Here is a 50,150-nt window from a genome sequence, read left to right on the forward strand (position 1 = left end):
AGGCCATCAGCCTGTCCCTGATTTGCCGTTTCCGGCGTCCGTATCTTCCGGCTCTGACCGTCTTACAGGTCAAAGGTCTCGCACTTCTCCGCCACCCGCAGCTTCGCGCTTCTGGCGCGGGGGTTCTCTTCCAGCTCCGCTTCTCCGGAGACGATAGGCTTCCGGGTCAGCACCTTGATTTTGGGCTTCTTGCCGCAGACGCACACCGGAAACTCCGGCGGGCAGGTACAGCCCCGGGCCATGTCCTGCATGGCGCGCTTGACGATGCGGTCCTCCAGAGAGTGGAAGGTGATGACCGCCAGCCGTCCGCCGGGATTCAGGAAGCCCACTGCCGCCTTCAGCATGGGAGGCAGGGCCTCCAGTTCGCCGTTGACGGCAATGCGGATGGCCTGGAAGCTGCGCTTGGCGGGGTGCTGCTTCTCCCGCAGGGCCGCCGGCGGCATAGCCCCTTTGATGACATCCACCAGCTCCAGGGTGGTCTCGATGGGTCGGGTCTCCCGGGTCCGCACGATGGCCTTTGCAATGGCGGGGGCGTAGCGCTCCTCGCCGTATTCATATAAGATGCGGCGCAGCTCCTCATAGCTCCAGCCATTGACCACCTCGTGGGCAGTCAGGGGAGCGGAGGTGTCCATCCGCATGTCCAGCGGAGCGTCCTGCATGTAGGAAAAGCCCCGGGAGGCGTCATCCAGCTGTGGAGACGAAACGCCCAGGTCAAAGAGCATCCCGTCGGCGCCGGTGATGCCGGCCTCCCGCAGTTTCGCGTCCAGCTCCGCAAAATTGCCATGGACCAGCGTCACCCGGTCCATCCATGGAGCCAGCCGCTCCCTGGCGGCTTCGATGGCTGCCATGTCCCTGTCGATACAGATGAGCCGGCCGGTGGCAAGCCTCTGGACGATCTCTTTTGAGTGTCCCGCGCGGCCCAGTGTACCGTCCACGTATACCCCGTCGGGGCGGATGTTCAGTGCGTCGATACACTCGTTCAGCAATACAGATTTGTGTGTGTATTCCATAGTCCCTCACCCACGGTTCCGCCGGGCGCGGGCCAGAGCATCCATGGCAGCCGCCATGTCGTCGTCCTCCAGCATCCGCTGCTCCCGCGCGGCCCAGGTCTCCTCGTCCCAGATCTCCGCGGAGGTGTTCAGGCCCACGATGGTGGCCGTCTTTTTCAGTCCGGCGTACTTCCGGAGGTTGGCGGGGATCAGGACACGTCCCTGGCCGTCCGGCTCGCACTCCACGGCGTTGGCGTACAGCAGGGTCAATGCCCGGGCCTCGGTGTAGGGCAGGTCGTCCATGTCCTCGGACATCTGCTCCCACTTGGCCTGGGGATAGATGGTCAGACAGTGCTCGGCGCCGATGGTGATATAAAAGGTATCCCCCAGCGCTTCCCGCATGTTGGAGGGGATCACCAGGCGGCCCTTGGTGTCGATGCTGTTGTTGGATTTTCCCATCAGCCGCGCCATGAAATGCCGCCCCCTTTCCCCTCTTTTTGGGACAGAATGGGGAGTAAGTGACACCAGGCATCCAAAAGCCCCCACTTTTCCCCACCTTGTAATTTGAGTATAGCAAATCCACCCAAAATTGCAAGGATTTTTTTCCGACAGGAATGCAGGAAAATATGGAATTTTTCCGGTATTCGGGCCTTTTCAGCTCCCTTTCCCGCACTTCCTTGTGCGGTTGACGTAAAATAAAAGAGGGGTGCCGACACAAGATATTGTGTCGACACCCCTATATTGCAGATATATCATCTAAATCTGGGATATGCGTAAAAAGTTTCCGAAATTTTTTCGTCGTTTTTTACAAAATTTTACCGATTATGGTGACTGGGCCTCAGGCGTCCTCTTCCATCTGGACAGCCTTTGCCTCCAGCTTTTCCCGCTGCTCCTGCATCTTTTCGGCAGAGGCACTGCGGAACCGGACCCGGGACTGCTTCACCTCGTCCAGAGCGGCCTGGACCGCTTCCTCCGTCCGAGCCAGGGCGTCTTCAGCGTACTCGTTGGCCACCTGGTACAGCTGGCGGGAGCGCTCTTCGGCATGGGCGATGATCTGGCGGGCCTTCTCCTTGGCTGCGTACAGCACCTCGCTGTCGGAGACCTTGGTCTTGGCCTCCAGCTCCGCCTGGCGCATCATGCGCTCCACGTCCCGCTTGGCGTCATCCACGAATTTCTCCCGGGCGGCCAGCAGCTCCTGGGCCCGCTTGATCTCCACCGGCAGGGCGGCCCGCAGCTCGTCCAGCAGGTCCAGCATCTCATCCCGGTCCACCATGCTCATATTGGGCTTCAGGGCGGGAGCCTTGGCGTCCTCGATCCGCTCATACAACATATCGATCAGGCGATTGATATCACTGTTTGCCATGGTTCATTCTCCTTTTCTCTCAGTCATATCCCGCACCAGGGGGATGATAGACGCCGGGAGGTACTTCTCCAGCGGCTGGTGGTAACGGATCATTTCCCGGACCATGGAGGAACTGAAATGCTGATATTCCGCACTGGCAGGCAGCAGCATGGTCTCCAGCTGGGGGTGGATGCCCCGGTTAATGATGGCCATCTGATATTCCACGTCAAAATCCGTGGCGTTGCGCACTCCCCGGACGATCACGTTGGCGCCGTGGTCCACGGCGTAATCCGCCAGGAGTCCCGGAAACAGCTCCGCCTCCACGTTGGGCAGGTCGGCCACTGCCGCCTGGACCAGCCGGAGCTTCTGCTCCGGTGTGAACAACTGGTTCTTTTTCTCGGCGTTGGGGCTGACGCAGACCCAAACTTTATCAAAGCAGGCAGCGGCCCGCCGGATCACATCCAGATGTCCCAGAGTGATGGGATCGAAGCTGCCGGAGCAGATGGCTGTTCTCATAATACTGATTCCTCGTTCTGTTGGTCTTGGTCCCGCCGGTAGATGGTCAGGCCGATCTTGCCGTAGCGGTAAGTGCGGTGGAGACGGTAGGGCGCCGACAGCGCCGGCAGGACCGTACCCGCCGGATGTTCCGCCACAATTATACCATGGGGCGCCAAAATGTCAAACCTTGCGATGTGGGCAATGGCGGGTTCCAGAAGCCCCGCCGCGTAGGGCGGGTCCAGAAAAATCAGGTCGAATTTCTCCCGCAGGGATTTCAGAAACTCCATGGAGTCTCCGGAGACCACCCTGGCCCGGTCCGTCAGGTCCGTGACCTTCAGGTTCTCCTTGATGAGCTTTACGGCGTCGGCCCGCCGGTCCACAAACACCGCGGAAGCCGCCCCCCGGCTGAGACACTCGATGCCCAGCTGGCCGGTGCCCGCGAAGAGGTCCAGCACCCGGCGGCCCTCAATGTCGAACTGAATGATACTGAACAGGCCCTCCTTGACCCGGTCCGTGGTGGGGCGGGTCTCCATTCCCTCCAGTTCCTTCAGACGCCGCCCTCTGGCGGAGCCGGTGATCACGCGCATGGATGTTCCTCCTTTTTGTGCATGCCTTTCCCGAGCCGTCCCGAGATCAGATACAGTGCCAGTCCGCTCCAGACAAAGGCAAACAGGATGGCGTGGGTGGTGGTAAATTCCTCGTGATACAGCCACACGGAGATCAGCAGCTGCATGGTGGGATTGATATACATGAGGATGCCGGAGACCGTCATGGAGGTGGTCTTCATTCCCGCCGAAAACAGCAGCAGCGGCACCGAGGTCACAATGCCCGCTACGGGCAGCAGCAGCCACTGCCAGCCCCGCAGCACGCCGACCGCTCCCCGGCCCTGAGACTCCATCCACAGGGTCAGCGCCAGGAACACCGGGGCCAGCATCACCGTCTCCACGAACATGGAGGTCAGTGCGTCCGTCCGGACGGTCTTTTTCATGGCTCCGTACACTGCGAAGCTGCCGCCGATCACCAGTGCGATCCAGGGGATCTGGCGGTAGCGGAGAATGGTGATGACCAGTCCGGTAAAAGTGACGGCCACGGCCACCCACTGGATGCGGGTCAGCTTCTCCCGGAACACGACGGTGCCCACCAGAATGGCCAGGATGGGATTCATGTAGTAGGCCAGGCTGGAATCCAGCATGTGCCCATTGTTGACCGCCCAGATAAAGGTCCCCCAGTTGACGCAGATCGTGCAGCCGGCTAGGGTTAGCCGCAGCCACTCACGCCTGTCCCAGAACACGGCCCGCACACCCGCGAACCGATCGCGCCGCAGGGCCAGCAGCAAGGCTGTGAACACCACGGACCAGAGGATGCGGCTGCCCAGCACATACAGGGAATCCACCGCCGCCAGCTGCTTCCAGAAAACCGGCAGCAGTCCCCAGAAAATATAGCAGCCCAGCACATACAGCGGCCCTTTTGCCATACGTCTCACTCTTTCCGAAGTTCCGGAAAGGGGCCCGGAACCATTGCTCTTTCGTTATTGTTTCATTTTACGGCAAAGTCCCCTGTATTTCAATAGTTTTTTGGACTTGTACTTTACAAAAGAATCGTATATAATAAAAATCTAAAAGTACGCATATCCCCGGAAGTGATTCCACTTCCTTTTCAAATCCAGGAAAGAAAGGACGTTCTCATGATCCAATTCAAGTCTGAACAAGGTGAGATCTCCGTCAGCAGCGCCGTGTTTTCCAACATTGCCGGCATCGCCGCCACCAACTGCTTCGGCGTCAAGGGCATGGCCTACCGCTCCATGACCGACGGTCTGGTCCATCTGCTGCGCCGCGAGGCCATGAGCAAGGGCGTCAGCATCACATATCACGACGACAACTCCATCTCCATCGAGCTCCACATCATCGTGGAGAACGGTGTCAACCTTCCCGCGGTCTGCCGCTCCATCATGAACGAGGTCCGCTATGTAGTGACCCGCAACACCGGCGTGACCGTCAAGGCCGTGGACGTGTGCGTGGACTCCATGACCCTGTAAGGAGGAGCTGAACCAATGAACGAACAGATCACCGGCGCGCTGTTTAAGCAGATGGTGCTGCACGGCGCCGCCGCCATTACCGCCCAGAAGCAGGCTATCAACGACCTGAACGTGTTCCCCGTCCCCGACGGTGACACCGGCACCAATATGTCCATGACCATCGCCACCGCCGTGGCGGAGCTCCATAAGATCACCCCCGCCACCCTGGACCAGGCGGCCTCTGTCACCGCCTCCGCCCTGCTGCGGGGTGCCCGGGGCAACTCCGGCGTCATCCTCTCCCTACTGTTCCGGGGCATGTCCAAGGGGCTGAAAGGCAAGGAGACCGCTGACGCCACCACTTTCGCCGCCGCCATGCAGGAGGGCGTTTCCGCCGCCTACAAGGCGGTCATGAAGCCCGCCGAGGGTACCGTTCTGACCGTTTCCCGTCTGGCCGCCAAGCGGGCTGTGGATGTGGCCGCCGAGGGCGTGACCGATCTGGAGGCCGTTTTGGAAGAGGCCATCCGGGAGGGCTATGACGCCCTGGCCCAGACCACCGACATGAACCCCGTGCTGAAAAAAGCCGGCGTGGTGGACGCCGGCGGCAAGGGCTATCTGCTGATCCTGGAGGGCATGCTGGCCGAGATGCGGGGCGATCCCATGCCCGAGTTGGAGGAGACCGCCCAGACCCAGGAGAAGGCCGACTTCGCCGCCCTCTCTGAAGAGGATATCACCTTCACCTTCGACACCGTGTTCATCGTCCGCAAGATCCAGCCCGATGTGGACCTGGAGCCTTTCCGGGAGTACCTGAACAGCATCGGCGACAGTCTGGTGATCGGCGAGGACGACGACGCCTTCAAGGTCCATGTCCATACCGACATCCCCGGCAGCGCTCTGAACGAGGCCCAGAAGTACGGCACCCTGGAGCTGGCCAAGATCGAGAACATGCGCACCCAGGCGGAGGACCTGGCCGCCGGACGGCAGGCCCAGAGCACCGATGACCTGGAGTCTGTGGAGGCGGAGCTGGAAGCCGCTCCCGCTCATGAGGGCGGCCATGTGGTGGCCGCTCCCGAGAAGAAGTACGGTTTCCTGGCGGTCTGCGCCGGCGACGGTCTGGCAGCCGTGTTCCAGGACCTGGGCGCCGACGGCGTGGTGTCCGGCGGGCAGACCATGAACCCCTCCACCGAGAGCATTCTGGAGGGCGTGGACAAGATCCCCGCCGAGGTGGTGTTCGTGCTGCCCAACAACGGCAACATCATCATGGCCGCCCAGCAATGCGACGCCCTGACGGAGAAGACCGTCATCGTCATCCCCACCAAGACCGTGCCCCAGGGCATCACCGCCATGATGAACGTGGACTTCGAGGCCCCCGAGGCAGCCGACATTACCGCCGCCATGGAGGAAAGCCTGTCCACCGTCACCACCGCCCAGATCACCTACGCCGCCCGGAACTCCGACTTTGACGGCTTCGACATCAAGGAGGGCGACTATCTGGCCCTGGAGGAGGGCAAGCTCTTCGGCACCGACACCTCTCTGGATTCCCTGCTGGAGAAGTTAGCCGCCGACGCCCTGGAGCGGGGCGCCACCTTCATCTCCCTGTACTACGGTGAGGACGTCTCCGAGGAAGACGCCCAGAAGGCAGCAGCCGCTTTCCAGGATGTGTGTCCCGACGCGGAGATCGCCGTCCTGCCCGGCGGACAGCCTGTTTACTACTATATCATCTCTATGGAATAAGTTGTTTCAGGCGCTGAAACAGTTGAGCCGCAATGGATATACATGGAGTTTACTGCAAACCATGTACCACATCTGTACCCCATAACCCTCTGCTGTGCAAAACAAAAGGCCCTCGATGGACTCAGAAATGAGCTCACTGAGGGCCTTTTTCTGGTTATTTCGCATCCTGCCCCGCCGAAACCGCACCTTACCGGAACATCCCTTGCCTTTTCCTCCGCCATAGGCTATGCTCATCCTGTCAGCTGACGAAGGAGGAGATCATGAAGATCACAGTGGAACACAAGGATGTGCCGGAAAACGAGATTGTGCTGCGCTGCCGAGAGTTGGACGACGAGATGCTCCACATCCTGGCGCTGCTTCGTTCCGGAATGCAAACACTCTGCGCCTTCACTGAAGAGCGGGAGGCCGTCTTCCTCTCCCCCCAGGAGGTGCTGTATGCCGAATCCATGGAGTAGAAGACCTGGCTCTACTGCGAGGGCGCAGTCTGGCGCACCGCCCTGACCCTGGCGGAGCTGGAGAGCCGGTACGAGCCTCTGGGTTTCTGCCGGGTGAGCCGGTCCATGGTGGTGAACCTCCACGGCATCCGGCAGTTGAAAAGCTGCGCCGGGAGCCGCATCGAGGCCACCATGCGCAATGGAGAGAAGGTTCTGATCTCCCGGCACTACGGGCCGCTGCTGCGGGAGCGGCTTGGAATGTGAAAAGGAGGATTATTTATGAAGCAGTTTCTGCGTTTTTACTCTTGGGGCATGGAGGTCAAGCTCTACATGAGTCTGTACACCACTGCCCTCGTAGTCTTCCAGGGCATTACGGAGGCCCTCCAGGGTCGGTTCGCCGCCAGCGTGTGGATCATGCTGGAGATGCTGCTGGTCAGCTTTGTCTTTGCCGCCATCCAGTACGCGGTGCTGCCCGTAGGAAACTGGAGTTCCAAAAAGGGGCTGGCTGTGTGGGCCATCAGCGCCAATGTGCTGTATATCGGAGGTGCGCTGGTGTTCGGCTGGTTCCCCGGTGTTCCTCTCTGGGGGGACATCGTGCTGATTGCCATACTGGAAATCAGCCTATGGGCCATCTGGTTCGGCGAGCAGGTGGCCTGCTGGCGGGACACCCGGGCGCTGAACCGGAGTTTGCGGAAGTTCCAGCAGGAGAGATAAAAAGAGTGTCCGGGAATTCCCGGACACTCTTTTCTGTTTACAGCGCCTCTACGGCGGCGTTGACTGCTTCCTCGCAGGATCGCTGTGCCAGGATGGTCTTTTCCATCAGGTCCTCCAGGGTCCAGCCCAGGCGGTCGGCGCCGTCCTTGATGACATCCCGGGAGCAGCCGGCGGCGAACTTCTTGTCCTTGAACTTTTTCTTCAGGGAGCTGACCTCCATGTCCTGGCAGCTCTTGCTGGGCCGCATCCGGGCGGCGGCGCCGATGAGGCCCGTCAGCTCGTCCGCCGCGAAGAGGACCTTCTCCATCTCATGGGTAGGCTCCACGTCGCAGCACAGGCCGTAGCCGTGGGAGCAAACCGCATGGATGAACTCTTCGGAGCAGCCGATCTCCGCCAGCAGCTCCGGAGCCTTTTTGCAGTGCTCCTCCGGCCACTGTTCAAAGTCCACGTCGTGGAGCAGGCCCACGGTGGCCCAGAAGTCCGCGTCCTCGCCATAGCCCAGTTCATTGGCATACCAGCGCATGGTACCCTCCACCGTCAGGGCGTGCTGGATGTGGAAGGGCTCAGCATTGTACTTTTTCAGCAGCGCCAGGGCTGCTTCTCTCTCGGGACAGGCTTTCATACTCTCGATCTCCTTTTTTAAGCGTCCCTGGGATCAGGGTCTCCGTCCAGGGTCACAAAATAATCGTAATAGGGCAGCAGGAATGTAAACCCGGTCTTGAGCCGGTCTACCACTTCCCGGCTGAACAGTTCCTCCGTCAGCTTGTCATTGTGGCAGATGGCAAAGGACTTGGCCCGGTACCAGGGGGCCAGCAAATCCGAAGCAGGCTGGCTCCGGGGCTTTTTGTAGTCCGCCGTCTCCAGGACGAACTCCGTCTGTCCGTTCAGCGCCCGGGTCAGCTTTTCCATGGGTTTGGGGTCCCGATCCATCCTGGCCCGGAGCTTAGCCATGGTCAGGGGCTTTGCCATATAGTAGCCCATGCCGTAACTCCACCCCTCCGGCATCAGTTCGAACCAGAAGGTGGGGTGGGCCGTCCACATCTCTGAGGGCTGCTCCACGGAGAACCACAGGCTCTCCTTATAGGGTCCCCGCCCGTGGAGACGGCGGGCATCCCGGTAGATGCGGCTTACCTTGCGGATGAGTCCCGCGTCGGGCCGCTTGTCCCGGATGAAGTCATATAGCTCGTCTCCCAGTTCCCGCATGGGCTGGTAGAACTGGGTCAGGTAAGTCTCCTTGTGGGCCTCAAACCAGGTCCGCTCGTTGTTGAATCGGATGCCCCACATGAAGTCCACAGTCTCGTCGGTAAATCCGGTAAACATGCTGGTCTCCTCGTTTTCTTCAAAATCAAAGCCAGTATAGCACAAAACCCTTCCCGGGGCAACGAAAATGACCGGGGAAAAATTCCCCGGTCATTGGATCGCTTCACCTATTCTTCGGCTTTGGCAGCCTCTACGATCATCTGCACGCACAGATCCACGCCCAGCTTGCCGCTGTCCAGCGTCAGGTCATAGTTGTGGCTGTCGCCCCACTTCTTGTGGGTATAGTGCTCATAGTAGTTGCGGCGGCTGCTGTCCTTCTTGGCCATCAGCTTCTGCAGCTCCGTGGCGTTGGTGATGCCGGTCATCTCGCTGATACGTACCGCCCGGTGCAGGTCGTCGGCATGGATAAAGACATTCAGCGTCTCAATACCGCTCTCCCGCAGGATGTCGTCGGCACAGCGACCCAGAATGACGCAGGGGCCCTTTTTGGCAAACTGCAGGATCACCGCCGTCTGCACCTCATGGATGACCTCCTGGGGGTCCCGGTAATGGACGCTGCTGGAGCAGAGGCTCTTCAGGAAGGTGCTGGCCTTGGAAACGTCTTCTTCTTCCTCCTGCACGACCTCGGTCTCGAACCCGCTGGCCCGCACCGTTTCCCGCACGATGTCCTTGTCATAGATCTCAATGCCCAGCTCCTGGGCCACACGCTTGCCGATGGTATGGCCGCCCGCGCCGTATTCGCGGCTGATGGTAATGACTTTGTTCATTCGCTGCCTCCTGTTCCCACGCCCATGCGCGAAGGAAGTTTTACAACTTTATCATACCACACTCTGCGGCCGTACGCAACGGCGTTTTCTCAGCGCCGCAGACTGCGCTCCAGCATCCGCAGCATGGTGTCCGCGTGGCGGTACTCGTCGGCGCTCAGTTCATCCAGCAGTCGTGCCAGGCAGGGGTCGGTGGTCCCCTCCGCCGCCCGGACGTAGTTCAGGCCGCCGCAGGCCTCCTCGTGATACCGCTCCCGCAGGGCCGCGCACCAGCCGGGCAGATAGATGCGGTCGCAGTGGATGGTGGGCCGGTAGCACTCCCCGGTGATCAGGAAATAGACTGCCATCAGCCGCCGGGCGTGACTGCCCTCGTCGGCGGCGATATCCCGCAGCTGCTGCCGTGCCCAGGAAGGCGCCTGCCTTGCCAACGTCTGGTAATACCGCTGGTCCGCCAGTTCTCCCTCCACGAAGCCCGTCAGCACCTCCAGCATCTCCGCCGCGGCGGAGCCCATGCAGCAGGGGTTCCGCTCCGCCCCGGGCAGGGTACTCTCCTGCAGGACCTGGGCGGGAGTCAGCGTCGTCTCCGGCGCCTGGGCCGGCTCCGTCCGGGAGACGGGCTCCGCAGGCTCCTTCTGGGCGCTGCTCCCCCGCCCGGGGCTGGGATAAGGCTCCAGTGTGGGCGCCACCCGCTGCCAGATGCGGTCATACTGCCGGAAATCATATACCTCCGGATGATTCTGTGCACTCTGTTCCATAGAGCGTCCCTCCTTTTCCCTCCAGTCTATGCCGGGGGACCTGCTGTCGTAACCTTCCCCGGTCATTGGGGTTGGTTTTTTCCGGAAAGCGGATAAAATAACCCTGAAACCCGGCGGGTAATGATTGCATTTTCAGACAGTTTCTGCTAAAATAGTTGAGCTTGAGCATTTTTTCCACAAAAGGAGGTCCCATTCCATGCTGGAACTGAAACACATCAGTTACTCCGTCCGCGAAGGCGACGAGCAGATGGATATTCTGAAGGATATTTCCCTGACCATCGACGACCACAAGCTGGTGGTCTTCACCGGCCCCAACGGCGGCGGCAAGACCACCCTGGCCAAGATCATTATGGGCCTGGTGACCCCCACCTCCGGCCAGATCCTCTGGAATGGCCAGGACGTCACCGACCTGACCATCACCGAACGTGCCCGCCTGGGCATCAGCTACGGCTTTCAGCAGCCTCCCCGCTTCAAGGGGCTGACGGTCCGGGACCTGCTGACCCTGGCCAGCGGCGACGAAAAGCTGTCCAAGGACAAGTGCTGCCAGTACCTGACCCGGGTGGGCCTGTGCGCCAACGACTACCTGGAGCGGGAGGTGGACGTGTCCCTCTCCGGCGGCGAGGTGAAGCGCATTGAGATCGCGTCCATCCTGGCCCGCAACAGCCAGCTGATGATCTTCGACGAGCCGGAGGCCGGCATTGACCTGTGGTCCTTTGCCCGGCTGACGGAGACCTTTGAGCAGATCCACCGCACCGGCAAGGCCACCATGATCATCATCTCCCACCAGGAGCGCATCATCTCCCTGGCGGACGAGGTCATCGTGGTGGGCGACGGCACCATCCGCCACCGGGGCGCCGCGGCGGACATCCTGCCCCAGATCCTGGCGGACACCCTGGGCGGCTGCCCCGTACTGACAAAGGAGGTGAAGGCGTAATGATGGAGAACGAGATTGACCGCGAGCTTCTGGAAAAGATCGCGGACATGCTGGGCAAGCCCGTGGGCGCCTTCAACATCCGCAAGGACAGCGGCTGCGACGGCCGCCAGTCCACTGAGCACATTGAGATCACCGGCAAGGAGGACAAGCCCGGCATCGATATCCGGGTGAAGGACGGCACCGTGGGCGAGACCTGCCACATCCCCGTCATCATCACCAAGCCCGGTATCGAGGAAATGGTCTACAACGACTTTTTCATCGGCGAGAACTGCGATGTGAACATCGTGGCGGGCTGCGGTATCCACAACTGCGGCGACCAGGCCAGCCGTCACGACGGCGTTCACACCTTCTATGTGGGAAAGAATTCCCATGTGAAGTACACGGAGAAGCACTACGGCGAGGGTGACGGCAAGGGCGGCAAGATCATGAATCCCCAGACTGTCGTGTATCTGGAAGATGGCGCCACCATTCAGATGGAGACCACCCAGATCCGGGGTATCGACTCCACCAAGCGGTACACCAAGATCGTGTGCGGCAAGGGCGCCGAGGCCATCATCACCGAGCGTCTGCTGACCCACGGCGACCAGATCGCCGAGAGCGACATGGAGATCGTGCTGGACGGCGAGGATTCCAAGGGACGGGTCATCTCCCGGTCCGTGGCCCAGGACCAGTCCAGCCAGGTGTTCTACCCCCGGATGGTGGGCAACGCCCAGTGCTTCGGCCATGTGCAGTGCGACTCCATCATCATGGGCGACGCCAAGATCAAGTCCATCCCGGCCATCACCGCCAACTGCACCGAGGCCCAGCTGGTCCACGAGGCCGCTATCGGCAAGATTGCAGGAGACCAGCTGCTGAAGCTGGAGACCCTGGGCCTGACTCCCGAGGAAGCGGAGGAGTGCATCCTGAAGGGCTTCCTGGCATAAACACGAGCAAAACCCGGCTGTCAGTGACAGCCGGGTTTTCTGCGCTTTGCTTTGGAGGCTCCGGAACAGAGGCGTCCCAATCAGGCTAATACAAAAGCGGAGGAGTATTCGCTCCTCCGCTTTGCATCATTTGGCGTATTCGACCACTTTGGTCTCCCGCAGGACATGAACCTTGATCTGGCCGGGATATTCCATCTCTTCTTCGATCTTCTTGGCCAGGTCCCGGGCCAGGATGACCATCTGGTCCTCGCTGACCTGTTCGGGCTTCACCATCACGCGGACCTCACGGCCAGCCTGGATGGCGAAGGCCTTATCAACGCCGGGATAGGAGCCGGTGATGGTCTCCAGCTGCTCCAGACGCTTGATGTAGTTCTCCAGGTTCTCGCGGCGGGCGCCGGGACGGGCGGCGGAAATAGCATCCGCGGCCTGCACCAGGCAGGCGATGATGGTCTTGGGCTCCACATCGTTGTGGTGGGCCTCGATGGCGTGGATGATGTCCTCCCGCTCCTTGTACTTCCGGGCGAACTCCACACCCAGGGCCACGTGGGTACCCTCCATCTCATGGTCGATGGACTTACCCAGGTCGTGCAGCAATCCGGCACGCTTGGCGGCCTGAACGTCGGCGCCCAGCTCGGCGGCCATCATGCCGGCAATGTGGGACACCTCCACGGAGTGCTGCAGCACGTTCTGGCCGTAGCTGGTGCGGTAATGCAGGCGGCCCAGCATCTTCACCAGTTCGGGGTGCAGATTGCGAACGCCGCACTCGAACACCACGCGCTCGCCCTCGGCCTTGATGGTGGCCTCCACCTCCCGGCGGGCCTTCTCCACCATCTCCTCAATGTGGGTGGGATGGATACGGCCGTCGGCGATCAGCTTCTCCAGAGCCAGACGGGCGATCTCCCGGCGGACAGGCTCGAAGCAACTGACGGTGATGGCCTCCGGCGTATCGTCGATGATCAGATCCACGCCGGTCAGGGTCTCGATGGTGCGGATGTTGCGGCCCTCACGGCCGATGATGCGGCCCTTCATCTCGTCATTGGGCAGGGGAACCACGCTGACGGTCATTTCGGCCACCTGGTCGGCGGCGCAGCGCTGGATGGCCTGGGCCACCACTTCGCGGGCGCGTGCCTCACACTCTTCCTTCATACGGGACTCGACCTCTTTGATCTTGAGGGCGGTCTCGTGGGTCACTTCAGACTCCACCTGGGCGATCAGATACGCCTTGGCCTCGTCGGCGGTGAAGCCGGAGATGCGCTCCAGCATTTCGGTCTGGCTGCGCTTGATGATCTTGATCTCCTCGTTCTCCTTGTCCAGGGCGGCATGCTTCTGGGCCAGGGACTCTTCCTTCTTCTCGTTGGCCTCGATCTTTCGTTCCAGGCTCTCTTCCTTCTGCTGCAGGCGGTTTTCCTGCCGCTGCAGGTCGGCTCTGCGCGTTTTCTCTTCCTTCTCGTACTCGCTGCGGCTCTTTAAAATCTCTTCCTTTGCTTCCAGCAGGGCCTCGCGCTTCTTGGATTCGGCGCTCTTGATGGCCTCGTTGATAATGCGCTTTCCTTCTTCTTCAGCGCTGGAGATTTCCTTTTCGGACACATTCTTCCGATAGCGAATACCGAGGGGGAAGCAAACGACGCCGCCGACCACCAGCCCGATCAGGGCGGCGATGACATACTGTACCATGCGGCTATGTCTCCTTCACTTTATTTTCGGTATCGGTTCGCTCATATACCATCGGCCAATAAGCGGCAATCGCTGCCGCCAGGCATGGCGAAAACACCGCCTTCTGCGGCGTACTGTCTCTTATCAAACAGATGGCAGATCACATAGAAAACGACCGGAGGGCACCCCTATACCATCCGATAATTATCTTTTTCTAGTTTAATCGTTTACAGGGCAAGTGTCAAGAAAAACCGTCGTTTTGCCCTGTCATTTTTCGGAAAGAGCGCTGTCCCTCCCGCCAAGCGCCTCACGTATCAATGAAAGCCGCTGCGGCATATCCCACATGCCCTTGGTAATGCACCACGTACCAGCCCTGCCACTCGCCGTAGATCCTCACCGAAGCACCGTTGGGCATGTTGGCAATGATGGTCCCGGTGGAGGAGGGGTAGCTGCGGAGGTTCAGCGTCCCGTAGCTGACCGACACGGTACCGGTCACGGGGTCCATGGGATAAATGAAGGGCAGGCCGAAGAAGCGGGTCAGAGCCCGAGCCAGCTGCTGGGCGATGGCATCCATGTGGCCCTCCACCCAGGTGGCATCGGCATAGTTGTCGTGGTAGCCGATCTCCACCAGCACCGCAGGCGCCCGGGACAGCCGCACCTCCCCCAGGGTAGTGGTAGCCCGGGTGGTGACCAGATCGGGCAGCGGGTAGATGGCCCGCAGTTCCTCGGCGATCAACTCCGCCGCCCGCTGCCCCTGGGCGCTGCCGGGGTAATAGAAGGCGATGATGCCCCGCAGCTCCCCATACTGCCCCTCCGGGGCGGCGTTGGAATGGAGCGCCAGATAGAAGTCATAATACCCCTGGTTGGCCTGACGGATGGAGCTGGCAGCCGTCATGTCCGGGGTGTTGCGGGTGTACTGGATGCCGTTGGACAGCAGATAGGGCACCAGGGCATCCGCCAGCAGGTTCATGTTGTACTCCTCGGAGCCGCTGCCGGTGACATACTGGTTCCACTCCTGGGTGGACGGGCTCAAATAGATGATGGGCATAATGGGTCCCTCCTTTTCTGTTTATCCTATGGCATTTCTCGGAAAAATGTGATAGGATGGTCGGGAAATGTGAACAGCGCAAAGGAGACATCTTTTATGAAAGCAGAGCGCGGATACCCCAGATTCACCGTCACCCCCAAGGCGGAGGCCGCCATCCTGCGGGGCCACCCCTGGATCTACGACGCCGAGGTCCTCTCCGTGGAGGGCACCCCGGAAAACGGCAAATTGGTGGATATATTGAGCAAAAAGGGCCGATATCTTGGCACTGGTTTTCTGTCGGAGCAGTCCAAGATCCGGGTCCGGCTCATCTCCCGCAACGCCAACGACCGCTTTGACGAGGCCTTCTGGGAACGGAAGCTCCGCTGGGCCTGGGAGTACCGGAAGTCCGTCATGGATCCGGAGGACCTGGACTGCTGCCGCGTCATTTTCGGCGAGGCCGACGCCTTCCCCGGCCTGACGGTGGACAAGTTCCATGACCTGCTTTCCGTCCAGGTGCTGTCCGTGGGTATGGAGGGCATCAAGGACTTCCTGCTGCCCGCCCTGGTCCGAATCCTGCGGGAGGACGGGCAGGCCATCCGGGGCGTCTATGAGCGCAACGACGTGGCCCTGCGGGACAAGGAGGGCCTGCCCCAGTACAAGGCCTGGTTCCCCCTGGCGGGTGAGCCGGCACCGGAGTCTCCCATTGTGGAGATCACAGAAAACGGCATCAAATATCTGGTGGATGTGGAGAACGGCCAGAAGACCGGCTTCTTCCTGGACCAGAAGTACAACCGACGGGCGGTGGCCCGCCTGGCCCGGGGCAAGACGGTGCTGGACTGCTTCACCCACACCGGCTCCTTCGCCCTGAACGCCGCCAAGGGCGGGGCCAAGCACGTCACCGCCGTGGACGTGTCAGAGTCCGCCGTGGAGATGGCCCGGGCCAATGTGGAGCGGAACGGCCTGACGGACGTCATGGACTGCGTGGCGGCCAACGTGTTTGACCTGCTGCCCCAGCTGGAAAAGGAACCCGCCAAGTACGACTTCATCATTCTGGATCCCCCGGCCTTCACCAAGAGCCGCAAGACTGTGGCCAACGCCATCACGGGATACAAGGAGATCAACTACCGGGCCATGCGGCTGCTGCCCCGGGGCGGGTATCTTGCCACCTGCTCCTGCTCCCACTTTGCCACGGAGGAGAAGTTCATTGCCATGCTCCATGACGCCGCCCACGACGCCGGGGTGCAGCTGCGGCAGATCGAAGCCCGGCAGCAGAGCTGCGACCATCCCATCCTCTGGGGCGTGGAGGAGACCAATTATCTGAAATTTTACCTGTTCCAGGTGGTGTAACCTGACAGGGATCCAGCCCCCGCCGCCCGGAGGCGCGCCCCCTGTTCTCTCATATCACCGGGCATCCCCGGACCTTTCGCGCGTCAGATTCCGACGCACCATATAACCAAAACCCCCGCGTTCCCGGCCGGGAACGCGGGGGTTCTTTTATGATTTCAGCGGGATGGCTGCCGCACGATGCGCCGCTTCCAGATGGAAGGGGCGCACAGCAGCAGCATGGGGAAGATCTCCAGCCGTCCCACCAGCATATTGAAGGACAGCAGCAGCTTGGCCCACGGGGAGAACTGGGCGTAGTTTCCCATGGGACCCACCACTTCCAGGCCGGGGCCGATGTTGTTGATACAGGCCGCCAGAGCCGTGAAGGTGGTGATGAGGTCGAAGCCCTCCAGGGTCAGCAGCAGGAAGGACACCGCGAACACCAGCACATACACGCTGATGAACACATGGACGCCCCGGACGCTCCGCTCTGTCAGAGGCTTGCCCTCGAAACGGACCGTGGCGATGGCGTTGGGATGCAGCATCTTCCGCATGTCCGCCAGAGAGGATTTCACCAGGATGACCACCCGGGCCACCTTGACGCCGCCGCCGGTGGAGCCCGCGCAGGCGCCCACGAACATCAGCACCACCAGAATACCCTTGGAGAAGGTGGGCCAGGAGTTGAAGTCCGCCGTGGCGAAGCCGGTGGTGGTGATGATGGAGGACACCTGGAAGAAGGCGTAGCGCAGGCTTTTCCCCACGGAGCCGTATATGTGGAGGATATCCACGGCGATGGCGATGACCGCCGCCGCCACGATGCCCAGATACGCCCGCAGCTCCTCGGAATGGAACACATCCTTAAACCGCTTGATCAGAAGGAAGTAGTACAGGTTGAAGTTCACGCCGAACAGCAGCATGAACACGCCGATGACCACGTCAAAATAGGCGTTGTCATAGGCGCCCACGCTGAGGTTGCGGTTGCTGAAGCCGCCGGTACCGGCGGAGCCAAAGGCGTGGATGCAGGAGTCGAACAGGGGCATGCCGCCTGCCATCAGCAGGACGATTTCGATAACGGTCAGCACCAGGTAGATGCCGTAAAGGATCTTGGCGGTGTCGCTCATGCGGCTCACCAGCTTGCCCACGGAGGGACCGGGCACCTCGGCCCGCATCAGGTGCATGCCGTGGCCGTCGGTCATGGGCAGGATGGCCATGACGAAGACCAGTACGCCCATGCCGCCCACCCAGTGGGTGAAGCTGCGCCAGAACAGGATGCCCCGGTGCAGGGGCTCGATCTCTGTCAGGATGCTGGCACCGGTGGTGGTGAAGCCGGACACCGTCTCAAAAAAGGCGTCTACATAGAAGGGGATATCCCCGGAGATCACAAAGGGCAGCGCGCCGAAAGCGGACATCAGCAGCCAGGCCAGGGCCACCACGGCAAAGCCGTCCCGGGCGTACAGAGCCGTCCGAATGGGTTTCTTCCGGCCCATGATCAGGCCCACCGCCACCAGCAGCAGCGCCGTCAGCAGGAAGGGCCGCAGAGATTCCCCATAGGCCAGGGCCGTCACGGCAGGCAGCACCAGCAGGGCGGCCTCCGTCAGCAGGATGCGTCCGATGACGTATCCGATCATTTGATAGTTCACAGCCCTACCCCTTTACTGCATGATGTCGTGGATGTCCTGCAGGGTGGTGTCCGTGGTCACCACGATCACATCGTCCCCCAGCTCCAGCACGTCATTGCCGGAGGGGATGACGATGCGCCCGTTCCGCCGGACGATGCCCGCCAGCAGGATGCCGCTCTTCAGCTTCAGGTCCTTCAGGGGGACCCCGATGAAGGGTACATCCTCGGTGACGCCGAACTCCAGGGCCTCCACCGCGCCGTCCACCAGCCGGTGGAGGGTCTTGATCTTGGCGCTGGAGGCACTCTCCATAGCCCGGACGTACTGGACGATCAGCTCCGTAGTGACGGAGGCGGCGGAGACCACGCTGTCGATCATGTGCTCCGTGGACACCAGGTCCATCAGGGACCGGCGGTTGATCTTGGCCACCACCTTGCAGCAGTCGCCGGACAGCCGGGCGGCGCTCATAGACATGAGGATGTTGGCCTCATCGATGCCGGTGATGGCCACGAAGGCGTCGGTCTGCTCAATGCCCTCCTCGACCAGCAGCTCGCCGTCGGTGCCGTCGCCCACGATCACCAGGGCCTTGGGCAGCCGCTCGCTCATCTGGACGCAGCGGGCCTCGCTCTGGTCGATGATCTTGACGGACATGCCCATCTCGATCAGCTCAGAAGCCAGGTAATAGCAAATTTTACTGGCGCCCACGATCATCACGGAGGACGCCCGGTTGCGGAACACGCCCAGTTGGCGGAAGAACATCTCCAACTGCTGGGGCGAGGAGGTCAGGTAGATCTTGTCCCCGGCCTGCAGCTGGAAATCGCCGGAGGGGATGATGGTCTCCTTCCCTCGGGCCACGGCGCAGATCAGCACCCGGACCCGGACGGTCTTATAGAGGTCGCTGAGCCGCATGCCGTGAAGGGTGGAGTTCGCCGGCAGGCGGTATTCCACCAGCTCCAGGCGGCCCTTGGAGAAGGACTCCAGCTTCATGGCCGTGGGGAAGCGCAGCACGCGGGCGATCTCCCGGGCGGCGGCCTTCTCCGGGTTGATGGACATGGTGAGGCCCAGTTCCTCCCGCATGAAGCGGAGCTGCACCTCGTAATCCGGATTGCGGATGCGGGCGATGGTGTGCTCCACCCCCAGTTTCTTGGCAACCAGGCAGGCCAGGATGTTGATCTCGTCGCTGGAGGTGGTGGCGATCAGCAGGTCGGCCTTGTCGGTCTCCGCCTCCTTCTGGACGCCGTAGCTGGCGCCGTTGCCGCACACGCCCATGACGTCATAGACGTTGATGATATTGTCGATCAGCTGGGCATGCTCGTCAATGACCGTGACCTGATGCTCCGCAGACAGCTGCTGCGTCAGCGCCACGCCCACCTTACCGGCGCCCACGATGATGATTCTCATAGGGTCCTCCCATTCCGCCATTCAGTGAGACGGATCAATTAAAAAAGGTAAATAAGAAAACAGATAAAGTCATTATATAGGAACATGCGTAAAAAGGGAATACCCGTTTCGTAAAAATTACCTTTCCCGGTCTCCCAAAATTTTTCTTGACAAATGCCCCGGCCCCGGATACAATATAGTTCAATTATTTTAGTTAAATATTTTTAATTAAAATAATTTATATTTCGACACAAGGAGTATCAATATGGAATTCGAGAAAGTGCGCGATATCATCGTGGAGACCCTGGGCTGTGACGCCGAGCAGGTGAAGCCGGAAGCCACATTGTCCGAGGACCTGGGCGCCGACTCCCTGGCCGCCGTGGAGCTGGTCATGGCTCTGGAGGAAGCCACCGGCATCACCATTGATGACGCCGACGTGGGCAGTCTCAAGACCGTGGGCGACATTCTGACCTACCTGGAAGCCCACAAGAACTGATGTGCCATCCCGCCGGAGAAGTCTCTCCGGCGGGATATTCAGAAAGGAATTCCTATGACCAACCAAGAGATATTCGACCTGATGGACCGCTTCCAGCGCAGCACCATCCACGCCATGAAGCTGTCCGGAGAGGATTTCTCCATAGAACTGACCAAGGCCCCGCCGGCGCCGGTGGCTGCTGCTGTGGCTGCCGCTCCCGCTCCGGTCCAGGCGGTGCCCGTCCAGCCGGAGACCCCCGCTCCCCAGGCAGAGGGCCCCACGGTGGACGCCCCCCTGGTGGGCACCTTCTACGCGGCCCCGGCCCCGGACCAGCCCCCCTTCGTGGCGGTGGGTGACCGGGTGAAGCAGGGCCAGACCGTCTGTCTCATTGAGGCCATGAAAATGATGAGCGAGGTCCCGGCCCCCTGCGACTGCGTCATCGAGGCCATTTTGAAAAACAGCGGAGAACTGGCGGCCTTCGGCGAGCCGCTGCTGCGGTACAGGCCATGCTGAAGCGGGTCCTGATCGCCAACCGGGGCGAGATCGCCCTGCGGATCCAGCGGGCCTGCCGGGAGCTGGATATCGAGACCGTGGCTGCCTATTCCCAGCCGGACGCGGAAGCGCTCCATGTCCAGCTGGCCACCCAGGCCGTCTGCATCGGCCCCGCCCGGGCCGTGGACAGCTACCTGAACCAGGAGGCTCTGCTGACGGTGGCCAAGGCCACCGGGTGCGACGGCCTCCACCCCGGCTATGGCTTTTTGTCCGAAAATGCGGACTTTGCCGACGCCTGCGCCCGGGAGGGCATCACCTTCATCGGCCCCTCCGGGGACACCATCCGAAAGGCGGGCTCCAAGTCCGCCGCCCGGGACATTATGAAGGCAGCCGGCGTTCCTGTCACCCCCGGCTCCGACGGCCCCGTGTCCTCGGTGGAGGACGCCCTGGCGGCGGCGGAGCGGGTTGGCTATCCCGTGCTGCTGAAGGCCAGCGCCGGAGGCGGCGGCCGGGGCATCCGCCGGTGCGACAGCGCCGATGTGCTTCCCGCCGCCTACGCCGAGGCCAAAGCGGAAGCTCGTGCCTGCTTCGGCGACGACGAAATGTACCTGGAAAAGCTGGTGCTCCGTCCCCGGCACATCGAATTTCAGATCCTGGCGGACCGCCACGGCAATGTCATCCACCTGGGAGACCGGGACTGCTCCATCCAGCGGCGGAACCAGAAGCTCATTGAGGAGGCCCCCGCCCGGTGCCTAACCCCCGAGCTGCGGCAGGCCATGGGCGACGCCGCCGTCCGGGCGGCTAGGGCCGTGGGCTACGAGGGCGCAGGCACCGTGGAATTCCTGCTGGACAGCGACGGGGAGCACTTCTACTTCATGGAGATGAACACCCGCATCCAGGTGGAGCACGGCATCACGGAGCTGATCACCGGGGTGGACCTGGTGCGCCAGCAGCTGCGGGTGGCCTCCGGGCTGTCTCTGGACATGGCCCAGGAGGACATCACCCTGACGGGCCACGCCATGGAGTGCCGCGTCAACGCGGAGGACCCCCGGCAGGACTTCCGTCCCTGCCCCGGCACGGTGGAGTTTCTCCACTTCCCCGGCGGCGCCGGGGTCCGGGTGGACTCCCACCTGTACAACGGCTGCACCCTGCCCCCTTACTACGACTCCCTGGCCGCCAAGCTGATGGTCCACGCGCCCACCCGGCTGGAGGCCATCCGGAAGATGCGCCGCGCTCTGGAGGAATTCGCCCTGGAGGGCTTCCCCACCAACGCGGAGCTCAGCTATCAGATCCTGTATCATCCCACCTTCGTCCGGGGCGGCTGCACCACGGCCTTCCTGGAGGAGAACCTCCCCCGGCTGCTGGACTTCAACCGCCGGGTGGACCAGCATGAGGACACCGTATGAATTCGATCTTTGCCAAGCGCCGCGCCCGTCTGCTGGCCATGAAAGCCATGCGGGACAACTACATTCCCGGCGATAAACTGGTCTCCTGTTCCCACTGCGGCCAGGAGAGTGAACGGAAAGCCGTGGCCGGGAACCTCTCCGTCTGTCCCAAGTGCGGCTACCACTTCCCCATCGGGGCCTACTACCGTCTCAGTACCATTCTGGACCCCGGCTCCTTCCGGGAACTGAACGGCAAGCTCCCTGCGGGGGACCCCCTGGCCTTCCCCGGCTACCGGGAAAAGCTGGCCGCCGCCCAGCGGAAGACCGGCCTGACCGAGGCCGCCGTCACCGCCACCGGCACCATCGGCGGTCGGAAATGTGTGGTGGGCGTACTGGACAGCCGCTTTCTCATGGGCTCCATGAGCGCCGCCGTCGGCGAAAAAATCACGCTCGCCATTGAGTACGCCACCAAGAACAAGCTGCCCCTCATTCTCTTCGCCGCCAGCGGCGGTGCCCGGATGCAGGAGGGCATCCTGTCCCTGATGCAGATGGCAAAAACCAGCGCCGCCCTGGCCCGGTTTTCGGATAAGGGGCTGCTGTATATCTCCGTGCTGACGGACCCCACCACCGGCGGCGTCACCGCCAGCTTCGCCTCTCTGGGCGACATCATCCTGGCAGAGCCGGGGGCCCTCATCGGCTTCGCCGGCCCCCGGGTCATCCGCCAGACCATCGGCCAGGAGCTGCCGGAGGGCTTCCAGCGTGCGGAGTTTCAGCTGGAGCACGGTTTCGTGGACGCGGTGGTGCCCCGGGCCCAAATGCGGGACACCCTGGAACGGCTGCTGCGGCTCCACGGGAAAGGAGGTCCGGCATGAATCCCACCCTCACCGCCGCAGAGCGGGTAGCCATTGCCCGCCACCCCCAGCGGCCCAACATCACCGACTATATCGATACCCTTTTCACAGACTTTTTCGAATGTAAGGGCGACCGGCTCTGCAAGGAGGACCCCGCCATTCTGGGCGGTGTGGCCCTGTATCACGGCCGCCCCGTCACCGTCATCGGCACCCGCAAGGGCAAGACCCTGGAGGAAAACCTGGCCTGCAACTTCGGCATGCCGGGGCCGGAGGGCTACCGCAAGGCCCTGCGGCTCATGAAGCAGGCGGAGAAGTTCCGCCGCCCCATCTTCACCTTCATCGACACCTCCGGCGCCTATCCCGGCCTGGAGGCCGAGGAGCGGGGCCAGGGGGAGGCCATCGCCCGGAACCTGCTGGAAATGAGCCGCCTGACCGTCCCCGTCATCGCCGTCATCACCGGCGAGGGCAACAGCGGCGGCGCCTTGGCCCTGGCCGTGGCGGACCGGGTGCTGATGCTGGAGAACGCCGTATACGCCATTCTCTCCCCGGAGGGCTTCGCCTCCATTCTGTGGAAGGATGCGGCCCGCAGCGCCGAGGCCTGTGAACTCATGCAGATGACGGCCCCGGACCTGATGCGCCTGGGCGTCATCGACGGCATCATCCCCGAGCCCGACGGCGGCGCCCACACAGCCCCCCAGGCGGCCCTGCGGAAGGTGGACCGGACCCTCCGCCGCCAGCTGGCATCCCTCTCCAGGGAGAGCGGCTCTGCTCTGGCTGCCGCCCGGTATCAGAAATTCAGAAAGATGGGAGCACAAGCCCCCAAGGAGACACCATGAACGGAATCAAAATCAGGGGCACAGGCCGCTGTGTCCCGGAAAAGGCGGTGACCAACGACGATCTGGCCCGCATCGTGGACACCAACGATGAGTGGATCACCACCCGCACGGGCATCAGGACCCGCCGCCACTGCACCGTGGAGACCCACACGGACCTGTGCGTGAAAGCCGCCAGGGATGCTTTGGAGCGAGCGGGAGTACGCCCCGATGAGATCGGCGCCTGCATCGTGGCCACGGTCTCGCCGGACACCCTGGTCCCCTCCGCCGCCTGCCGCCTGCAGGCCGCCCTGGGCCTGCCCAAGGACATTCTCTGCTTTGACCTGAACGCCGCCTGCACCGGCTTTCTCTTCGCCCTCCATACCATGGAGTGCCTGCTGAACAGCAGCCCCCGGAAATACGGTCTGGTGGTGGGGGCCGAGGCCCTCAGCCGTCTTATTGACTGGGAGGACCGGAGTACCTGCATCCTCTTCGGCGACGGCGCCGGGGCCGCGGTGGTGGAGTGCCGGGAGGGCTGGCCCGCCGCCCCCGCGGTGCTGGGCTGCCGGGGAGACGACGCCCTGCTGCGGGTAGCCGGTCCCGGCACAGGGGAGCCGCCCCTGATCCGCATGGACGGCACCAAGGTCTTCAAATTCGCCGTGGAGACGGTGCCCCAGTGCATGGACCAGGTACTGCAAAAGGCGGGGTTGACGGTGGACGACGTGGATTTCTTCGTGTTCCACCAGGCCAACGCCCGCATCATCGACCTGGCGGTGCGGAAGTACCGTATCCCGCCGGAAAAATATTACAAGAACATCGCCGACTACGGCAATACCTCCGCCGCCAGTATCCCCCTGGTCCTCAGCGAGCTGCAGGAACAGGGCAAGGTGGCTCCCGGCAGCCGGGTGCTGGTGGTAGGCTTCGGCGGCGGCCTCACCTGGGGCGGGATGCTCATCGAATTCGCGTGAAATCGTCCCCTGGCAGGGGACGGGAGGTTGACGCCCCCCATTCTTTTTCGTCTTGCCGAAAAAGAATGCGCCGTGCACGGTGGAAGAAAAAGGCGCTTTCATGTCCAAAGCCTGCCCCTTGGGCAGGTTTGGACAAGTACGGGAGTTGCCGTAGCCAATGCAATGCGAACCTGTAAGCCTGTACCGGGTGCGTCTAACATTGGCGGAACCGGGACAGCCTGCCGCCGCATGCTGAGACTGCCGGCTTGCTTTCGGGGCGGTCAACGCATCGACTAACTTCTCTTCCCGCTGCCGCTCCACTTACCGCCCAGGCAGCGCTGAGCAAAGCGGGGAGCGCGGAAAGAGAAGCGGTAGCCATACGATAACCCCCCCGAAAGTCCCACCCACGCCGCCAAATGCGGAGCAGCACCTCTCTATTCCCCAGGGCCAAAGCGCACCCGGTACAGGCCCGCAAGTCTGTGCCGCACCGGCCACGACGACCCTCGCATTTAAGCAAATAAGGCACGACGTGCCGTTTTGCGCAAAAGCGTTTTCTTTTCCACCGCTGCGGCGGCGACTTTTCTTTGGCAAGACAAAGAAAAGTGGGGGCCGCATTCCCCGTCCCCGCCCCGTGGGCGGAAACACCTCAAGGAGGTCACTCCACATGAAAAAACTGAACGAAATCCTGGGGACCGAGTTCCCCATCATCCAGGGCGGCATGGCCAACATCGCCACCGGCGAATTCGCTGCCGCCTGCTCCAATGCCGGCGCACTGGGCGTCATCGCCACCGGCCACATGAAGGAAGCAGAAATGCTCCGGGAACAAATCCACATTTGCAGGAAACTGACCGACAAGCCCTTCGGCGTCAACCTGATGCTGATGAACCCCTGCGCCGGAGACATGGCGAAGATCATTATCGAAGAGGGCGTCCGGGTGGTCACCACCGGCGCCGGCAGCCCCGGCCAGTACATTCCCGCCTGGAAGGAGGCCGGTGTCACCGTCATTCCCGTGGTGGCGGCCTCCATTCTGGCCAAGCGCCTGGTACGGGCCGGCGCCGACGCCATCATCGCCGAAGGCATGGAGTCCGGCGGCCATGTGGGTGAGATGACCACCATAGCCCTGGTGCCCCAGGTCATCGACGCGGTGGACGTGCCCGTCATTGCCGCCGGCGGCATCGCCGACGGCCGCCAGGTGGCCGCCGCCTTCGCCCTGGGGGCCTGCGGCATCCAGGTGGGCACCTGCCTGCTGGCAAGCGTGGAGTGCCCCATTCATGACAACTACAAGCAGGCCATCCTGAAGGCCAAGGACAGCGACACCACCGTCACCGGCCGCTCCATCGGCGGCCCGGTCCGGGTGCTGAAGAACAAGATGGCCCGGGAATACCTGGCTCTGGAGAAGCGGGGCGCCACCCTGGAGGAGCTGGAGCACATCACCTTGGGCGGCCTGCGCCGGGCGGTGTTCGACGGCGACATGGACCGGGGCAGCGTCATGAGCGGCCAGGTGGCTGGCATGCTCCACGAGATCAAACCCCTGCGGCAGATCTTTGAGGAGCTGTACAGCGGCGGCAGGGCCGTTTTGGAGGCAACAGACCGGGCATGGCAGTGACGATTCGGGGAAAAGTTCTCCCCCTCCCCATTTTGCAGGGCGGCATGGGCGTGGGCATCAGTCTGGACAACCTGGCTGGCGCCGTGGCCGCCTGCGGCGGCATGGGCACCATCTCCACCGCCTTCTGCGGCTTTCAGGAGCCGGATTTTGACCGGAACCCCAAGGCCGCCAATCTTCGGGCGCTGGAGCGCCAGGTGAAGCACGCCAAGGAGTTGGCCCACGGCGCGGGTTTGGTGGCCGTCAACGCCATGGTGGCCACCACCCAGTACGCCGACAGCATCCGCACCGCCCTCCGGGCGGGGGTGGACGCCGTGGTCTGCGGTGCCGGCCTGCCCAAGGACCTGCCCGCCATCGCGGCGGAGGTGGCCGACAGCGATGCCGCCATCGCCCCCATCGTCAGCGGCGGCAGGGCCGCGGGGCTGATCTGCAAGCTGTGGGACAGGCACTACGGCCGCGTCCCCGACTTCGTGGTGCTGGAGGGCCCCCAGGCCGGCGGCCATCTGGGCTTCTCCAAGGAGGAGGCTTTGGAGGCCCAGGCCGGACGGCCCAAGCCCCTCAGCGACCTGCTCCATGAGGTTTTGGACGCTCTGGCGCCTTTCCAAGAGAAATACAGCCGGGACATCCCGGTGTTCGTGGCGGGCGGCGTGAAGGACGGCGCCGACATGGCCCGCTACATGAAAGAGGGCGCTGCCGGGGCCCAGTTCGCCACCCGGTTCATCGCCACGGAGGAATGTGACGCCAGCGACGGCTACAAGCAGCGGCTGCTGGATGCCAAACCGGAGGACATCACCATCGTCCAGAGTCCCGTGGGGATGCCGGGCCGGGCGCTCCGCAGTCCCCTCATTCAACGGGTGGAGGCGGGCACCCAGCCCCGCCCGGACCGCTGCGAGAACTGTCTGGTCCCCTGCGACTTCAAAACCACCCCCTACTGCATTTCCAAGGCCCTCATCGCCGCCCGGAACGGCGACTGGGAGAACGGCCTGTTCTTCTGCGGCGCAAACGCCGGAGAGGTAAACCGTCTCTCCACGGTCTGGGAGCAGATGGAGCAAATCATGAAGGAATGGAGAAACGCACGATGAAGCTCGGTTTTCTGTACGCCGGACAGGGCAGTCAGCACCCCGGCATGGGCGCCGACCTGTACGACGCCTTTCCCACTTTCCGCCAGATTTTCGATCAGGCGGCGGAGCAGGTGGATTTTGATTTGAAGGAGGTCTCCTTCATGGACAGTCAGGGTATCCTGAACCAGACCCGGTACACCCAGCCCTGCATGGTGGCTTTCGCGGCAGGTCTGACGGCGGTACTGAAAGAGCAGGGCATCGTCCCCTCTGCCGCCGCCGGATTGTCCCTGGGCGAATATTCCGCCCTCCACGCCGCCGGGGTTTTTGATGCCGCCACCGCTGTGAAGCTGGTAGCTTTCCGGGGCAAGGCCATGGAGGAGGCCGCCGCTGGCCGTCCCTCCGCCATGATGGCGGTGCTGGGCCTTGACCGTGCGCCTTTGCAGGCGGCCTGTGACCAGGCGTCGGCCCTGGGCTGCGTGGTCATTGCCAACTACAACTGCCCCGGCCAGCTGGTGATCGGCGGCGAAAAGGCCGCCGTGGAGCAAGCCGCAACTCTGGCAAAGGAGGCAGGTGCCCGCCGATGCCTGCCCCTGAAGGTCAGCGGCCCCTTCCACACTCCCCTGATGGCCCCCGCCGGGGACGCCCTGGCGGAGCGGTTCAAGGCTGTGGACTTTGGGCAGCCCCAGATTCCCGTGATCTTCAACTGCCTGGGCAGTGCGAAAGATGATTTCGTCACCATTCCGGAGCTGCTGGTACGGCAGGTCCAGAGCAGCGTCTTCATGGAGGATTCCATCCGCGCCATGGCCGCCCTGGGCATCGACGCCTTTGTGGAGATCGGCCCGGGCAAGGCCCTCAGCGGCTTTGTGAAGAAAACCGTGCCGGAGGTCCCGGTCTATGCCGTGGAAACGGCTGCGGATGTGGATGCCCTGGTGAACGCAGTAAAGGAGAACGCATGATGAACTTTTCCGGAAAGACCGCCGTGGTCACCGGCGGCAGCCGGGGGCTGGGCCGGGCCGTGTGCCTGGAACTGGCGGCAGGCGGCGCCAATGTGGTGTTGTGCTACGCAGGCAACGAGGCCGCCGCCAACGAGACCGTGGCGGCCTGCGAGGCCCTGGGGGCCAGGGCCGTGGCCGTCCGCTGCGACGTGGCGGACAGTGCGCAGGTCAAGACCCTGATGGACACCGCCCTCCAGACCTTTGGCCGCATCGACATTCTGGTGAACAACGCGGGCATCACCCGGGACGGCCTGCTCATGATGATGAAAGAGGACGACTTTGACGCGGTCATCGACACCAATCTGAAGGGCGCCTTCCTGTGCATGAAGGCTGTGGCCCGGCAGATGATGAAGCAGCGGTACGGCCGCATCGTGAATCTCAGCAGCGTGGTGGGCCTGCGGGGCAACGCCGGGCAGGTGAACTACGCCGCCAGTAAGGCAGGCATCATCGGCATGACCAAGTCCCTGGCCAAGGAGCTGGCCAGCCGGGGCGTCACCGTCAACGCCGTGGCCCCGGGCTTCATGGAGACGGATATGACCGCTGCCATGCCCGAAGCCGCCAAAACCGCCACTCTGGCCGCCATCCCCATGGGCCGCATGGGCGCGGTGGAGGACGTGGCCAAGACTGTGGCCTTCCTGGCCAGCGAGGAGGCCGGGTACATCACCGGACAGGTCATCGCCGTGGACGGCGGCATGAGTATGTGACATACGCCCCCTGGCGGGGGGCGGGGGATGCGCCGCTTTGCGGCGCCGGAAATGAACCCCCCATTTCTCTTTGTCTTGACAAAGAGAAACGGGCCGTTCACGGTCCAAAGAGAAACCGCCCAGGCAGCTCAACTTGACACAGCCGTGTCAAGTTGACCGCAAACGCAGGAGTCGTCGTGGAAAGTGCCCGTGTAAGCCGATAATCTCCTACCGGGTGCGCCCAACATGGGCGAAACAGTGAGAGCCCGTCGCCGCAAACGGCGCTCCCGGCTTGCTTTCGGGGTGCTGAACGAATGGACCAGCGTCTCTTTCCGCGCTCCCCGCTTCGCTCAGCGCTACCGCGAGATAACAGGAGCGGCAGCGGAAAGAGAAGATCGTCCATGCGTCTACCACCACGAAAGAAGCACCGCATCAGCAGATGCGGAATAGAACCTTCTCTGTTTCCACAGGCTGAAGCGCACCCGGCACAAGCATTCAGATTCCACCGCACCAACCACAGCAACCCTCGTATTTAAGCAAATAAGGCGCCGAACCGGCGCCGTTTTGCGCCAAAGCGTTTTCTTTTCCACCGCTCCGGCGGCGACTTTTCTTTGGCAAGACAAAGAAAAGTGGGGGCCGGAACCCCCGGGCGCCGCGGAGCGGCGCCACCCCCGTCCCCAGCCTGGGGACACCCCACATCAAGGAGGTATTTCCATGAACCGACGCAGAGTCGTCATCACCGGCCTGGGGGCCGTCACCCCCGTGGGCCTCACCGCAGCCGACAGCTGGGACGCCGTCCGCCGGGGCGTCTGCGGCGTGGCGCCCATCACCCACTTCGACGTCTCCGGCATGAAGGTCCGTCTGGCGGCGGAGGTCAAGGGCTTTGACCCCGAACACTACATGACCAAGCCCGAGGCCAAGCGCACGGGCCGCTTCACCCAGTTCGCCATGGCCGCCGCCCAGGAGGCCCTGCGGGGCTTCGACAGCACCGGCACGGACCCGGAGCGGTGCGGCGTCATCGTCTCCAGCGGCATCGGCGGTCAGTCCATCACCGAGGCCGAGCACAGCCGGGGCCTGGAGCGGGGCTGGGACCGGGTCTCCCCCTTCTATATCCCCACCGCCATCAGCAACATGGCGGCGGGCCAGCTGGCCATTCTGTCCAAATTCCAGGGTATGTGCTCCTGCCCAGTGACCGCCTGCGCCGGCGGCAGCAACGCCGTGGGCGATGCCTTCCACTATATCCGGGACGGCTACGCCGAGGTGATGCTCTGCGGCGGCACGGAGGCCGCCATCACCCCCCTTGCCATCGGCGGCTTCACCTCCATGAAGGCCCTGAGCCAGTCGGAGGACCCCAGCCGGGCCTCCATCCCCTTTGATGCGGAGCGGAGCGGCTTCGTCATGGGCGAGGGCGCCGGCATCCTGCTGCTGGAGGATCTGGAGCACGCCCGGAAGCGGAACGCACCCATCTACGCGGAGATTGTGGGCTACGGCGCCACCTGCGACGCCTACCACATGACCGCCCCCCTGCCCGACGGCAGCGGCGGTGCCCGGGCCATGGCCATGGCCCTGCGGGACGGCGGTGTGACTCCGGAGGAGGTGGGCTACATCAACGCCCACGGCACCTCCACCCACCTGAACGACGCCGGGGAGACCGCCGCCGTCAAGACGGTTTACGGGGAGCGAGCCTACAAGCTGGCCATGAGCTCCACCAAGTCCATGACCGGCCACATGCTGGGCGCCGCCGGCGCCGTGGAGGCCATTTTCACCGCCCTGAGCCTGCGGGACGGCTTCCTGCCCGCCACCATCAACTACCGTACCCCCGACCCGGAGTGCGACCTGGACGTGGTGCCCAATGAGGGCCGCGCCGCCGACGTGCGGTACGCCATGAGCAATTCCCTGGGCTTCGGCGGCCACAATGCCAGCCTGCTGCTGAAGAAATGGGAGGGCTGAAGATGATGCAGTATGATTCCAATCAGATTGCGGAGATCCTGCCCCACCGCTACCCATTCGCCCTGGTGGACCGCATCGTGGACGGGGAGCCGGGCAAATGGGCCAAGGGCATCAAGTGCGTTACCGTCAACGAGCCCTTCTTCCAGGGCCACTTCCCCCAGAAGCACGTCATGCCCGGCGTCCTGCTGATCGAGGCCATGGCCCAGGTGGGCGGCGTGGCCATCCTCTCCCTGCCGGAGAACCGGGGTAAGCTGGCCTTTCTGGGCCGGGTCCACGATGCCCGCTTCAAGCGTCAGGTGGTGCCCGGGGACGTGGTGGAGATGGAATGCGTCCTGACGAAGCAGAGGGGCCCCGTGGGCATCGGCACCTGTAAAGCCACCGTCAACGGCGAGGTGGCCGTCACCGCGGAGATCACCTTTGCCATTGGAACGGAATGACTTGCCGTTTTCCCGCAAACTTGGTATACTGTCTTTTACGGAAACGATCACAGCGGGAAAGCAGGCGGAGCGTATGCTGAAACACGCGTTTTTCAACGTATATACCAAATTCAAGCTGCACTTTTATCAGGAGATCTTCCTCCGGTTCCAGAACCGGGAGGCCAGTCTCACCACGGTGGAGACCTTCTGCATGGAGAGCATCCTGGCCCTGGGCAGCCCCACGGTCAACGAGTTTGCCTCCTTCATGCGCATCTCCCCGCCCAACGCGGCCTACAAGGTCAACAGTCTGGTGAAGAAGGGCTACATCAACAAGGTGCAGTCCCCGGACGACCGCCGGGAATACCACCTGGAGGTCACCCAGAAATACCTAGATTACTACAACATCTCCGCTGCCTACATGGTGGAGGTCATGGACCGCATCGCGGCCCGGTTCTCCCCGGAGGACTGCGCCAAGCTGGAGGAAATGCTGACCATCGTCAACCAGGAGCTGATGCCGGAGGTGGACATTCCGGAAGCCCGGATGCCCGAACCGCCGAAACAGGAACCGCAGGCATAAGAACACCGCCCCGGACCGATTTGGGTCTGGGGCGGTGTTTTCATGTTCATGTTATTGTTTAAGGGCGGGTCAGAACAGCCCCTCCGGCAAGCGGATATCCTCTTTGGGCACCTTGGCCCAGTCGAAATCCGCCAGCAGCTGCTCCGCCGTTTTCGGCTCCGCCGAGGGATTGAAGCCCGCCGCATACGCCAGTTTTCCCAAAATCTTCGCCGCCGTCATGCGGTCCTGCAGGTCATCCAGTCCCGCGTCGGCGTTCCGCTTGGAAAGCCGACGTCCATCGCTGGTCAGCAGCAGAGGGCCGTGGAAAAAGGCGGGCGGCTCCAGGCCCAGCAGGTGGTAGAGGTACAGCTGCCGGGGGGTGGAATCCAGCAGGTCCGCTCCCCGCACTACCTCTGTGACGCCCATGGCGGCGTCGTCCACCACCACTGCCAGTTGGTAGGCAAACATGCCGTCGGACCGCCGCAGCAGGAAGTCCCCGCAGTCCCGGGCCAGATTCTCCCGGTACGGCCCCATGTGTCCGTCGGTGAAGCCCCAGTCCTCGTCCGGGACCCGCAGCCGCAGCGCCGGGGCCCGGTCCTTTCTTTTTTCGGCGATCTGCTCCGACGTCAGCCCCCGGCAGGTCCCGGCGTAGAGCACCTGACCGTCCTCCCGGTGGGGGGCGCTGGCGGCGTGGAGCTCCGCCCGGGTGCAGAAGCAGGGATACACCAGGCCCATGTCCGTCAGCTTTTCCAGCGCCTGTTCATACAGCGCCGTCCGCAGGCTCTGCTCATAGGGGCCGTCAGGCCCGCCCACACCGGGACCCTCGTCCCAGGTGAGGCCCAGCCACGCAAGGTCCGCCGCCATCTGCTCCCCGTACCGCCGGGGACACCGGGCGGTGTCCAGGTCCTCGATGCGCAGCACCACCCGGCCGCCCTTCTGTCGGGCGCTGAGCCAGGCCAGCAGGCTGCACAGGATGTTCCCCAGGTGGATGCGCCCGCTGGGGGATGGGGCGAAGCGGCCCACGGTCTGCATCGGCGTTCTCTCCTCTCAAATGTTCTGCTCCGATTATACCAGTCCCGGCCCCGGCCCGCAAGGCCTCCTTTTTCCGCCCCGTTTCTCCGCGGACAGTCCGTTTCTGAACCGTTTCTTAACAGATGTCCCATCTGCCGCCGCATACACTGTAACAGCAAATCGCACCCGCACTGTTTGATTCTGAGAAAAGGAGTGTCTGGACTATGAGCAACACGGGAAACCTGCAAAAGCAAGACGGCTTCCAAAGCAAGTGGGGCTTCATCATGGCCTGCATCGGCTCCGCCGTGGGCATGGCCAACATCTGGCGCTTTCCCGCCATGGTCTCCACCTACGGAGGCATGACCTTCCTGCTCCCCTATTTCCTCTTCGTCCTGCTCATCGGCTCCTCCGGCGTCATGGAGGAATTCGCTCTGGGCCGCTGGGCGGGCGCCGGCCCCGTGGGCGCCTTCGGCAAATGCACGGAGGAGCGCACCGGAGACCGCCGTCTGGGCGAATATATCGGCGCGCTGCCCATCATCGGCTCCATGGGCCTTGCCATCGGCTACTCGGTGGTCATGGGCTGGATCTTCAAATACACCGCCATGGCCTTCACCGGGGAGCTGTATGCCATGGGGCAGGATATGGCCGTCATCAGCGGGACTTTTGATGTGGTGGCGGTGGATAACGCGCCCTGGGTCATCGTGGCCGTGGTGGTCAGCTTCCTCATCATGTCCCTGGGGGTGGCCGGCGGCATCGAGCTCTCCTGCAAGTTCATGATGCCCCTTCTCTTCGGCCTGCTTCTGGTACTGGCGGTCTACATTGCCTGCCTGCCCGGAGCGGCGGACGGCTACCAGTACATTTTCACCCTGCATCCCGCAGGCCTCGCCGACCCCAAGGTCTGGATCTACGCCTTCGGGCAGGCCTTCTTCTCCCTGTCGGTGGCGGGGAACGGCTCCGTCATCTACGGCTCCTATCTGGGCCGTGACGTGGGCATTCCCGGCTCCGCCCGGAACGTGGCGGTGTTCGACACCATCGCCGCCATCCTGGCCGCCTTCGTCATCATCCCCGCCATGGCCACCACCGGGGAGCAGCTCTCCGCCGGCGGCCCGGGCCTCATGTTCATCTATCTGGTCAACGTGTTCAACGGCATGCCCGGCGGCCGGCTGGTAGGCATCGTGTTCTTCCTCTGCGTGGTCTTCGCCGGGGTCTCCTCCATCATCAACCTGTACGAGGCCCCCGTGGCCTTCCTGCAGGAAAAGTTCCGCATGAAGCGGGTGAGCGCCGTGGGCATCATCCACGCCGTCGGCGTGGTGGTCGCCACCCTGATCCAGGCCATCACCTCTCAGTGGATGGACGCCGTCTCCATCTACATCTGCCCCTTCGGGGCCCTGCTGGCGGGCGTCATGTTCTTCTGGATCCTGAAAAAGGAGACCGCCCTGGACGCCGTCAACCTGGGCAACCACAAGGCGGTGGGCGGCTGGTTCTATCCCGTGGGCCGGTACCTTTACTGCCCCCTGTGCCTGGTGGCCCTCATCGCAGGGGCCATCCTGGGCGGCATCGGCTGAATCGCTCCATCCAACCGGCCAGCCTTTCGGCTGGCCGGTTCAGCTTGTCGAAAAAGTTTTTTCGACAAGCTGCTGCAAGTTTTTCGAACTTCAAAAAGTTCGAAAAACTTATGATTGAAAGCCGTTCACATATTCCACCGGGATGAGTGCGCCGGTGTAGCCGTTGGCCACGGTGCCAACGGTTTCACAGGTGACCTCATGGCTGAGGCGTGTGTCCGTGTCGGTGTCATCTGTGAGGCGGCCCGTCACAACAAAGTTTAGGTCCTCACAAGAGAAACGGGTGCCAACAGGCACCTCAATATTGAACACCGCACGGAACACAGCGGCGCTTGCAGGATAGGGGGACATGTTGCGATCTTTTGCCCGCAAGATAAGATACTCACGGGGCGCTGTGAGCAGATAGGTGGCCTTGAAAACGAAGTCAGCCGCAATGTAGAGCTGGGCCAGCTCCGCCATGGACGGGGCCACACCGTTCATCACCATGGAGCCCTCACGCTTATCAACGGCGGAGGTCACCCTGGACAGAGCACTTGCCAAAAGCGCCTCATAGGTTTTGCTTTCAAACATGCTTAAAACTCAACCTCCTTTGTGACCTCCAGATCACCATAGATGGTGTAGACTTTGAAGTTGGCCAGCACGCTCTTGCGGCCACTTTCAAAGCTCCAGTCATCCACGGCGGTGATGCGGTCATCCTGCATCAAGGCCTCCGTGATGCGCCGTTTTATCTCGCTCATGGCATAATCTTTGGGTTTGCCAATAAGGTCCGCAAGCTCCACACCATAACGCCAGGAGTAAATGGGGTATGCGTAGCGCTCCACATTCAAAATGAGATAGATGGCCTGGAAAAGTGCATCACGCTGGTCTGTCATGTCGCTCACCCGGCCATGCTCAATGACCAGCTTGTGCGTATAGCTGGGCTGTTCCACCATCGTGAAGTTGATGAGGTCAATCCTCGTCATCATCGGCGGTGTCGATGTCAATGAGGTTTTCTGCCTGGACGATAATTTCAGAAACAATCTGCCGGATGGGCAGGTTGGTCTTGGCACGCAAACGGCGCACCACTTTCTCAGCCTCCGGGGTGAGGCGGACGGTGCCAATGCACTCATCAGAAATGCGGGGTGCTTTCAGCACAATGGGGTTGGGGTTGTTACTCATGCGGGTTTCCTCCTTTGGTTGGCGGGGTGATGTGTTCCTTGGTTGCGGGCGGTTATGCCTTGGCAGCTCTGCGGCCTCTCCGCTCAAGCGACCTCTGGACATTGAGCTGGGCGGTTTCGGCATCATATCTGAGCCGCTTGTCCGGGAGTCTTGTGCCATCCTGGCCTCTTTTCAGTTCATAGTAGGCAGTGGAGAGGGACATGCCCATCTCATCCGCAATGTCTTTGGCTGTGAGGCCGCTTTCCCACATGCTTTGGATTTTCCGCCGGTCCTCTATGGAGCGGAAAGTGTAGCTTGCCATCAAATTCACCTCCTGTTTGGCACAAAATACGCAAAAAAATTAGATTACACAGCCGGACCGTGGTGGTCCGTGACCGTGTAATCTAATTATGTGGTCTGCCAAGTGGGTAAACTCTCCATAAATCATCTGTACAACCAGCATTTGCCATGCTATAATATGAGTCCTGAATTTACACAAACGAGGTGTTTGCATATGCGTGAAGAGATGCGGACCTTTGGCTATCTCTGTCCCAAGTGCGGCAAGACCGTCATGGCCGCCCGCTCCGTGTTCGCCCTGGAGGCCTCCAACGCCGAGGTGGAGTGCGACTGCGGGGAGAGCCGCCTGCAGGTGAAATTCGACGGCGAGAAGTACCAGGTCTACGTCCCCTGCGGCCTGTGCGGCGAGACCCACATGGCCCTGTGCCCCCCGGACCGGATGCTCCACGGCGCCACCGCCCTGGGCTGCGCCCGGACCAAGCAGTTCGCCTGCTTCATCGGCGACGAGGGCACCGTGGAAAAGAACCTGCGGGAGCTGGCCATTCTGGCGGAGAAGGAAAAACAGCAGAAGGACGAGGGCGAGGAGGCCTTCGTGGACAACGTGATCATGTACGAGGTCCTCTCCGAGCTGAAGGACATCGCCGCTCGGCCCCGGGGCATCACCTGCGCCTGCGGCAGCAGCCGCTACGGCATGGAGATCCGCCGTTCCGCCGTGGATCTGGTCTGCCGGGACTGCGGCGCCAAGCTGCGCATTCCCGCCGCCACGGACCGGGACCTGGACGACCTGTGCTGTCACATGAAGCTGGTCATCCCCGGCAAATGATTTTGATACCCGGACCGGGCCGCCGCCCGGTCCATGTTTCGGAAAGGACCTGATCGTATGATAACCCTGTTGGCCCGGCTGTTTCTGAAGCTGGACGGAAAAACGGAGGCGGACCTCCGGAAGGCATACGGCGTCCTCTGCGGCGCGGTGGGCATTGGCCTGAACATCCTGCTGTTTCTGGGCAAGTTCTTCGCCGGTACCCTGGCGGGCTCCATCGCCATCACCGCCGACGCCTTCAACAACCTGTCTGACGCCGGCAGTTCCTTCGTCACCATGCTGGGCTTCCAGCTGGCGGGGCAGAAGCCCGACTCGGACCACCCCTTCGGCCACGGCCGCATCGAGTACCTGTCCGGTCTGGGCGTATCTCTGCTGATCCTGCTGATGGGCTTCGAGCTGGCCAAATCCTCCATTGCGAAGATCATTCACCCTGAGCCCGTGGAGTTCGACCTGCTGGTGCTGGCCATCCTGGCGGTCTCCATTGCGGTGAAGCTGTACATGTTCTTCTACAACCATCGCCTGGGCAAAAAGCTGAACTCTTCCGCCATGCTGGCCACGGCCACGGACTCCCTCAGCGACAGCGTGGCCACCACCGCCGTGCTGGTCGCCACCCTGGTGGGCCACTTCTCCGGCCTCATGATCGACGGCTGGGCGGGCATTCTGGTGGCCCTGTTTATCCTGTGGTCCGGCTTCAACGCCGCCAAGGACACCATCAACCCCCTGCTGGGCACCCCGCCCACCCACGAGTTCGTGGAGGAGATCAAGACGCTGGTCATGGCCCATCCCGCCATCATCGGCATCCACGACCTGATCGTCCACGACTACGGCCCCGGCCGGGTGATGATCTCCCTCCACGCGGAGGTCTCCGCTGCCGGGAACGTGCTGGATATCCACGACGAGATCGACAATGTGGAGAAGGAGCTGCAGGAAAAGCTGGGCTGCCACGCCGTCATCCACATGGACCCCGTCGTCATTGACGACGGCGTCACCGCGGACACCCGGAAGCGGGTCCAGGCCCTGATCCACTGCATCGATGACCAGATCAGCATCCACGACTTCCGCATGGTGGCAGGCCCCACCCACACCAACGTGATTTTCGACGCAGTGGTGCCCTTCGGCTTCCGCCTGACCGACGATGAGGTGGCAAAGAAGATTCAGGAGGCCGTCCGGGCCCTGGACGGCAACTACTTCGCCGTGGTCACCGTGGAGCGGTCCTATACATAAAAAACAACACGGGAAACGCCATAGGGCGCTTCCCGTGTTATGGTTTGTCCGGTGTAAAACGAATGACATCTGAAATATCGCAGTCCAGGATGTTGCAGAGGTCATTCAGTGTGTTCATTGTGATGCTGCGGTTTTTCCGCAGGGCATCCAGGGTGCCCGTGCTGACCCCGTACTCTTTGATCAACGTATACTGGGAGATGTTCTTCCGTTTCAGTGTTTCCCACAGCGGTTCAAACGTAATCATGCCCACACCTGCCTTATATCTAGCATATCCGAAAATACATCCCTTGAATAATGCCGAATATTCGGCTATAATCAAGGTATCCAGAAAGGTGGGAGTGGAATGCCGGACTACAAAGAGATGTATCTGCACCTGATGCGGGAAACGGAAAAAGCCATCCGGATTCTGGAAAAAGCGCAGCAGGACTGCGAGGAACTGTATGTAGGGGATGAAGGGCCGGTTCTGCGGGTGCTCCCCACGCCGTACCGCTCCGAACCCGACCCGGCCGACAACTGATCTCCGGTCTGCCGCTCATATTTTTGCCGTTTATGGACAACCTATGGAAAATCCATCAAACGAGGTGGCATCCATGAACGACAAGCGCGTCGGCCAGCGGACCATCGCCCTGGCCCATCCCCCCTCCGTCATTTCCTTCTCCAACATCGGCGGAAAATTCGAAGGTCAGGGGCCTCTGGGGACCTACTTTGACGAAACCAGCCAGGACTCCTTCTTCGGGGAAAAGACCTGGGAAAAGGCCGAATCCGCCATGCAGAAAAAGGTCCTCCAGCGGGCACTGGACCAAGCAAAGCTGAAGCCTAAGGACCTGGACTATATCTTCGCCGGGGACCTGCTGAACCAGTGCATCGGCTCCTCCTTCGGCCTGCGGGATTTCGGTGTTCCCTTCTACGGCCTGTACGGTGCCTGCTCCACCATGGGGGAGTCCCTGTCCCTGGCGGCTCTGGTGATCGACAGCGGCTGCGCCGACAAGTGCGCCGCCATGACCTCCTCCCATTTCTGCACCGCCGAGCGGCAGTATCGGATGCCAGTGCCCTACGGCAGCCAGCGGCCTCCCACGGCCCAGTGGACCGCCACCGCCGCCGGGTGCACCATCCTGGCGTCTGACGGCCCCGGTCCCTACGTCACCCACGTCACCTGCGGCAAGATCGTGGATAAGGGCATCACCGACGCCAACAACATGGGCGCAGCCATGGCTCCGGCAGCCTACGACACCCTGGCCGCCTTTTTCCGGGACACCGGCACCAAGCCCCAGGACTACGACCTGATCGTCACCGGCGACCTGGGGGAGCTGGGCCATGCCATCGTCCGGGACTTCTTCTCCCGGGACGGCATCGACCTGGGAGACCACTTCCAGGACTGCGGATTGCTGCTGTACGACCGGAAGCGGCAGGACATGCACGCCGGCGCCTCCGGCTGCGGCTGCTCCGCCTCCGTACTGAACGGCTATCTGCTGACAGAGATGCGCCGGGGCCGCTGGAACCGCATCCTCTTCGCCCCCACCGGCGCCCTGTTGTCTCCCACCTCCAGCTTTCAGGGGGAATCCGTCCCCGGCATCTGCCATGTGGTCTGCCTCTCCAACAGGCGGTAATGTTTTCCATGCGAGCACACTTGTCCGCCGTATTAAATTGCACAAAGGATTTTTTCGGAGCACTTTCCATTTTAGAAAAGTCTCCGAAATCACTTTCCCACCCGTTCTGTCAGCGCGAAAAACGTTGACAGAGCGGGTTTTTTCCTCGTATAATCCGAAAGTAGAGAGAGCAAAGGCGCCCCCTCTCGGGTCGTCCGCGCTCATTTTTTCTTTTTCAGTTTTCTTCTGCTTTAAATTGATAAACTGGTTTTTCATAGAAAGGAGACCGCGTCATGGGGAAGTACACCAAGGAGGACATCATCCGAATGGTGCAGGAGGAGGATATCCAGTTCATCCGGATGCAGTTCACCGATATCTTCGGCCAGCTGAAAAACGTGGCCATCACCGCCTCCCAGATCGAACGGGCGGTGAACAATGAGATCATGATGGACGGCAGCTCCATTGAGGGCTTTGTCCGCATCGAGGAGTCCGACCAGTACCTGTGGCCGGACCTGGACACCTTCGCCATTCTCCCCTGGCGGCCCCAGTACGGCAAGGTGGCCCGCCTGATCTGCGACGTCCATAACCCGGACGGCACCTCCTTCCAGGGGGATCCCCGCAGCGTGCTGAAGCGGGAGCTGCAGCGGGCGGAGCGGCTGGGCTACACCTTCAACGTAGGCCCGGAGCTGGAGTTCTTCCTGTTCCAGACGGACGAGAACGGCCGCCCCACCACCCAGACCAGCGACGAGGCCGGCTACTTCGACCTGGGTCCCCTGGACCACGGAGAGAGCACCCGCCGGGAGGTGACCCTGGCCCTGGAGCAGATGGGCTTTGAGATCGAGGCCAGCCACCACGAGCTGGCCGCAGGCCAGCACGAGCTGGACTTCAAGTACGCCGAGGCCCTTCACACCGCCGACAACATCATGACCTTCAAGCTGGCGGTGAAGACCCTGGCCCAAAAGAACGGCCTCCACGCCACCTTTATGCCAAAGCCCGTCTACGGTGCCGCCGGAAACGGCATGCACGTCAACATGTCCCTGTTCCGGGACGGCCACAACGCCTTCTACGACGAAAGCACTCCCAACCAGCTCTCCCCCCTGGCCACTCAGTTTATCGCGGGCCTGCTGGCCCATGCCCAGGGCTTCTGCGCTCTGACCAATCCCCTGGTGAACTCCTACAAGCGGCTGGTCCCCGGCTATGAGGCCCCCTGCTACCCGGCCTGGTCCACCTCCAACCGCTCCGCCCTGATCCGCATCCCCGCTCCCCGGGGGCAGGGCACCCGGGTGGAGCTACGGAGCCCCGATCCTTCCTGCAACCCCTATCTGGTCTTTGCCGCCTGCCTGGCGGCGGGACTGGACGGCATTGAAAAGAAACTGACGCCCCCCGCCCCCATTTCCCGGAACATCTACGAGATGACGGCGGAGGAGCGCAGCGCCTGCGGCCTGGAGAGCCTCCCCGGCACCCTGGAGGCCGCCATCCGGGCGCTGGAGGCAGACCGTGTGGTCCTGGACGCCCTGGGTCCCCATACCGCCCTGCAGTACATCACCGGCAAGCTGCGGGAGTGGGAGGAGTACCGCACCCAGGTCTCCCAGTGGGAGCTGGACAAGTATCTGGTGACCTATTGAGCAGCCGCTTTCCGTAAGAGCGGGCAGAGCACCGGTCCCCACGGAAGCCATTCGCAAAGACCGATGTCCCCCATCGGCCCATTCCGCAGCAAAGGAGGTACAGGAAGATGGACCGGATCGTTGTGGCCTTTGCCAACGAAGAAGCCCAGCGCCGCATTTGCCGGCTGCTGGAATCCGACGGCTGGTCCCCCGCTGCCAGCTGCGCCTCCGGAGCGGAGGCCATCCGCACCGTCCGGAAGCTGGGCAGCGCCATCGTGATCTGCGGCTTCAAGCTGCGGGACATCACGGCAAACGATCTGGCTGCCGACCTGCAGGGTACGGCTCTGCTGATGGTGGTCTCCTCCGCCGTAAACCTGGACTTCTGCCAGCGGGACAACCTCTACAAGCTCCCCACCCCCATCTCCCGGTCCGACTTCTTCGCCACCCTGGACCTGATGCGGCAGTTCGAGGAGGCCCACCTGCACCACGCGCCTCCCAAGCGAAAGGAGGCGGAGCAGCAGCTCATCCGAAAGGCCAAGGAGCTGCTGATGGACACCAACCGCATGACGGAATCGGAGGCCCACCGCTTCCTCCAAAAGCGCAGCATGGACGCCGGCATGAAGCTGGCGGACATGGCACAGTACATCCTTGATTCTTATGGGGTGCCCTGAAACAGAGACCCCTTTCTTTTCCGAATCCCAATCCCAAATATGAAACGGAGTGTTTCCTATGCTGGAATCCGACCAGAGACGTTATCCCCTGTATGACCCCGCTTTTGAACACGACGCCTGCGGCATCGGCGCCGTGGTGGACCTGAAGGGCCGCAAGTCCTACGAGACCGTGGACAATGCCCTGAAAATCGTGGAAAAGCTGGAGCACCGCGCCGGCAAGGACGCCGCCGGAGAGACCGGCGACGGCGTAGGCCTGATGCTGCAGGTGCCCCACAAGCTGATGGTAAAGGCAGCCGCCGCCGAGGGCATCACCCTGGGCGAGGAGCGGGACTATGGCGTGGGCATGTTCTTCTTCCCCGCCGACAACCTCAAGCGTGCCCAGGCCAAGAAGATGATGGAGATCATCGTGGCCAAGGAGGGCATGGAATTCCTGGGCTGGCGGGACGTACCCACCCACCCGGAGGTACTGGGCGAAAAGGCCATCAGCTGTATGCCCCGCATCTGCCAGTGCTTCGTGAAGCGCCCGGCGGACTGCGCTCCAGGCCTGGACTTTGACCGGAAGCTGTATGTGGCCCGGCGGGTCTTCGAGCAGTCCAACATCAACACCTACATTCCCTCCTTCTCCAGCCGCACCATCGTCTACAAGGGCATGTTCCTGGTTGGCCAGCTCCGCAAGTTCTACGCGGACCTGACGGACCCGGACTGCGAGAGCGCCATTGCCCTGGTCCACTCCCGGTTCTCCACCAACACCAACCCCAGCTGGGAGCGGGCCCATCCCAACCGCTACATCATGCACAACGGCGAGATCAACACCATCCGGGGCAACGTGGACCGCATGCTGGCCCGGGAGGAGACCATGTCCTCCGCGGTCATGGAGGAGGATATGGACAAGATCCTCCCCGTGGTGGACCAGAGCGGCTCCGACAGCTCCATGCTGGACAACACCCTGGAGTTCCTGATGATGAACGGCATCCCCCTGCCCCAGGCCGTCATGATGTGCATCCCCGAGCCCTGGGCCAACGACAAGAAGATGGACCGGGAGAAGCGGGACTTCTACCACTACTACGCCACCATGATGGAGCCCTGGGACGGTCCCGCCGCCATCGTGTTCTCCGACGGCGACACCGTGGGCGCGGTGCTGGACCGCAACGGCCTGCGGCCCTGCCGGTGGTATCTCACCGACGATGACCGCCTGATCGTCTCCTCCGAGGTGGGCGTGCTGGACATTCCCCCGGAGAAAATCATCAAGAAGTCCCGCCTCCAGCCCGGCCGCATGCTGCTGGCCGACCTGCGGGAGGGCCGCCTGGTGGACGACGCCGAGATTAAGCACCGCTGTGCCGTTCAGCAGCCCTACGGCGAATGGCTGGACCAGCATCTGGTATACCTGAAGGACCTCCCCATCCCCAACAAGCGGGTGGAGACCCACTCCCAGGAGATGCGGGACCGGCTGTACAAGGCCTTCGGCTATACCTACGAGGAAGTGAAGGACTCCATCCTCCCCATGGCCCGCGCCGGCGCCGAGCCCACCGCCGCCATGGGCGTGGACACGCCGCTGGCGGTGCTCAGCGAGAAGCACCAGCCCCTGTTCAACTACTTCAAGCAGCTCTTCGCCCAGGTGACCAACCCCCCCATGGACGCCATCCGGGAGGAGATCGTCACCGACACCACGGTGTACGTGGGCTCCGGCGGCAACCTGCTGCAGGAGAAGGCGGAAAACTGCGCCGTTCTCCAGATCCACAACCCCATCCTCACCTCCGTGGACCTGATGAAGATCCGCTACATGGACCGCCCCGGCTTCCATGTGGAGACCATCTCCCTGCTGTACTACAAGGGCTCTCCCCTGGAGAACGCCCTGGACCAGCTGTTCGTCAACGTGGACCGGGCCTACAAGCACGGCGCCAATATTCTGATCCTGTCCGACCGGGGCGTGGATGAGAACCATGTGGCCATTCCCTCCCTGCTGGCAGTCTCCGCCCTGGAGCAGTACCTGGTGCGCACCAAGAAGCGCACCGCCGTCTCCATGGTGCTGGAGAGCGCCGAGCCCAGAGACGTCCACCACTTCGCCACGCTGCTGGGCTACGGTGCCCAGGCCATCAACCCCTATCTGGCCCAGGAGTGCGTGGAGGAGCTGGTGACCCTGGGTCTGCTGGACAAGGACCCCACCGCCGCCATCAACGACTACAACAGCGCCATCCTCCACGGCATCGTGAAGATCGCCTCCAAAATGGGCATTTCCACCATCCAGTCCTACCAGTCCGCCCAGATCTTCGAGTGCGTGGGCATCAACAAGCAGGTCATCGACAAATACTTCACCAACACGGTCTCCCGGGTGGAGGGCGTGGGCCTGGAGGAGATCGGCGAAGGCGTGGAGTGGAACCACAACCAGGCCTTCGACCCCCTGGGCCTGGGCTTTGACGCCACTCTGGACTCCATGGGCACCCACAAGCTGCGGTCCGGTCCCGACAAGGAGGACCACATGTACAATCCCCGGACCATCCTGCTGCTGCAGAAGGCCACCCGGGAGGGCAATTACAACACCTTCAAGGAATACACCTCCCTGGTGGACTTTGCCGACAAGCCCCACACCCTGCGGGGCCTGCTGGGCTTCCGGTTCGATCCCAACGGCGGCATCCCCATCGACGAGGTGGAGCCGGTGGAATCCATCGTCAAGCGCTTCAAGACCGGCGCCATGAGCTACGGTTCCATCTCCCAGGAGGCCCACGAGTGCATGGCCATCGCCATGAACCGCATCGGCGGCAAGTCCAACTCCGGCGAGGGCGGCGAGTCCCCGGATCGGCTGCGGGACGAGCGGTGCTCCGCCATCAAGCAGATCGCCTCCGGCCGCTTCGGCGTCACCAGCGAGTACCTGTGCAGCGCTCAGGAGATTCAGATCAAAATGGCCCAGGGCGCCAAGCCCGGCGAGGGCGGCCACCTGCCCGGCAAGAAGGTATACCCCTGGATCGCCAAGACCCGGTACTCCACCCCCGGCGTCAGCCTGATCTCTCCCCCGCCTCACCACGATATCTACTCCATTGAGGACCTGGCCCAGCTGATCTACGACATGAAGAACGCCAACCGCCATGCCCGCATCAGCGTGAAGCTGGTGTCCGAGGCTGGCGTGGGCACCATCGCCGCAGGCGTTGCCAAGGCGGGCGCCCAGGTGGTGCTGATCTCCGGCTACGACGGCGGCACCGGCGCCGCTCCCAAGAACTCCATCCAGGGGGCGGGCCTGCCCTGGGAGTTGGGCGTGGCGGAGGCCCACCAGACCCTGATCAAGAACGGCCTGCGGCACCAGGTCATCATTGAGGCCGACGGCAAGCTGATGACCGGCCGGGATGTGGCCATCGCCTGTATGCTGGGCGCCGAGGAATTCGGCTTTGCCACCGCGCCCCTGGTCACCATGGGCTGCTGCATGATGCGGGTGTGCAATCTGGACACCTGCCCCGCCGGCATCGCCACCCAGAACCCGGAGCTGCGCAAGCGCTTCGCGGGCAAGCCGGAATACGTCATCAACTTCATGACCTTCGTGGCCCAGGAGCTGCGGGAGTACATGGCACGCTTGGGCATCCGCACCGTGGACGAGCTGGTGGGCCGCAGCGACCTGCTGCAGGTCCGGGAAAAGCTCATCACCCACCGGGCGGAGACCCTGGACCTCAGCGGACTGCTCCAGAACCCCTACGGCGACCACGTGCCCCACTTTGATCCCGCCGCTGTCTATGACTTCCACCTGGAGGACACCGTGGACATGAGCGTGCTGGTGGAGAAGCTGGGCAAGAGCCTGAAGGGCAAGAAGTCCGGCAAGCTGAGCCTGGATGTCTCCTCCACGGACCGCTCCTTCGGCACCCTCTTCGGCTCCGAGATCACCCGCCAATGCGGCGACTCCCTGCCGGATGACAGCTACGTCATCACCTGCCGGGGCGGCGGCGGTCAGTCCTTCGGTGCCTTCATCCCCAAGGGCCTCACTTTGGCCCTGGAGGGCGACTGCAACGACGGTTTCGGCAAGGGACTCTCCGGCGGCAAGCTGATCCTCTATCCCCCCAAGGGCACCCAGTTCGACCCCGGTGAGAACATCATCGTGGGCAACGTGGCCCTGTACGGCGCCACCTCTGGCCGTGCCTTCATCAACGGCGTGGCCGGCGAGCGGTTCTGCGTCCGCAACTCCGGCGCCGTGGCAGTGGTGGAGGGCGTAGGCGACCACGGCTGCGAGTACATGACCGGCGGCCGGGTGGTCATCCTGGGTTCCACCGGCAAGAACTTCGCGGCGGGTATGTCTGGCGGCATCGCCTATGTGCTGGACGAGAAGCACGACCTTTACATGCGGCTCAACAAGGAGCAGGTGCTGATCGACACCCTGACGGAGTCCCACGACATCCAGGAGCTTCGCTCCCTCATTGAAGAACACGTGGCCGCCACCGGCTCTCCCCGGGGCAAGCAGATCCTGGCAGCCTTCAAGTCCTACGTTCCCTGCTTCAAGAAGGTCATGCCCAGAGACTATGACCGGATGCTGCGGTCCATTGCCCAGTACGAGGAAAAGGGCATGAGCCGGGAGCAGGCGGAGATCGAGGCGTTCTACGCCAACACCAGAAGCTGAGAAAGGAGGGCGATCACCATGGGAAAAACCACCGGATTTTTGGAGTACGTCCGTCAGGACGACCGGAACCGCGCCCCTGAGGAGCGGGTCCATGACTGGGAGGAATTCCACCTGGCCCTCCCCGCCAAGGAACGGCAGGAGCAGGGCGGGCGCTGCATGAACTGCGGCGTGCCCTACTGCCAGGCAGGCATGATGTTTAAAGGAAAAACCTTCGGCTGCCCCCTGCACAACCTGATCCCCGAATGGAACGACATGATCTTCGCCGGCAACCAGCCCCACGGTCTGAGCCGCCTGCTGAAGACCAACAACTTCCCGGAGTTTACCGGCCGGGTCTGCCCCGCCCCCTGCGAGCAGGCCTGCATCTGCGGCATCTACGGGGACGCCGTCACCATCCGGGACAATGAGCGCTGCATCATTGAGGAGGCCTTTGCCTCCAAGGCCGTCAAGCGCCGCCGCCCGCCCCAGTGGTCCGGGAAAAAGGTGGCCGTCATCGGCTCCGGCCCCGCCGGTCTGGCGGTGGCCGACCAGCTGAATCACCGGGGCCACTCCGTCACCGTCATTGAGCGAGAGGCCCATCCCGGCGGCCTGCTGACCTACGGCATCCCCAACATGAAGATGCCCAAGGACGTGGTGAAGCGCCGGGTGGACCTGATGACCGACGAGGGCGTCAGCTTCGTCTGCGGCGTGGACGCCGCGGAGCCCAAGACCGCCCAGCGGCTGCTGAAGGAATACGACGCCGTGGTCCTCTGCTGCGGCTCCGAGACCCCCCGCCCCCTGGGCCTGGATACCCAGGGCGTCACCGGGGTGTACTTCGGCACGGAGTATCTGAAGGCCGCCGTCCAGCGCCACCAGTTCGGAGAGAGCCCCGCCATCCCCACGGCGGAGGGACGGGATGTGGTCATCATCGGTACCGGCGACACCGCCAGCGACTGCGTGGCCACCGCCCTGCGGGAGGGTGCCGCCTCCGTTACCCAGCTGGTGCGCCGCCCGGAGAGTGACTACCGGAAGAACGGCCAGCTGCCCACGGACTACGCCCACGAGGAGGCCCTGGCCGTCACCGGACGGGACCCCCGCCGCTTCGGCGTTCAGGTCAAGGACCTGGTGAAGGACGAGAACGGCAGTCTCACCGCTATTGTCACCACCGACGGGGACACCCTCCCCTGCCAGCTTCTCATCGGCGCCACCGGCTTTGCCGGCTGCCGGGCAGACGTGTGCGCCGCATTCGGCGTGGAGGCCGGGAAGACCGTCGCCACGGAGGAGGGCCACTTCGCCACCAGTGTGGAGAAGGTCTTTACCGCCGGCGACATGCGCCGGGGCCAGTCCCTGGTGGTCTGGGCCATCGCGGAGGGCCGGGCCGCCGCCGCGGAGGTGGACGGATACCTGATGGGCTACACCAACCTGATGCGCACCATGTAATAGTCCTAAACGCCGGGGCAGGAATGCCCCGGCGTTTACCGTTTTCCGACGCATTGTTCAACCTATATAAATTTTAGAGAACTTTTTGTCAGAAGCAGCAAAATGCTTGTCGATTTCGCACATTGACGATTTTGGCTTTGGTGGTGTAAAGTTTTACCATCGTAAAGGCAAGGACGCCTGAGAGGAAAGCTCTCGGCGTCCTTGCCTTATTTGCTTCAAGGAGGGAATTTTATGTATTCATCCGTCAACACCATCTGGGTCCTGTTGGGAGCAGCCCTGGTCTTCTTCATGCAGGCAGGTTTCGCCATGTGTGAGGCAGGCTTCACCCGTGCCAAGAACACCGGCAACATCCTGATGAAGAACCTCATGGACTTCTGCATCGGCACCCCCACCTACTGGATCCTGGGCTTCGGCCTCATGTTCGGCGGGGCCGGCGCCATCATCGGCGGCTTTGATCCCTTTGTCCTGGGCGACTACGCCGATGTGCTTCCCGCCGGCGTGCCTCTGTTCGCGTTCCTGATCTTCCAGACCGTGTTCTGTGCCACCGCCGCCACCATCGTCTCCGGCTCCATGGCAGAGCGCACCAAGTTCATTTCCTACTGCATCTACTCCTTCTGCATCTCCGCGTTCATCTATCCCATCTCCGGCCACTGGATCTGGGGCGGCGGCTGGCTGAGCCAGCTGGGCTTCCATGACTTCGCCGGTTCCACCGCGGTCCACATGGTTGGCGGTGTGTGCGCCTGCATCGGCGCCGCTTTCCTGGGCCCCCGCATCGGCAAGTACGACAAGGACGGCAAGCCCCGGGCCATCATCGGCCACAACCTGTCCCTGGGCGCCCTGGGCGTGTTCATTCTGTGGTTCTGCTGGTTCGGCTTCAATGGCTGCTCCACCGTGGCCATGGACAGCAACGAGGCCATCGTCTCCGCCGGTCTCATCTTCGTGAACACCAACCTGGCCGCTGCCGTGGCCTCCTGCGTCACCATGCTCTATACCTGGCTGCGCTACAAGAAGCCCGATGTGGGCATGACCCTGAACGCCGCCCTGGCCGGTCTGGTGGCCATCACCGCCGGCTGCGACATGGTATCCCCTGTGGGCGCCGCCATCATCGGCCTCGTCGCCGGCCTGGTCCTCCCCATCTCCGTCAACTTCTTTGATTCCGTGGTGAAAATTGACGACCCCGTGGGCGCCATCTCCGTGCACGGCGTCTGCGGTGCTCTGGGCACCATCCTCACCGGCCTGCTGGCTGTGGACGGCGGAGCGTTCTACGGCGGCGGTCTCCACTTCTTCCTGATCCAGTGCCTGGGTGTGGCTGCCACTGCCCTCTGGGCCGCTGTGATGATCACCATTGTCTTCGTGATCCTAAAGAGCACCATCGGCCTCCGCGTCTCCGTCGAGGAGGAGTTGAAGGGCCTGGATATCACCGAGCACGGCCTGCCCTCCGCTTACGGCGGCTTCGCCTTCGTCTATGACGATACCCCCGCCGACCTGGTGGCCGAGGTCACCGGCGCTACGCCCGTCAAGGAGGCCGTTCCCGTGGAGGTGGCCGCCTCTGTGGTGGAGCCCTCCGCTCCCGTGGGCGGCGTGAAGATGACCAAGATTGACATTCTGTGCAAGATGGAGCGGTTCGACGCGCTCAAGCGCGCCATGTTCGACATCGGCATCACCGGCATGACCGCCACCAACGTCATGGGCTGCGGCGAGCAGCGGGGCAAGACCGAGGGCTACTTCCGCGGCGCCAAGGTGGAAGCCACCATGCTGCCCAGCCTGCAGGTGTCCATCGTGGTCAGCAAGCTGCCCGTCTCCCTGGTGGTCAACACCGCCCGCAAGGTCCTCTACACCGGCAACATCGGCGACGGCAAGATCTTCATCTCCAACGTGGAGAACGTCATCAAGGTCCGTACCGGCGAGCAGGGCTACGACGCCCTCCAGGACGAGGCCCAGTAACCATCTCCCTTTGCTTCCCTTCTTTCGGGGGAGGTCCGCTTCGGCGGGTCTCCCCCATCCATTGCATAGGATCTCCATTCCCGGGCATACTGACCCCAGAAATCATTTCCGGGAGGGTTCCTCATGGACTATCTCAACGCGTTCCTCTGCGGCGGCATCCTCTGCGCCATCGGTCAGATCCTGATCGACAAGACCAAGCTGACCCCCGCCCGCATCCTGACGGGCTATGTGGTGGCGGGCGTTCTTCTCAGTGCCCTGGGCCTCTATCAGCCCATTGCCGACTGGGGCGGCGCCGGAGCCACGGTGCCCCTGACGGGCTTCGGCCACGCTTTGGCCAAAGGCGTCTCCAAGGCTATTGGTGAAAAGGGCTGGCTGGGCGTGCTGACAGGGGGGCTTACCGCCACGGCAGGCGGTATTACGGCAGCCGTGGTATTCGGCGTCCTCATGGCGCTGCTTTTCAAGCCCGGCGACAAGCGTTAACACAAAAGCGGATGGAAGGTTCCATCCGCTTTTGTCATTGTTTTGTTGTTTTCTTTCCAAAGCCGACCTGCTATACTGGAGATAACAGAAAAAACGACTGGAAAGGACTTATGATGATGCGCCGCTTTACCGCTTTGTTCCTGGTCTGCCTGATGCTGCTGTCCCTGACCGCCTGCAGCTCCGCCCCCGCCCCGGGGTCCGACGGTCCCTCCCAGCCGGAGGCC

At 62.6% G+C, this 50,150-nt stretch carries 51 protein-coding genes and 1 pseudogene; 32 read left to right on the top strand and 20 right to left on the bottom strand.

Annotation, left to right across the window (positions count from 1 at the left end; translation table 11 throughout):
- Positions 1 to 62 precede the first annotated feature (62 nt).
- The 6 genes from rsmH to rarD form a co-directional block, all read right to left on the bottom strand.
- The gene (rsmH, locus tag JQM66_RS04950) at positions 63 to 1,010 is read right to left on the bottom strand and encodes a 16S rRNA (cytosine(1402)-N(4))-methyltransferase RsmH (protein WP_235228760.1); all 948 of its coding nucleotides are present in this window, start codon (positions 1,008 to 1,010) and stop codon (positions 63 to 65) included.
- A 6-nt stretch (positions 1,011 to 1,016) separates the two neighbouring features.
- Complete coding sequence (gene mraZ, locus JQM66_RS04955) at positions 1,017 to 1,460, bottom strand: division/cell wall cluster transcriptional repressor MraZ (RefSeq protein WP_235228761.1); 444 nt, start codon at positions 1,458 to 1,460, stop codon at positions 1,017 to 1,019.
- A gap of 367 nt (positions 1,461 to 1,827) precedes the next feature.
- Entirely contained in the window at positions 1,828 to 2,352 is a 525-nt protein-coding gene (locus JQM66_RS04960) for a hypothetical protein (protein ID WP_235228762.1), read from the bottom strand.
- Between the two features lie 3 nt (positions 2,353 to 2,355).
- Entirely contained in the window at positions 2,356 to 2,847 is a 492-nt protein-coding gene (coaD, locus tag JQM66_RS04965) for a pantetheine-phosphate adenylyltransferase (protein ID WP_235228763.1), read from the bottom strand.
- On the bottom strand, positions 2,844 to 3,416 hold the full coding sequence (rsmD, locus tag JQM66_RS04970; protein ID WP_235228764.1) for a 16S rRNA (guanine(966)-N(2))-methyltransferase RsmD: 573 nt from the start codon (positions 3,414 to 3,416) through the stop codon (positions 2,844 to 2,846). Before rsmD ends, coaD begins: the two co-directional genes overlap by 4 nt.
- Positions 3,407 to 4,303, bottom strand: a complete 897-nt coding sequence (gene rarD / locus JQM66_RS04975; protein ID WP_235228765.1) for an EamA family transporter RarD — start codon at positions 4,301 to 4,303, stop codon at positions 3,407 to 3,409. The genes rsmD and rarD overlap by 10 nt, the downstream gene beginning before the upstream one ends.
- Before the next feature lie 210 nt (positions 4,304 to 4,513).
- Between rarD and JQM66_RS04980 the strand changes: the two genes are divergently transcribed.
- From JQM66_RS04980 to JQM66_RS05000, 5 genes and pseudogenes are all read left to right on the top strand, one after another.
- On the top strand, positions 4,514 to 4,864 hold the full coding sequence (locus JQM66_RS04980) for an Asp23/Gls24 family envelope stress response protein (RefSeq protein ID WP_235228766.1): 351 nt from the start codon (positions 4,514 to 4,516) through the stop codon (positions 4,862 to 4,864).
- Positions 4,865 to 4,879: 15 nt separating this feature from the next.
- Entirely contained in the window at positions 4,880 to 6,574 is a 1,695-nt protein-coding gene (locus tag JQM66_RS04985; RefSeq protein WP_235228767.1) for a DAK2 domain-containing protein, read from the top strand.
- A 260-nt stretch (positions 6,575 to 6,834) separates the two neighbouring features.
- Complete coding sequence (locus JQM66_RS04990; RefSeq protein WP_235228768.1) at positions 6,835 to 7,029, top strand: hypothetical protein; 195 nt, start codon at positions 6,835 to 6,837, stop codon at positions 7,027 to 7,029.
- 18 nt (positions 7,030 to 7,047) lie between these two features.
- Positions 7,048 to 7,272, top strand: a pseudogene (locus JQM66_RS04995) (LytTR family DNA-binding domain-containing protein); the annotation flags it as partial.
- Between the two features lie 15 nt (positions 7,273 to 7,287).
- The gene (locus JQM66_RS05000) at positions 7,288 to 7,722 is read left to right on the top strand and encodes a hypothetical protein (RefSeq protein WP_235228769.1); all 435 of its coding nucleotides are present in this window, start codon (positions 7,288 to 7,290) and stop codon (positions 7,720 to 7,722) included.
- Positions 7,723 to 7,759: 37 nt separating this feature from the next.
- Here JQM66_RS05000 and JQM66_RS05005 read toward each other — a convergent pair whose 3' ends face one another.
- The 4 genes from JQM66_RS05005 to JQM66_RS05020 all read right to left on the bottom strand — a co-directional run bounded on the left by JQM66_RS05005 (position 7,760) and on the right by JQM66_RS05020 (position 10,501).
- Positions 7,760 to 8,344, bottom strand: coding sequence for a hydrolase (locus tag JQM66_RS05005; protein WP_235228770.1), 585 nt, complete (start codon positions 8,342 to 8,344; stop codon positions 7,760 to 7,762).
- A 17-nt stretch (positions 8,345 to 8,361) separates the two neighbouring features.
- Positions 8,362 to 9,042, bottom strand: a complete 681-nt coding sequence (locus JQM66_RS05010; protein WP_235228771.1) for a DUF2461 domain-containing protein — start codon at positions 9,040 to 9,042, stop codon at positions 8,362 to 8,364.
- Positions 9,043 to 9,149: 107 nt separating this feature from the next.
- Positions 9,150 to 9,749, bottom strand: a complete 600-nt coding sequence (locus JQM66_RS05015) for a cytidylate kinase-like family protein (RefSeq protein WP_235228772.1) — start codon at positions 9,747 to 9,749, stop codon at positions 9,150 to 9,152.
- Positions 9,750 to 9,838: 89 nt separating this feature from the next.
- On the bottom strand, positions 9,839 to 10,501 hold the full coding sequence (locus tag JQM66_RS05020) for a ferritin-like domain-containing protein (RefSeq protein ID WP_235228775.1): 663 nt from the start codon (positions 10,499 to 10,501) through the stop codon (positions 9,839 to 9,841).
- Positions 10,502 to 10,697: 196 nt separating this feature from the next.
- Between JQM66_RS05020 and JQM66_RS05025 the strand changes: the two genes are divergently transcribed.
- Complete coding sequence (locus JQM66_RS05025) at positions 10,698 to 11,435, top strand: ABC transporter ATP-binding protein (protein ID WP_235228776.1); 738 nt, start codon at positions 10,698 to 10,700, stop codon at positions 11,433 to 11,435.
- Complete coding sequence (locus JQM66_RS05030; protein ID WP_407946003.1) at positions 11,435 to 12,358, top strand: SufB/SufD family protein; 924 nt, start codon at positions 11,435 to 11,437, stop codon at positions 12,356 to 12,358. The genes JQM66_RS05025 and JQM66_RS05030 overlap by 1 nt, the downstream gene beginning before the upstream one ends.
- Before the next feature lie 126 nt (positions 12,359 to 12,484).
- On the opposite strand, the gene rny is transcribed toward JQM66_RS05030, so the two are convergent.
- Positions 12,485 to 14,032 (bottom strand): ribonuclease Y, encoded by a 1,548-nt coding sequence (gene rny, locus JQM66_RS05035; protein WP_235228777.1) that lies wholly within the window; start codon positions 14,030 to 14,032, stop codon positions 12,485 to 12,487.
- A 286-nt stretch (positions 14,033 to 14,318) separates the two neighbouring features.
- Positions 14,319 to 15,059 carry an N-acetylmuramoyl-L-alanine amidase gene (locus JQM66_RS05040; protein ID WP_235228779.1) on the bottom strand — a complete coding sequence of 247 codons (741 nt, stop codon included), beginning with the start codon at positions 15,057 to 15,059 and terminating at the stop codon, positions 14,319 to 14,321.
- A gap of 96 nt (positions 15,060 to 15,155) precedes the next feature.
- Between JQM66_RS05040 and JQM66_RS05045 the strand changes: the two genes are divergently transcribed.
- The gene (locus tag JQM66_RS05045) at positions 15,156 to 16,385 is read left to right on the top strand and encodes a class I SAM-dependent rRNA methyltransferase (protein ID WP_235228781.1); all 1,230 of its coding nucleotides are present in this window, start codon (positions 15,156 to 15,158) and stop codon (positions 16,383 to 16,385) included.
- A gap of 155 nt (positions 16,386 to 16,540) precedes the next feature.
- Here the strand turns inward: JQM66_RS05045 and JQM66_RS05050 are convergent, their stop codons facing one another.
- Together JQM66_RS05050 and trkA are read right to left on the bottom strand one after the other, a co-directional pair.
- Positions 16,541 to 18,001: a TrkH family potassium uptake protein gene (locus JQM66_RS05050; RefSeq protein ID WP_235228782.1), complete on the bottom strand. Its 1,461-nt coding sequence runs from the start codon at positions 17,999 to 18,001 to the stop codon at positions 16,541 to 16,543.
- Positions 18,002 to 18,013: 12 nt separating this feature from the next.
- Positions 18,014 to 19,378: a Trk system potassium transporter TrkA gene (trkA, locus tag JQM66_RS05055; RefSeq protein ID WP_235228783.1), complete on the bottom strand. Its 1,365-nt coding sequence runs from the start codon at positions 19,376 to 19,378 to the stop codon at positions 18,014 to 18,016.
- A gap of 244 nt (positions 19,379 to 19,622) precedes the next feature.
- Here trkA and acpP point away from each other — a divergent pair, with 244 nt between their 5' ends.
- From acpP to JQM66_RS05120, 13 genes are all read left to right on the top strand, one after another.
- Positions 19,623 to 19,853: an acyl carrier protein gene (acpP, locus tag JQM66_RS05060; RefSeq protein ID WP_235228784.1), complete on the top strand. Its 231-nt coding sequence runs from the start codon at positions 19,623 to 19,625 to the stop codon at positions 19,851 to 19,853.
- A 54-nt stretch (positions 19,854 to 19,907) separates the two neighbouring features.
- The gene (gene accB, locus JQM66_RS05065; protein ID WP_235228785.1) at positions 19,908 to 20,345 is read left to right on the top strand and encodes an acetyl-CoA carboxylase biotin carboxyl carrier protein; all 438 of its coding nucleotides are present in this window, start codon (positions 19,908 to 19,910) and stop codon (positions 20,343 to 20,345) included.
- A complete protein-coding gene (accC, locus tag JQM66_RS05070; protein WP_235228786.1) occupies positions 20,339 to 21,730 on the top strand; it encodes an acetyl-CoA carboxylase biotin carboxylase subunit in 1,392 nt (463 codons plus the stop codon). Before accB ends, accC begins: the two co-directional genes overlap by 7 nt.
- Positions 21,727 to 22,581: an acetyl-CoA carboxylase, carboxyltransferase subunit beta gene (accD, locus tag JQM66_RS05075; protein WP_235228787.1), complete on the top strand. Its 855-nt coding sequence runs from the start codon at positions 21,727 to 21,729 to the stop codon at positions 22,579 to 22,581. The genes accC and accD overlap by 4 nt, the downstream gene beginning before the upstream one ends.
- Positions 22,578 to 23,396 carry an acetyl-CoA carboxylase carboxyltransferase subunit alpha gene (locus tag JQM66_RS05080; protein WP_235228788.1) on the top strand — a complete coding sequence of 273 codons (819 nt, stop codon included), beginning with the start codon at positions 22,578 to 22,580 and terminating at the stop codon, positions 23,394 to 23,396. The genes accD and JQM66_RS05080 overlap by 4 nt, the downstream gene beginning before the upstream one ends.
- Positions 23,393 to 24,340: a beta-ketoacyl-ACP synthase 3 gene (locus tag JQM66_RS05085; protein WP_235228790.1), complete on the top strand. Its 948-nt coding sequence runs from the start codon at positions 23,393 to 23,395 to the stop codon at positions 24,338 to 24,340. Before JQM66_RS05080 ends, JQM66_RS05085 begins: the two co-directional genes overlap by 4 nt.
- Positions 24,341 to 24,983: 643 nt before the next feature.
- Positions 24,984 to 25,925 carry a nitronate monooxygenase gene (locus JQM66_RS05090; RefSeq protein WP_235228791.1) on the top strand — a complete coding sequence of 314 codons (942 nt, stop codon included), beginning with the start codon at positions 24,984 to 24,986 and terminating at the stop codon, positions 25,923 to 25,925.
- Positions 25,916 to 27,004, top strand: coding sequence for an NAD(P)H-dependent flavin oxidoreductase (locus tag JQM66_RS05095; protein ID WP_235228792.1), 1,089 nt, complete (start codon positions 25,916 to 25,918; stop codon positions 27,002 to 27,004). Before JQM66_RS05090 ends, JQM66_RS05095 begins: the two co-directional genes overlap by 10 nt.
- Positions 27,001 to 27,939 carry an ACP S-malonyltransferase gene (gene fabD / locus JQM66_RS05100; RefSeq protein ID WP_235228793.1) on the top strand — a complete coding sequence of 313 codons (939 nt, stop codon included), beginning with the start codon at positions 27,001 to 27,003 and terminating at the stop codon, positions 27,937 to 27,939. The genes JQM66_RS05095 and fabD overlap by 4 nt, the downstream gene beginning before the upstream one ends.
- Positions 27,939 to 28,682, top strand: coding sequence for a 3-oxoacyl-[acyl-carrier-protein] reductase (gene fabG / locus JQM66_RS05105; RefSeq protein WP_235228794.1), 744 nt, complete (start codon positions 27,939 to 27,941; stop codon positions 28,680 to 28,682). The genes fabD and fabG overlap by 1 nt, the downstream gene beginning before the upstream one ends.
- Positions 28,683 to 29,375: 693 nt before the next feature.
- Entirely contained in the window at positions 29,376 to 30,611 is a 1,236-nt protein-coding gene (gene fabF / locus JQM66_RS05110) for a beta-ketoacyl-ACP synthase II (protein WP_235228795.1), read from the top strand.
- A gap of 5 nt (positions 30,612 to 30,616) precedes the next feature.
- On the top strand, positions 30,617 to 31,048 hold the full coding sequence (fabZ, locus tag JQM66_RS05115) for a 3-hydroxyacyl-ACP dehydratase FabZ (protein ID WP_235228820.1): 432 nt from the start codon (positions 30,617 to 30,619) through the stop codon (positions 31,046 to 31,048).
- A 73-nt stretch (positions 31,049 to 31,121) separates the two neighbouring features.
- Entirely contained in the window at positions 31,122 to 31,604 is a 483-nt protein-coding gene (locus JQM66_RS05120) for a MarR family winged helix-turn-helix transcriptional regulator (RefSeq protein WP_235228796.1), read from the top strand.
- 69 nt (positions 31,605 to 31,673) lie between these two features.
- Here JQM66_RS05120 and gluQRS read toward each other — a convergent pair whose 3' ends face one another.
- Positions 31,674 to 32,615 (bottom strand): tRNA glutamyl-Q(34) synthetase GluQRS, encoded by a 942-nt coding sequence (gene gluQRS / locus JQM66_RS05125; protein ID WP_235228798.1) that lies wholly within the window; start codon positions 32,613 to 32,615, stop codon positions 31,674 to 31,676.
- Between the two features lie 203 nt (positions 32,616 to 32,818).
- Between gluQRS and JQM66_RS05130 the strand changes: the two genes are divergently transcribed.
- Positions 32,819 to 34,159, top strand: coding sequence for a sodium-dependent transporter (locus JQM66_RS05130; RefSeq protein WP_235228799.1), 1,341 nt, complete (start codon positions 32,819 to 32,821; stop codon positions 34,157 to 34,159).
- Positions 34,160 to 34,267: 108 nt separating this feature from the next.
- Here JQM66_RS05130 and JQM66_RS05135 read toward each other — a convergent pair whose 3' ends face one another.
- The 4 genes from JQM66_RS05135 to JQM66_RS05150 are packed head-to-tail and all read right to left on the bottom strand — an operon-like array spanning position 34,268 to position 35,615.
- Positions 34,268 to 34,726, bottom strand: coding sequence for a baseplate J/gp47 family protein (locus JQM66_RS05135; protein ID WP_235228800.1), 459 nt, complete (start codon positions 34,724 to 34,726; stop codon positions 34,268 to 34,270).
- 2 nt (positions 34,727 to 34,728) lie between these two features.
- On the bottom strand, positions 34,729 to 35,121 hold the full coding sequence (locus JQM66_RS05140; RefSeq protein ID WP_235228801.1) for a DUF2634 domain-containing protein: 393 nt from the start codon (positions 35,119 to 35,121) through the stop codon (positions 34,729 to 34,731).
- Positions 35,105 to 35,314 (bottom strand): hypothetical protein, encoded by a 210-nt coding sequence (locus JQM66_RS05145; protein ID WP_235228803.1) that lies wholly within the window; start codon positions 35,312 to 35,314, stop codon positions 35,105 to 35,107. The genes JQM66_RS05140 and JQM66_RS05145 overlap by 17 nt, the downstream gene beginning before the upstream one ends.
- A gap of 52 nt (positions 35,315 to 35,366) precedes the next feature.
- The gene (locus tag JQM66_RS05150) at positions 35,367 to 35,615 is read right to left on the bottom strand and encodes a helix-turn-helix domain-containing protein (protein WP_235228804.1); all 249 of its coding nucleotides are present in this window, start codon (positions 35,613 to 35,615) and stop codon (positions 35,367 to 35,369) included.
- Positions 35,616 to 35,807: 192 nt separating this feature from the next.
- On the opposite strand from JQM66_RS05150, the gene JQM66_RS05155 reads away from it, so the two are divergent.
- Positions 35,808 to 36,413 (top strand): hypothetical protein, encoded by a 606-nt coding sequence (locus tag JQM66_RS05155; RefSeq protein ID WP_235228805.1) that lies wholly within the window; start codon positions 35,808 to 35,810, stop codon positions 36,411 to 36,413.
- Between the two features lie 57 nt (positions 36,414 to 36,470).
- Entirely contained in the window at positions 36,471 to 37,634 is a 1,164-nt protein-coding gene (locus JQM66_RS05160) for a cation diffusion facilitator family transporter (protein ID WP_235228806.1), read from the top strand.
- A gap of 37 nt (positions 37,635 to 37,671) precedes the next feature.
- Here the strand turns inward: JQM66_RS05160 and JQM66_RS05165 are convergent, their stop codons facing one another.
- The gene (locus JQM66_RS05165) at positions 37,672 to 37,878 is read right to left on the bottom strand and encodes a helix-turn-helix domain-containing protein (protein WP_235228807.1); all 207 of its coding nucleotides are present in this window, start codon (positions 37,876 to 37,878) and stop codon (positions 37,672 to 37,674) included.
- A 99-nt stretch (positions 37,879 to 37,977) separates the two neighbouring features.
- Between JQM66_RS05165 and JQM66_RS05170 the strand changes: the two genes are divergently transcribed.
- The 8 genes from JQM66_RS05170 to spoVAE all read left to right on the top strand — a co-directional run bounded on the left by JQM66_RS05170 (position 37,978) and on the right by spoVAE (position 49,926).
- Positions 37,978 to 38,151 (top strand): hypothetical protein, encoded by a 174-nt coding sequence (locus JQM66_RS05170; protein WP_235228808.1) that lies wholly within the window; start codon positions 37,978 to 37,980, stop codon positions 38,149 to 38,151.
- Positions 38,152 to 38,224: 73 nt separating this feature from the next.
- The gene (gene spoVAD / locus JQM66_RS05175; RefSeq protein ID WP_235228809.1) at positions 38,225 to 39,241 is read left to right on the top strand and encodes a stage V sporulation protein AD; all 1,017 of its coding nucleotides are present in this window, start codon (positions 38,225 to 38,227) and stop codon (positions 39,239 to 39,241) included.
- A gap of 272 nt (positions 39,242 to 39,513) precedes the next feature.
- Positions 39,514 to 40,845, top strand: coding sequence for a type I glutamate--ammonia ligase (glnA, locus tag JQM66_RS05180; RefSeq protein WP_235228810.1), 1,332 nt, complete (start codon positions 39,514 to 39,516; stop codon positions 40,843 to 40,845).
- A gap of 107 nt (positions 40,846 to 40,952) precedes the next feature.
- Positions 40,953 to 41,495, top strand: coding sequence for an ANTAR domain-containing response regulator (locus JQM66_RS05185; protein WP_235228811.1), 543 nt, complete (start codon positions 40,953 to 40,955; stop codon positions 41,493 to 41,495).
- 58 nt (positions 41,496 to 41,553) lie between these two features.
- Entirely contained in the window at positions 41,554 to 46,086 is a 4,533-nt protein-coding gene (gene gltB / locus JQM66_RS05190) for a glutamate synthase large subunit (RefSeq protein WP_235228812.1), read from the top strand.
- An 18-nt stretch (positions 46,087 to 46,104) separates the two neighbouring features.
- A complete protein-coding gene (locus tag JQM66_RS05195) occupies positions 46,105 to 47,502 on the top strand; it encodes a glutamate synthase subunit beta (protein ID WP_235228813.1) in 1,398 nt (465 codons plus the stop codon).
- A gap of 231 nt (positions 47,503 to 47,733) precedes the next feature.
- A complete protein-coding gene (locus JQM66_RS05200) occupies positions 47,734 to 49,446 on the top strand; it encodes an ammonium transporter (protein ID WP_235228814.1) in 1,713 nt (570 codons plus the stop codon).
- A gap of 123 nt (positions 49,447 to 49,569) precedes the next feature.
- Positions 49,570 to 49,926, top strand: coding sequence for a stage V sporulation protein AE (spoVAE, locus tag JQM66_RS05205; RefSeq protein WP_235228816.1), 357 nt, complete (start codon positions 49,570 to 49,572; stop codon positions 49,924 to 49,926).
- The last annotated feature ends 224 nt before the right edge of the window (positions 49,927 to 50,150 follow it).

Origin of the sequence: Oscillibacter valericigenes (genome assembly GCF_021531915.1) — a bacterium.
In the GTDB taxonomy this organism is placed as follows: Bacteria; Bacillota; Clostridia; order Oscillospirales; family Oscillospiraceae; genus Oscillibacter; species Oscillibacter valericigenes_A.

Bases quoted from the DNA above. Each gene is read 5' to 3' on its own strand.
- rsmH (WP_235228760.1), bottom strand. From the start codon at position 1,010: ATGGAATACACACACAAATCTGTATTGCTGAACGAGTGTATCGACGCA.
- mraZ (WP_235228761.1), bottom strand. From the start codon at position 1,460: ATGGCGCGGCTGATGGGAAAATCCAACAACAGCATCGACACCAAGGGC.
- JQM66_RS04960 (WP_235228762.1), bottom strand. From the start codon at position 2,352: ATGGCAAACAGTGATATCAATCGCCTGATCGATATGTTGTATGAGCGG.
- coaD (WP_235228763.1), bottom strand. From the start codon at position 2,847: ATGAGAACAGCCATCTGCTCCGGCAGCTTCGATCCCATCACTCTGGGA.
- rsmD (WP_235228764.1), bottom strand. From the start codon at position 3,416: ATGCGCGTGATCACCGGCTCCGCCAGAGGGCGGCGTCTGAAGGAACTG.
- rarD (WP_235228765.1), bottom strand. From the start codon at position 4,303: ATGGCAAAAGGGCCGCTGTATGTGCTGGGCTGCTATATTTTCTGGGGA.
- JQM66_RS04980 (WP_235228766.1), top strand. From the start codon at position 4,514: ATGATCCAATTCAAGTCTGAACAAGGTGAGATCTCCGTCAGCAGCGCC.
- JQM66_RS04985 (WP_235228767.1), top strand. From the start codon at position 4,880: ATGAACGAACAGATCACCGGCGCGCTGTTTAAGCAGATGGTGCTGCAC.
- JQM66_RS04990 (WP_235228768.1), top strand. From the start codon at position 6,835: ATGAAGATCACAGTGGAACACAAGGATGTGCCGGAAAACGAGATTGTG.
- JQM66_RS05000 (WP_235228769.1), top strand. From the start codon at position 7,288: ATGAAGCAGTTTCTGCGTTTTTACTCTTGGGGCATGGAGGTCAAGCTC.
- JQM66_RS05005 (WP_235228770.1), bottom strand. From the start codon at position 8,344: ATGAAAGCCTGTCCCGAGAGAGAAGCAGCCCTGGCGCTGCTGAAAAAG.
- JQM66_RS05010 (WP_235228771.1), bottom strand. From the start codon at position 9,042: ATGTTTACCGGATTTACCGACGAGACTGTGGACTTCATGTGGGGCATC.
- JQM66_RS05015 (WP_235228772.1), bottom strand. From the start codon at position 9,749: ATGAACAAAGTCATTACCATCAGCCGCGAATACGGCGCGGGCGGCCAT.
- JQM66_RS05020 (WP_235228775.1), bottom strand. From the start codon at position 10,501: ATGGAACAGAGTGCACAGAATCATCCGGAGGTATATGATTTCCGGCAG.
- JQM66_RS05025 (WP_235228776.1), top strand. From the start codon at position 10,698: ATGCTGGAACTGAAACACATCAGTTACTCCGTCCGCGAAGGCGACGAG.
- JQM66_RS05030 (WP_407946003.1), top strand. From the start codon at position 11,435: ATGATGGAGAACGAGATTGACCGCGAGCTTCTGGAAAAGATCGCGGAC.
- rny (WP_235228777.1), bottom strand. From the start codon at position 14,032: ATGGTACAGTATGTCATCGCCGCCCTGATCGGGCTGGTGGTCGGCGGC.
- JQM66_RS05040 (WP_235228779.1), bottom strand. From the start codon at position 15,059: ATGCCCATCATCTATTTGAGCCCGTCCACCCAGGAGTGGAACCAGTAT.
- JQM66_RS05045 (WP_235228781.1), top strand. From the start codon at position 15,156: ATGAAAGCAGAGCGCGGATACCCCAGATTCACCGTCACCCCCAAGGCG.
- trkA (WP_235228783.1), bottom strand. From the start codon at position 19,378: ATGAGAATCATCATCGTGGGCGCCGGTAAGGTGGGCGTGGCGCTGACG.
- acpP (WP_235228784.1), top strand. From the start codon at position 19,623: ATGGAATTCGAGAAAGTGCGCGATATCATCGTGGAGACCCTGGGCTGT.
- accB (WP_235228785.1), top strand. From the start codon at position 19,908: ATGACCAACCAAGAGATATTCGACCTGATGGACCGCTTCCAGCGCAGC.
- accC (WP_235228786.1), top strand. From the start codon at position 20,339: ATGCTGAAGCGGGTCCTGATCGCCAACCGGGGCGAGATCGCCCTGCGG.
- accD (WP_235228787.1), top strand. From the start codon at position 21,727: ATGAATTCGATCTTTGCCAAGCGCCGCGCCCGTCTGCTGGCCATGAAA.
- JQM66_RS05080 (WP_235228788.1), top strand. From the start codon at position 22,578: ATGAATCCCACCCTCACCGCCGCAGAGCGGGTAGCCATTGCCCGCCAC.
- JQM66_RS05085 (WP_235228790.1), top strand. From the start codon at position 23,393: ATGAACGGAATCAAAATCAGGGGCACAGGCCGCTGTGTCCCGGAAAAG.
- JQM66_RS05090 (WP_235228791.1), top strand. From the start codon at position 24,984: ATGAAAAAACTGAACGAAATCCTGGGGACCGAGTTCCCCATCATCCAG.
- JQM66_RS05095 (WP_235228792.1), top strand. From the start codon at position 25,916: ATGGCAGTGACGATTCGGGGAAAAGTTCTCCCCCTCCCCATTTTGCAG.
- fabD (WP_235228793.1), top strand. From the start codon at position 27,001: ATGAAGCTCGGTTTTCTGTACGCCGGACAGGGCAGTCAGCACCCCGGC.
- fabG (WP_235228794.1), top strand. From the start codon at position 27,939: ATGAACTTTTCCGGAAAGACCGCCGTGGTCACCGGCGGCAGCCGGGGG.
- fabF (WP_235228795.1), top strand. From the start codon at position 29,376: ATGAACCGACGCAGAGTCGTCATCACCGGCCTGGGGGCCGTCACCCCC.
- fabZ (WP_235228820.1), top strand. From the start codon at position 30,617: ATGCAGTATGATTCCAATCAGATTGCGGAGATCCTGCCCCACCGCTAC.
- JQM66_RS05120 (WP_235228796.1), top strand. From the start codon at position 31,122: ATGCTGAAACACGCGTTTTTCAACGTATATACCAAATTCAAGCTGCAC.
- gluQRS (WP_235228798.1), bottom strand. From the start codon at position 32,615: ATGCAGACCGTGGGCCGCTTCGCCCCATCCCCCAGCGGGCGCATCCAC.
- JQM66_RS05130 (WP_235228799.1), top strand. From the start codon at position 32,819: ATGAGCAACACGGGAAACCTGCAAAAGCAAGACGGCTTCCAAAGCAAG.
- JQM66_RS05135 (WP_235228800.1), bottom strand. From the start codon at position 34,726: ATGTTTGAAAGCAAAACCTATGAGGCGCTTTTGGCAAGTGCTCTGTCC.
- JQM66_RS05140 (WP_235228801.1), bottom strand. From the start codon at position 35,121: ATGATGACGAGGATTGACCTCATCAACTTCACGATGGTGGAACAGCCC.
- JQM66_RS05145 (WP_235228803.1), bottom strand. From the start codon at position 35,314: ATGAGTAACAACCCCAACCCCATTGTGCTGAAAGCACCCCGCATTTCT.
- JQM66_RS05150 (WP_235228804.1), bottom strand. From the start codon at position 35,615: ATGGCAAGCTACACTTTCCGCTCCATAGAGGACCGGCGGAAAATCCAA.
- JQM66_RS05155 (WP_235228805.1), top strand. From the start codon at position 35,808: ATGCGTGAAGAGATGCGGACCTTTGGCTATCTCTGTCCCAAGTGCGGC.
- JQM66_RS05160 (WP_235228806.1), top strand. From the start codon at position 36,471: ATGATAACCCTGTTGGCCCGGCTGTTTCTGAAGCTGGACGGAAAAACG.
- JQM66_RS05165 (WP_235228807.1), bottom strand. From the start codon at position 37,878: ATGATTACGTTTGAACCGCTGTGGGAAACACTGAAACGGAAGAACATC.
- JQM66_RS05170 (WP_235228808.1), top strand. From the start codon at position 37,978: ATGCCGGACTACAAAGAGATGTATCTGCACCTGATGCGGGAAACGGAA.
- spoVAD (WP_235228809.1), top strand. From the start codon at position 38,225: ATGAACGACAAGCGCGTCGGCCAGCGGACCATCGCCCTGGCCCATCCC.
- glnA (WP_235228810.1), top strand. From the start codon at position 39,514: ATGGGGAAGTACACCAAGGAGGACATCATCCGAATGGTGCAGGAGGAG.
- JQM66_RS05185 (WP_235228811.1), top strand. From the start codon at position 40,953: ATGGACCGGATCGTTGTGGCCTTTGCCAACGAAGAAGCCCAGCGCCGC.
- gltB (WP_235228812.1), top strand. From the start codon at position 41,554: ATGCTGGAATCCGACCAGAGACGTTATCCCCTGTATGACCCCGCTTTT.
- JQM66_RS05195 (WP_235228813.1), top strand. From the start codon at position 46,105: ATGGGAAAAACCACCGGATTTTTGGAGTACGTCCGTCAGGACGACCGG.
- JQM66_RS05200 (WP_235228814.1), top strand. From the start codon at position 47,734: ATGTATTCATCCGTCAACACCATCTGGGTCCTGTTGGGAGCAGCCCTG.
- spoVAE (WP_235228816.1), top strand. From the start codon at position 49,570: ATGGACTATCTCAACGCGTTCCTCTGCGGCGGCATCCTCTGCGCCATC.